Source organism: Anaerospora sp., from assembly GCF_032013335.1.
Taxonomy (GTDB): domain Bacteria; phylum Bacillota; class Negativicutes; order Sporomusales; family DSM-15969; genus Anaerospora.
In genome coordinates, this window is sequence record NZ_DALZUO010000032.1 from 1 (window position 1) to 40,907 (window position 40,907).

The 40,907-nt window shown below is 43.9% G+C and carries 39 protein-coding genes, 10 tRNA genes and 1 other annotated feature; of the genes, 41 read left to right on the forward strand and 8 right to left on the reverse strand.

Translation table 11 applies throughout. The annotated features are described in order from the left end of the window. Nucleotides 1–633: 633 nt before the first annotated feature. The 4 genes from RTR76_RS18430 to speD form a co-directional block, all read right to left on the reverse strand. Nucleotides 634–1,935, reverse strand: a complete 1,302-nt coding sequence (locus RTR76_RS18430; protein WP_312523635.1) for a dicarboxylate/amino acid:cation symporter — start codon at nucleotides 1,933–1,935, stop codon at nucleotides 634–636. 294 nt (nucleotides 1,936–2,229) lie between these two features. Next, on the reverse strand, nucleotides 2,230–2,724 hold the full coding sequence (locus RTR76_RS18435; protein ID WP_312523637.1) for a rubrerythrin family protein: 495 nt from the start codon (nucleotides 2,722–2,724) through the stop codon (nucleotides 2,230–2,232). 93 nt (nucleotides 2,725–2,817) lie between these two features. Beyond that, on the reverse strand, nucleotides 2,818–3,246 hold the full coding sequence (locus RTR76_RS18440; RefSeq protein WP_312523644.1) for a phosphate-starvation-inducible PsiE family protein: 429 nt from the start codon (nucleotides 3,244–3,246) through the stop codon (nucleotides 2,818–2,820). A 130-nt stretch (nucleotides 3,247–3,376) separates the two neighbouring features. Next, on the reverse strand, nucleotides 3,377–3,829 hold the full coding sequence (gene speD / locus RTR76_RS18445; protein WP_312523714.1) for an adenosylmethionine decarboxylase: 453 nt from the start codon (nucleotides 3,827–3,829) through the stop codon (nucleotides 3,377–3,379). A 379-nt stretch (nucleotides 3,830–4,208) separates the two neighbouring features. Here speD and RTR76_RS18450 point away from each other — a divergent pair, with 379 nt between their 5' ends. The 8 genes from RTR76_RS18450 (at nucleotide 4,209) to disA (ending at nucleotide 13,946) form a co-directional block, all read left to right on the forward strand. Beyond that, the gene (locus RTR76_RS18450; protein ID WP_312523646.1) at nucleotides 4,209–5,393 is read left to right on the forward strand and encodes an FprA family A-type flavoprotein; all 1,185 of its coding nucleotides are present in this window, start codon (nucleotides 4,209–4,211) and stop codon (nucleotides 5,391–5,393) included. Nucleotides 5,394–5,507: 114 nt separating this feature from the next. After that, nucleotides 5,508–6,689 carry a class I SAM-dependent rRNA methyltransferase gene (locus RTR76_RS18455; protein WP_312523647.1) on the forward strand — a complete coding sequence of 394 codons (1,182 nt, stop codon included), beginning with the start codon at nucleotides 5,508–5,510 and terminating at the stop codon, nucleotides 6,687–6,689. Nucleotides 6,690–6,901: 212 nt separating this feature from the next. After that, nucleotides 6,902–7,351, forward strand: a complete 450-nt coding sequence (locus RTR76_RS18460) for a CtsR family transcriptional regulator (protein ID WP_312523648.1) — start codon at nucleotides 6,902–6,904, stop codon at nucleotides 7,349–7,351. Between the two features lie 18 nt (nucleotides 7,352–7,369). Then, nucleotides 7,370–7,900, forward strand: a complete 531-nt coding sequence (locus RTR76_RS18465; protein ID WP_312523650.1) for a UvrB/UvrC motif-containing protein — start codon at nucleotides 7,370–7,372, stop codon at nucleotides 7,898–7,900. After that, entirely contained in the window at nucleotides 7,897–8,982 is a 1,086-nt protein-coding gene (locus tag RTR76_RS18470; protein ID WP_312523651.1) for a protein arginine kinase, read from the forward strand. The genes RTR76_RS18465 and RTR76_RS18470 overlap by 4 nt, the downstream gene beginning before the upstream one ends. Continuing rightward, on the forward strand, nucleotides 8,975–11,416 hold the full coding sequence (locus tag RTR76_RS18475) for an ATP-dependent Clp protease ATP-binding subunit (RefSeq protein ID WP_312523715.1): 2,442 nt from the start codon (nucleotides 8,975–8,977) through the stop codon (nucleotides 11,414–11,416). The genes RTR76_RS18470 and RTR76_RS18475 overlap by 8 nt, the downstream gene beginning before the upstream one ends. Nucleotides 11,417–11,505: 89 nt before the next feature. After that, nucleotides 11,506–12,867 carry a DNA repair protein RadA gene (gene radA / locus RTR76_RS18480; protein WP_312523664.1) on the forward strand — a complete coding sequence of 454 codons (1,362 nt, stop codon included), beginning with the start codon at nucleotides 11,506–11,508 and terminating at the stop codon, nucleotides 12,865–12,867. Continuing rightward, nucleotides 12,864–13,946 (forward strand): DNA integrity scanning diadenylate cyclase DisA, encoded by a 1,083-nt coding sequence (gene disA / locus RTR76_RS18485; RefSeq protein WP_312523675.1) that lies wholly within the window; start codon nucleotides 12,864–12,866, stop codon nucleotides 13,944–13,946. The genes radA and disA overlap by 4 nt, the downstream gene beginning before the upstream one ends. Before the next feature lie 11 nt (nucleotides 13,947–13,957). Here the strand turns inward: disA and RTR76_RS18490 are convergent, their stop codons facing one another. The 3 genes from RTR76_RS18490 to RTR76_RS18500 form a co-directional block, all read right to left on the reverse strand. Beyond that, on the reverse strand, nucleotides 13,958–14,293 hold the full coding sequence (locus RTR76_RS18490; protein WP_312523680.1) for a stage II sporulation protein P: 336 nt from the start codon (nucleotides 14,291–14,293) through the stop codon (nucleotides 13,958–13,960). A 14-nt stretch (nucleotides 14,294–14,307) separates the two neighbouring features. Further along, nucleotides 14,308–15,432 carry a stage II sporulation protein P gene (spoIIP, locus tag RTR76_RS18495; protein ID WP_312523682.1) on the reverse strand — a complete coding sequence of 375 codons (1,125 nt, stop codon included), beginning with the start codon at nucleotides 15,430–15,432 and terminating at the stop codon, nucleotides 14,308–14,310. A 145-nt stretch (nucleotides 15,433–15,577) separates the two neighbouring features. After that, a complete protein-coding gene (locus RTR76_RS18500) occupies nucleotides 15,578–15,973 on the reverse strand; it encodes a DUF1573 domain-containing protein (protein ID WP_132083442.1) in 396 nt (131 codons plus the stop codon). A gap of 285 nt (nucleotides 15,974–16,258) precedes the next feature. Between RTR76_RS18500 and RTR76_RS18505 the strand changes: the two genes are divergently transcribed. The 25 genes from RTR76_RS18505 (at nucleotide 16,259) to RTR76_RS18625 (ending at nucleotide 38,504) form a co-directional block, all read left to right on the forward strand. After that, a complete protein-coding gene (locus RTR76_RS18505) occupies nucleotides 16,259–17,368 on the forward strand; it encodes a PIN/TRAM domain-containing protein (RefSeq protein WP_312523684.1) in 1,110 nt (369 codons plus the stop codon). Between the two features lie 85 nt (nucleotides 17,369–17,453). Continuing rightward, on the forward strand, nucleotides 17,454–18,611 hold the full coding sequence (gene ispD, locus RTR76_RS18510) for a 2-C-methyl-D-erythritol 4-phosphate cytidylyltransferase (RefSeq protein WP_312523686.1): 1,158 nt from the start codon (nucleotides 17,454–17,456) through the stop codon (nucleotides 18,609–18,611). A 99-nt stretch (nucleotides 18,612–18,710) separates the two neighbouring features. Continuing rightward, nucleotides 18,711–18,989 (forward strand): hypothetical protein, encoded by a 279-nt coding sequence (locus tag RTR76_RS18515; protein WP_312523687.1) that lies wholly within the window; start codon nucleotides 18,711–18,713, stop codon nucleotides 18,987–18,989. Between the two features lie 207 nt (nucleotides 18,990–19,196). Then, nucleotides 19,197–20,660 carry a glutamate--tRNA ligase gene (gltX, locus tag RTR76_RS18520; protein WP_312523689.1) on the forward strand — a complete coding sequence of 488 codons (1,464 nt, stop codon included), beginning with the start codon at nucleotides 19,197–19,199 and terminating at the stop codon, nucleotides 20,658–20,660. 51 nt (nucleotides 20,661–20,711) lie between these two features. Next, nucleotides 20,712–20,938: a binding site (T-box leader), on the forward strand. Between the two features lie 51 nt (nucleotides 20,939–20,989). Next, nucleotides 20,990–21,673, forward strand: coding sequence for a serine O-acetyltransferase (cysE, locus tag RTR76_RS18525; protein ID WP_312523691.1), 684 nt, complete (start codon nucleotides 20,990–20,992; stop codon nucleotides 21,671–21,673). Then, complete coding sequence (gene cysS, locus RTR76_RS18530) at nucleotides 21,654–23,087, forward strand: cysteine--tRNA ligase (protein ID WP_312523693.1); 1,434 nt, start codon at nucleotides 21,654–21,656, stop codon at nucleotides 23,085–23,087. Before cysE ends, cysS begins: the two co-directional genes overlap by 20 nt. Further along, nucleotides 23,084–23,551, forward strand: coding sequence for a Mini-ribonuclease 3 (locus RTR76_RS18535; RefSeq protein WP_396145475.1), 468 nt, complete (start codon nucleotides 23,084–23,086; stop codon nucleotides 23,549–23,551). The genes cysS and RTR76_RS18535 overlap by 4 nt, the downstream gene beginning before the upstream one ends. A 235-nt stretch (nucleotides 23,552–23,786) precedes the next feature. After that, entirely contained in the window at nucleotides 23,787–24,464 is a 678-nt protein-coding gene (thyX, locus tag RTR76_RS18540) for an FAD-dependent thymidylate synthase (protein WP_312523695.1), read from the forward strand. A gap of 82 nt (nucleotides 24,465–24,546) precedes the next feature. Continuing rightward, nucleotides 24,547–25,299 carry a 23S rRNA (guanosine(2251)-2'-O)-methyltransferase RlmB gene (gene rlmB, locus RTR76_RS18545; RefSeq protein WP_312523730.1) on the forward strand — a complete coding sequence of 251 codons (753 nt, stop codon included), beginning with the start codon at nucleotides 24,547–24,549 and terminating at the stop codon, nucleotides 25,297–25,299. Beyond that, nucleotides 25,296–26,648: a VanW family protein gene (locus tag RTR76_RS18550; protein WP_312523697.1), complete on the forward strand. Its 1,353-nt coding sequence runs from the start codon at nucleotides 25,296–25,298 to the stop codon at nucleotides 26,646–26,648. Before rlmB ends, RTR76_RS18550 begins: the two co-directional genes overlap by 4 nt. Before the next feature lie 57 nt (nucleotides 26,649–26,705). After that, entirely contained in the window at nucleotides 26,706–27,224 is a 519-nt protein-coding gene (locus RTR76_RS18555; RefSeq protein ID WP_312523699.1) for an NYN domain-containing protein, read from the forward strand. Between the two features lie 162 nt (nucleotides 27,225–27,386). After that, nucleotides 27,387–28,124 carry an RNA polymerase sporulation sigma factor SigH gene (sigH, locus tag RTR76_RS18560; RefSeq protein WP_312523702.1) on the forward strand — a complete coding sequence of 246 codons (738 nt, stop codon included), beginning with the start codon at nucleotides 27,387–27,389 and terminating at the stop codon, nucleotides 28,122–28,124. Between the two features lie 151 nt (nucleotides 28,125–28,275). Beyond that, on the forward strand, nucleotides 28,276–28,740 hold the full coding sequence (gene brxF, locus RTR76_RS18565; protein WP_312523704.1) for a BREX-3 system P-loop-containing protein BrxF: 465 nt from the start codon (nucleotides 28,276–28,278) through the stop codon (nucleotides 28,738–28,740). Between the two features lie 118 nt (nucleotides 28,741–28,858). Beyond that, nucleotides 28,859–29,395, forward strand: coding sequence for a peroxiredoxin (locus tag RTR76_RS18570; RefSeq protein WP_312523705.1), 537 nt, complete (start codon nucleotides 28,859–28,861; stop codon nucleotides 29,393–29,395). Nucleotides 29,396–29,529: 134 nt separating this feature from the next. Further along, on the forward strand, nucleotides 29,530–31,383 hold the full coding sequence (atoS, locus tag RTR76_RS18575) for a two-component system sensor histidine kinase AtoS (RefSeq protein ID WP_312523706.1): 1,854 nt from the start codon (nucleotides 29,530–29,532) through the stop codon (nucleotides 31,381–31,383). Next, entirely contained in the window at nucleotides 31,370–32,761 is a 1,392-nt protein-coding gene (locus RTR76_RS18580) for a sigma 54-interacting transcriptional regulator (RefSeq protein WP_312523707.1), read from the forward strand. The genes atoS and RTR76_RS18580 overlap by 14 nt, the downstream gene beginning before the upstream one ends. 215 nt (nucleotides 32,762–32,976) lie before the next feature. Beyond that, nucleotides 32,977–33,639: a 3-oxoacid CoA-transferase subunit A gene (locus tag RTR76_RS18585; protein WP_312523708.1), complete on the forward strand. Its 663-nt coding sequence runs from the start codon at nucleotides 32,977–32,979 to the stop codon at nucleotides 33,637–33,639. 5 nt (nucleotides 33,640–33,644) lie between these two features. Beyond that, nucleotides 33,645–34,295: a 3-oxoacid CoA-transferase subunit B gene (locus RTR76_RS18590; protein ID WP_312523732.1), complete on the forward strand. Its 651-nt coding sequence runs from the start codon at nucleotides 33,645–33,647 to the stop codon at nucleotides 34,293–34,295. 20 nt (nucleotides 34,296–34,315) lie between these two features. Further along, nucleotides 34,316–35,737 carry a TIGR00366 family protein gene (locus tag RTR76_RS18595; protein ID WP_312523709.1) on the forward strand — a complete coding sequence of 474 codons (1,422 nt, stop codon included), beginning with the start codon at nucleotides 34,316–34,318 and terminating at the stop codon, nucleotides 35,735–35,737. A 168-nt stretch (nucleotides 35,738–35,905) separates the two neighbouring features. Next, a complete protein-coding gene (locus tag RTR76_RS18600) occupies nucleotides 35,906–36,610 on the forward strand; it encodes a DUF421 domain-containing protein (RefSeq protein WP_312523710.1) in 705 nt (234 codons plus the stop codon). A 141-nt stretch (nucleotides 36,611–36,751) separates the two neighbouring features. Then, entirely contained in the window at nucleotides 36,752–37,267 is a 516-nt protein-coding gene (locus tag RTR76_RS18605) for an NUDIX hydrolase (RefSeq protein WP_312523734.1), read from the forward strand. A gap of 59 nt (nucleotides 37,268–37,326) precedes the next feature. Further along, complete coding sequence (locus RTR76_RS18610; RefSeq protein ID WP_312523711.1) at nucleotides 37,327–38,121, forward strand: undecaprenyl-diphosphate phosphatase; 795 nt, start codon at nucleotides 37,327–37,329, stop codon at nucleotides 38,119–38,121. Between the two features lie 99 nt (nucleotides 38,122–38,220). Continuing rightward, nucleotides 38,221–38,296 (forward strand) — tRNA-Thr (locus tag RTR76_RS18615). Between the two features lie 6 nt (nucleotides 38,297–38,302). Next, a tRNA-Tyr gene (locus RTR76_RS18620) sits at nucleotides 38,303–38,388 on the forward strand. Between the two features lie 40 nt (nucleotides 38,389–38,428). Then, nucleotides 38,429–38,504, forward strand: a tRNA-Thr gene (locus RTR76_RS18625). Here RTR76_RS18625 and RTR76_RS18630 read toward each other — a convergent pair. Next, nucleotides 38,483–38,632 carry a hypothetical protein gene (locus tag RTR76_RS18630; RefSeq protein ID WP_312523712.1) on the reverse strand — a complete coding sequence of 50 codons (150 nt, stop codon included), beginning with the start codon at nucleotides 38,630–38,632 and terminating at the stop codon, nucleotides 38,483–38,485. The two genes, RTR76_RS18625 and RTR76_RS18630, sit on opposite strands and share 22 nt — an antisense overlap. 150 nt (nucleotides 38,633–38,782) lie before the next feature. Between RTR76_RS18630 and RTR76_RS18635 the strand changes: the two genes are divergently transcribed. The 8 genes from RTR76_RS18635 (at nucleotide 38,783) to tuf (ending at nucleotide 40,902) form a co-directional block, all read left to right on the forward strand. Further along, nucleotides 38,783–38,859, forward strand: a tRNA-Met gene (locus tag RTR76_RS18635). Nucleotides 38,860–38,956: 97 nt separating this feature from the next. Further along, nucleotides 38,957–39,032, forward strand: a tRNA-Thr gene (locus tag RTR76_RS18640). 6 nt (nucleotides 39,033–39,038) lie between these two features. Beyond that, a tRNA-Tyr gene (locus RTR76_RS18645) sits at nucleotides 39,039–39,124 on the forward strand. Nucleotides 39,125–39,183: 59 nt separating this feature from the next. Next, nucleotides 39,184–39,259: transfer RNA gene (locus RTR76_RS18650), tRNA-Met, on the forward strand. A gap of 16 nt (nucleotides 39,260–39,275) precedes the next feature. Further along, nucleotides 39,276–39,351 (forward strand) — tRNA-Met (locus RTR76_RS18655). 40 nt (nucleotides 39,352–39,391) lie between these two features. After that, nucleotides 39,392–39,467 (forward strand) — tRNA-Thr (locus RTR76_RS18660). Nucleotides 39,468–39,492: 25 nt separating this feature from the next. Next, nucleotides 39,493–39,569: transfer RNA gene (locus tag RTR76_RS18665), tRNA-Met, on the forward strand. Nucleotides 39,570–39,699: 130 nt separating this feature from the next. Next, nucleotides 39,700–40,902 carry an elongation factor Tu gene (gene tuf, locus RTR76_RS18670; protein ID WP_312523713.1) on the forward strand — a complete coding sequence of 401 codons (1,203 nt, stop codon included), beginning with the start codon at nucleotides 39,700–39,702 and terminating at the stop codon, nucleotides 40,900–40,902. Nucleotides 40,903–40,907: the final 5 nt, after the last annotated feature.

The window sequence follows — 40,907 nt, forward strand, 5'->3', positions numbered from 1 at the left end:
AGGATAGGAAGTCGCTGATTAGACAAAAGCACTTACAACTGTGAGTGCTTTTTTGCTTTGTATTGATAAGTCTGACAGGGAGAGCGCCGTTACAACGCTCCGAGGCTGGCGCTTAGCCTACGCTTATGCAACGACGCTCCCCCTGCCTGATTCGTCCAAGAGAATATAACGTTTGGCAGTAGGATTAATCATGCAAAGCGGGGAAAGCGACGAGAGTGCTCTAGCTGCTAGGTGCGACGAGGAGAGAAGGGAGGCTGTACTGGAAGTACGCCGAACGAGCCCCGCAGGAGCAAACAACGCAGATAGGGTGCTATCGGCGCTTTCCCTGGCGGAAGGGCTTGGCTGGAACAGCTGCCTGGGAGGATAGGAAGTCGCTGATTAAACAAAAGCACTTACGAATGTAAGTGCTTTTTTGCTTTGCAGGTCTTTTTTCTTGTCCACAACATATTAATTACTACTATGTTTAGGGACGGTGACTAATATGGTGGAATGGTACTGGGTTCTAATTGCATCCTGGGTTGGTGCTGGGGTTGGTGTGATGGCAGCATCCTTATGTGCAGTCAGTAGTGAACGAGAGTAAATAATAGAGGGCTGCTTCTGTAGTGAAGCAGCCCTCTATTGATTATTATATTATTATGCGCTTATGTTAGAAGAATGATTAGTGTCACCGGAAATCTCTGCCGGTACGGTTGCACTGACTAGTTTAGCTATTACCAAGTCACCCGATACATTTAAGGTTGTTCTGCACATATCGAGGAAGCGGTCTACGCCGAGTATCAAGCCCATGCCTTCTGGTGGAACTCCTACTTGAACGCAGAGGATGGCGATGAGCGGGAGGGAGCCTCCCGGGACGCCCGCAGTGCCTACTCCAGCTAGAACAGCCATCAGTACCACAACAAGCTGACTTTCAATTGAGAGGTTGATGCCATAAACTTGTGCCAAGAATAAAACAACAACGCCTTCGAAGAGGGCTGTGCCATTTTGATTGGCTGAAGCTCCGCAGGTTAGTACAAAGCGGGAAATCTTAGCAGGCATTTTTAATACGTTTTCTGCTGTATCCAAAGCTATTGGCAGCGTAGCATTAGAAGATGCTGTCGAGAAGGCGTATACGTAAACCTCCTGACACTTCTTAAAAAACTGCCAAGGATTAGTCTTAGCGAAGATCTTAAGACATAAAGCATAAACAACAAATTGTTGGATCAAAAGGCCAAGGACAACAACACCTGCAAAATAAGCAACGTTTTGGAGGAACCCTGCACCTAACCTGTAAGTTGTATTAAAGACAATGGCGAAAATACCGTAAGGAGCTAACATCATAGCCCATTCAATAATTTTTAGAGACGCCTTAAAAATGGTATCAAGCATTTTTATAAATGGATTATCTTCATCCTCAACGATCATGCTAAGTGCATAACCAAACATTAATGAAAAGACCATGAGCGCGATAATTTCGCCCCCGAAGGCTCGCGCGGCTGAGTCAACCGGGTTTTGCGGAATTAAATCAATGAAGTATTGATACCAGGGCTTATCTTTCGCTGCTTGCACATTTTTCTGAATAGATAGTACGCCTTGATTGGAAGCGAGGGCTTCTTTATCAAAAGTTAAGCCAACGCCCGGCTGCATGACATTCGTTAATGTAACGGCAATAATTACAGCTAAGAAACTCAAAACGAGGGTAAATGCCATGGATTTTTTAGCTACCGCTCCTAAGCCACGGCCTTTTCCAAGCTCAAATACACCGAGAATCAAAGCCGACACTAAGAGGGGAACAACAACCATAAAAATTGTTCTGAGGAATACAGCACCGGTTAAGGTACAAATATCTGTAAACGACTTCATAAAGGGAAACGATTTTTGGGGAACGAAATAATAACCAATCAGACCAATAACAACACCTAAAACAAATCCCAGTAAGAGTTTTTGATATTGCTTCACGAATTTCCCTCCCAAATTTTCAATTAAAGATGCAACTGTTGGAGACGGTGCGCATACTGCAGTGCTCAAAGAATGCTTTAATAACCAGCTCCCATCTTTTAAATATATAACTTATGTAGTCGTTTAATCCCTCCTTAGGAAAGATAAAGTTAAAAAACAATTTATTTAATTATACCATTATAGAAAGAATATTAATACTTATCTGACGATTTTATTAACAAATAATGTATAATTTTTAAATACTATAATAAGAAACCGCAAACATTTGTATGTTCGCGGTTTCTTATTATAGTATTAATCAATTTTTTTGTAGGCGCTGGCTTTAGCACCGCAGATTGGACAGGAGTCTGGAGTGTGTTTTTCAGCAATGTGGCCACAAATTGGGCACAAGTAAACATCATATTCGTCATTAGAAGCCAAATGCTCCAGCGCTTTGGTATAAAGGGCTGCATGTACTTTCTCTGCCTCGTTGGCTAGATGAAATACTCGGGCAGCAGCAGCGTTACCTTCTGCCTTGGCCTCTGCAATGAAAGGCGGATACATTTCATTGAACTCGTATGTTTCACCTGAAACAGCCTCTTTTAAATTTTCAGCGGTAGATTTAATGCCGCCTTTGGCCTTTAATTCAGCAAATGCATGGATGGTTTCTGCTTCAGCAGTAGCACGGAAGAGTTTAGCAACTTGTGCGTAGCCTTCAAGCTCGGCCTGTTTAGCGAAAGCCAGGTATTTGCGATTTGCTTGTGATTCACCGGCAAAAGCACTAGCCAGGTTCTTGTCAGTATTACTCATTAATAGATCCCTCCTACATTTAATCAATATTATTCTCTATGGAATATTATTATCGATGAGGACGGCTTTGTCAAGACTAATTTCCAATAATTGTTATCTAGGCAGTGTTCTAGGTTGCAAAAGCCAATATACAAGCCCTAATACTAGTAAACTTGCCAAATACATGCTGCCTTCCTGCAAAGAGATACCCTCAGAGCTAAGAATTAGCAGTTTCCGGACCATCGCGGCAATTGCTACTTCAATAAACAGGGTAACTCTAATCGGTTCACCTTTTAAATGGCGTATTTCAGAATTTAGCAATTCGGAAAGTGTCCATAAGATGAGTAATGCGCCTAAAGCATGAATTGTTCCTTTGCTTACATTGCCAGTAGTAAAAATCGAATAAAAGTCGGTAAAGAAAATTACTAGCGTCATTAAGACTGTTATAATGAGAGCTAAACAGAAAAACAAGTGTAAAAAGTGCGTAAACCGTTTCATTTGATTAGCAATTTTGCGTTCAAAACTGCTATTATCATTATTCATTGCAAAATATCCTCCAATTTATATGCTGTTTCTCGTACGTTAATTATAACAGATAGATCCGGCGATGTTCACGAAATGAAAGCCGTAAAATAAAAAAGACAGTTGCTTTGCAAGCAACTGTCTTATCCTTTTAGCGGTTGCGTGATAATAATTTTAGCACTTTTGCTCCCGTATTTTTTACACGGCGCAAGGGAGCGATGGTTACTTTAATTTTTGGCTTCATATCCTTTTCAGAACCAAAATCACCGCGCTTTATTGTGGTTGCTTTGACCTTTTCCGGCTTCAAAAAGGTCTTGAGTACTGATATTGCTTTATCTGGCCGGCTGCGGTCGGAACAAGTGTATACATCAATAGCTGCATACCCGAGGGTAGGATACGTATGGATGCTCAAGTGGCTCTCTGCAAGGAGGGCGCATGCCGCCAGGCCCTGTGGTTCAATTTTTTGATAAGAAAAGTTAAGAAGAGTCATGTTAGCATCTGCTATTGCAGTTAGCATAGCTTCTTTAATGAGTGCAAGATCGTCTAAGGTTTTAAAGCTGCAGCCGTACATGTCGACAAGTAGATGTTTACCAGTTAATTTCATCACAAAGCGCCCCTTCTCAATAGTAGAATTTTTAACAGTGAGGCGGCGTATGTTTCTCCATAAAAATCGAAAGGTTTTATTTGGAAAAACGTGATTTTTCACAGCTATAATAGCAGTATTACGCCATATATTATATGCATATTTCAACTTTTCATTATATAGTGGTCAAGGCAGAAAGTAAAGATTTATTTGGTGGAATTGGTTTATACTTTAAAGTTTATTTAATGAACAAAAGCAGTAAAAATAAAGATATAGGAAGGAATATGACGATAAAGTGTACAATTGCTATAATAGCTGTAAGCATAACCATTAAATGAGTTTTGCCCATTGGTAATTTAGTATAGCAATGATATTTTACAGATAGAAGGAGAGTAAATGCATGAACAAAGTTGAGTTGGCGAAAGGTGTATATTCTGTAGGAGCAGTAGACTGGAATATTCGTGATTTTCACGGATATACTACGCCTAGAGGTGTTACCTACAATGCGTTTCTCATTGTGGATGAAAAAATATGTTTAATTGACACAGTAAAAGCGCCCTTTGCCGCTGAGCTACTCGAAAGAATTTCAGAAATTGTAGATCCATCCAGCATTGATTATATTGTCACAAATCATATCGAGCCGGATCATTCCAGTGCTTTACCTGCTATTTTGGATCGAGCGCCTCAAGCCACAGTTGTTCTCACCGACAAAGGTACCGAAGGGGTATTAAAGTATTATGAGCGGGAGGCCAATTATCAGGTAGTCAAAGAAGGAGATATGCTTGATTTAGGACGCAATAAATTGCATTTCATACCGCTTCCGATGCTGCACTGGCCTGACTCGATGGCGTGCTACTTAGATGGTGAACAGATTCTTTTTTCAAATGATGCATTTGGTCAACATTATAGCAGTACCCAGCGGTTTGATGATGAGAATGATCTTAATGAAGTTCTTTATGAGGCTGCGAAGTATTATGCCAATATCCTGATGCCTTTTAACAGACTAGTACCAAAAGCATTAGAAAAGGCCGGCCGTTATCCCATCAAAATGATTGCTCCCAGCCATGGTGTAGTGTGGCGCAGCCATATTGATGCCATTCTTGCAAAATATGAGCAATGGAGCAGAGGCGCAGCTTCGAATAAAGTGATTGTTGCCTATGACAGCATGTGGGGTGCAACAGAAAAAATGGCACGCCGTATTCTGGACGGTCTTGCTGCTGCCGGAGTGCAAGGAAAACTATACCGCCTTTCAGGTGCAGACCGCAGCGAAGTAATGTGGGATCTATTAGAGGCTAAAGGGATTCTAGTGGGCTCATCAACGTTAAACAATGGCATGATGCCGACAGTTGGTGCTATGCTGCTGTATATGAAAGGCCTGAGACCGGCAAATAAAATTGGTGCGGCGTTTGGTGCCTATGGTTGGGCGGGAGGCTCCCAAGCAGCTATGGAAGAATTATTGACAGCAGCAGGCGTTGACGTGGATAAAGCTGGGCTAACTGTTAAATGGACTGCAAATGCACAAGAGCTGGATAAATGTTTTGCCTTTGGCAAGGAATTTGGACAGAAGGTGCTGGATAAAGTATAATAGCAGAGCAGTTATTTGAAGGAACGTGGTAGTAACCCGTATCACCTGCTTCATATAGCGCTGCTTATGCAAAAATAAACATAAGTAAAAATGCACGTGAAATGAGGCGCTATAATGGAAGCGACAGCTACTGTCTATATTCGTAAAGGGGCTCAGCATCGTATTGAGAGCGGACATCCCTGGATGTACCAAAGTGAAGTGGATCGTATCGAAGGTGATTTTCAGCCAGGTAGTATAGTTGATGTATGCAATCACAGGGGGCGCTTTATCGGCAGAGGGTACATTAACCCCCGTTCACAAATTATTGTTCGCATAATGACACGTGAGCAAGAGCCAATTGACCGGAGCTTTTTTCAAAAACGCATCGCTGCGGCATGGAAATATCGCCAGCGTTTTGTAAGTGAACCGGAGTATTGCCGTCTTGTTTTTGGTGAGGCTGATTTTCTGCCGGCGCTGATTGTTGATAAATTTGGTGAGTATATTGTGATTCAAACGTTGGCATTAGGAATTGATGTTCATAAAGAAACAATTGTCTCTGTACTAGATGAAATGTTTCAGCCTGCTGGTATTTACGAGCGCAATGATGTGCCTGTACGTAAACTGGAAGGTCTAGATATGCGCAAAGGGTTCCTAAAAGGAAACTTCCCTACGCTAATTGAAGTAAGAGAGAATGGTTTTCCCTTCTATGCTGATATCGAGAATGGGCAAAAAACCGGTTTTTTCTATGATCAGAGGGAGAATCGACAAGTGCTCAAGCATTTTGTAGCCGGAGCCGAAGTACTGGATTGCTTCTGTCATACAGGGTCTTTTGCAGTTCATGCAGCTAAGTATGGCGCAAAAAGTGTAACTGCTTTGGATATCTCTGATCTTGCCATTGAAGTGGCGCAAAAGAATGCCGAATTAAATGACGTAAGTGATATTTGCAGCTTCTCAGTCGGTAATGCTTTTGATGTCTTAAGGGCCCAAACGGAAGAAAAACGGCAATACGATGTTGTAATCCTTGACCCTCCTGCTTTTACCAAAAGTCGGTCTTCTCTGGAGGGGGCAGCCAGAGGCTATAAAGAAATCAACTTAAGAGGCATGAAACTGGTTCGACCAGGGGGCTTTCTTATCACCTGCTCCTGCTCTTTTCATATGGACAGGGAGTTATTCAGAGCCATCGTAGTAGATGCAGCCAAGGATGCTCGAAGAGTTATCAGAGAAGTCGATTATCGTACACAGGCAAAGGATCACCCGATTTTGCCTGCAGCTGCAGAAACTCATTATCTTAAATATCTAGTAGTAGAAGTACAATAAGTAGATAATTATGCAAGCGGAGAGTGATTGCGGAGCAATTTCTCTCCGCTTTTAATTTCTTTTGCTCGTAATTTTACTCACAGTATGGCAATAATAGAAATATCATAAAAAATGCGAGGGACTATTGCAATTAGTCAAAAGGTCAAATATAATAAAAGCAAAAGGTCAAATAAAGTCAAATAAACAAAAGGACAGAAGTGTGGTGGCCGTATATGAGCAATTTGGCAGATGAAATAGAACGCTTTATTTTACGAAAGCTGGCAGGACAGCAAGGCGATATTATCATATTAAGGCGTAATGAACTGGCTGATGAGTTAGCTTGTGCACCTTCTCAGATTAGTTATGTTTTAAATACTCGTTTTTCCGTCGCCAGAGGATTTATTGTTGAATCCCGGCGAGGCCTGGGAGGTTTTGTGCGGATCGCACGTGTTCCCCTTCATACCATTATTTTTGAAAATGCAGCAGAACAAATTGATATTGACATTTCACTGAATGATCTACATGGTATGTTGATTCATTTACGCGAGAATGGCTTGCTAACAGGCAGAGAATCAGTTTTACTCATGGAAGCTTTCTCTGTTTTATATCAATATTTACCTCCCTATGAACGAGTGGAAGCGATTCGCAGATTATTGCTGCAAGTGAATGCTGCAAATGAATAGGTAAAGGAGCGAGTGCTAATGTTGTGTGATGATTGCCAGAAAAGACCGGCTTCCGTGCATATAACACAAATTACAAACAATCAAAAAATTGATAAGCATTTGTGTAATCAATGTGCACAAGCTTATGGTGATATTGCTTTTTCTCTTGATTCTAAGTTTTCCGTACATGACTTTTTAAAAAATATGTTTTATGCAGGTGCAGCTGATAATGTACTTGCTAAAACAGGTAAAGCCTGCCCCAATTGCGGAATGACGTATCATGATTTTAGTCGTATCGGCAAGTTCGGCTGCAGTGCTTGTTATAGTACCTTTGGTGACCATGTTGAACCACTTTTGCGCCGCATCCATGGTGTGAGTACTCATACAGGCAAGCTTCCCCGGCGGACTGGAGCTACCCTGGAATTAAAACAGCGAATAAAAAAGTTGCGTTATGATTTAGAGAGGCAAATTGTTCAGGAAAAGTATGAAGAGGCCGCTAAAATTCGTGATGAAATTCGTGGGCTGGAGAAAGAACTGCTTAGTTCGGCAAGCGAGGAGGGGAATGTATGACAATTGAACAACTTCTAGATGAGCCGCTTAATGGCTGGATGAAGGGGGAAGGACCGGAAAGTGACATTGTCCTATCAAGTCGAATTCGGTTAGCCCGCAATTTGGATCAGACTCCTTTTCCTAATCGGGCTAGCGATGAAATATTAGCAGGAGTAATGGCAGAGCTCCGTAAATCAGTTACAGATTTAAGTAATCAGGATAATCACTGCTATCTGTTTATTGATATGGAAAGTCTGGAACCATTAGAAAGAAATGTTCTTGTAGAGAAACATATTATTAGTCCAAGTCATGTTCAGGAGCCGGCTAATCGGGCCCTCATTGTGCGTGATGATGCTGCTGTGGCCATTCTCGTAAATGAAGAAGACCATCTTCGAGTCCAATGTTTGCTGCCAGGCTTAAATCTGCCTGACACAATGGCGTTAGCAAATGAGGTTGATGATATTCTTGAAGCCCGCCATTCTTTTGCATTTCATGAGCAGGTGGGATATTTGACAGCTTGCCCAACAAATGTAGGTACGGGCCTAAGGGCATCTGTTATGATTCATTTGCCAGCCCTTGTACTTACAAAACAGATTAATCGTATTATCGGAGCTGCCACTCAAATTGGATTGACAGTTCGTGGACTGTATGGCGAAGGAACAGAGGCTGTAGGTAACATTTTTCAAATTTCTAATCAGCTTACTTTGGGGCAGAATGAACAGGAAATCGTTTCTAACCTCCAAGCTGTTGTTATGCAGGTTGTTGGACAGGAGCGGGCAGCACGGGAGGCGCTGATACGGGATTCAAAAGATATGTTAGCTGACCGGGTGTGGCGTGCCTATGGGGTACTGCGCTATGCACGCAGCATTTCGGGGCAGGAAGCGCTGGCTTTACTAAGTGAAGTGAGATTGGGCATTGATTTGAAGCTGATTGATGAAGCTCCTCCGACCATCTTTAATGAGTTATTGGTAGTAAGCAGACCTAACTTTTTACAAAAGTTTGCGAGAATAACGGATATCCGTCGGGGAGAAAGAGAAGCTTTGCGTGCTCAGGTTATTAGAGAAAAATTAACTGACGTTAAGGGAGGAAATAATGATGCTTGATAAATTTACGGAACGAGCTAAGAAAGTACTGGTCCTTGCTCAACAAGAGGCGCTGCGGTTAGGCCATGATTATCTTGGCACAGAGCATTTATTGTTAGGCTTGATTCACGAAGGAGAGGGCGTAGCTGCAAAAGCGCTTGCATCTCTCAATATAAATCTGGAAATGGTTCGCAATCAGGTAGAAGTGATGATAGGCCGAGGTGACGATCAGGTAGAGCAAATCAACTATACCCCTCGTTCCAAAAAGGTCATTCAGCTTGCTTTTGAAGAAGCGCAGCGGCTAGGTCACAGTTATATTGGTACTGAGCATTTATTGCTTGGGCTGATTCGTGAAGGTGAGGGAGTGGCTGCTCAGGTACTGGAGAGGCTAGGCGCAGATATTGCTGTCGTCCGTCAAAGAGTCATTGAGTTGCTGGGCGGTATGGCTATGTCGGGCGCAGGTTCGCAGGCAGGCAATCAACAAGCTAAGAGCAGCGTTGAGACACCTTCTTTGAATGAATATGGGCGTGATCTCAATAAACTGGCCAAAGAAGGAAAAATTGATCCGGTCATTGGCAGAGATACTGAGATTGAAAGGGTTATCCAAATTTTAAGCCGCCGAACGAAAAATAATCCGGTTCTTATTGGTGAACCCGGTGTTGGTAAGACGGCTATTGCTGAAGGGCTGGCCCAACGTATCATCGATGGTATGGTACCGGAGACATTGCGAGACAAAAGGGTAGTATCTCTTAATATGGCGTCTATTATCGCAGGATCAAAATACCGAGGTGAATTTGAAGAACGCTTGAAAAAAGTGATGGATGAAATTCGTCAAGCCGGCAATATCATCTTATTTATTGATGAGCTGCATACGTTGATTGGAGCCGGAGCAGCTGAGGGCGCTATGGATGCAGCCAATATTCTAAAGCCCGTTTTAGCAAGAGGCGAGCTGCAGTGCATTGGTGCAACCACATTAAATGAATATAAGAAACATATTGAAAAAGATACTGCATTGGAGAGACGCTTCCAGACCATTCAGGTAGGTGAACCATCGGAAGAGGATGCGATTAAGATCTTACAGGGGCTGCGGGATCGGTATGAGGCTTTTCATAAAGCTCAAATTACAGATGACGCGATTGAAAATGCTGTTAAGTTGTCACATCGCTATATATCTGACCGCTTTTTACCTGATAAAGCGATTGATTTAATGGATGAGGCGGCATCACGAGTGCGATTACAGGCTTTTTCACTGCCGCCGGATCTCAAAGAGACAGAAAAGAAGCTGGAACAAGTACGCGCAGAGAAAGAGGCCGCTATCAATGGACAAGAGTTTGAGCAAGCTGCAAAATTGCGGGATGAAGAACAAAGACTGCGTCAGCAGTTAGAAGCAAAGCAAAATGAATGGAAACAGCCAGACAGCAAAAGGGTTGTCGTAACAAGTGATGACATTGCTCACGTTGTTGCCAGCTGGACGGGAATTCCAGTAAAGAAACTGGCTGAGGAAGAGTCTGAGAGACTACTTAAGCTGGAAGAAGTGCTGCATAAAAGAGTTGTAGGTCAGCATGATGCGGTAGCCGCAGTATCCAGAGCAGTACGTCGCGCCAGGGCGGGACTGAAAGATCCCAAACGCCCGATTGGATCGTTTATCTTTCTGGGACCTACCGGCGTAGGTAAAACAGAGCTTGCCCGGGCACTTGCGGAAGCTATGTTTGGTGATGAAGAAGCCATGATCAGACTGGATATGTCCGAATATATGGAGAAGCACACCGTTTCCCGCCTCGTCGGTGCACCTCCCGGATATGTTGGATATGATGAGGGTGGTCAGTTAACAGATGCTGTACGCAGGAAGCCTTATTCGGTTATACTGCTGGATGAAATTGAAAAGGCCCATTATGATGTATTTAATATCTTATTGCAAGTATTGGAAGACGGGCGTTTAACAGATGCCCAAGGCCATACGGTAGATTTTAAAAACACTGTTATTATTATGACTTCCAATGTTGGTGCCCAGCATTTGAAGAAAGACAGTGCTTCCTTGGGATTCCTGGCTGGAGCAAATGCAAAAAATGATCAGGAAACTGCCAAATCCCGTGTCCTTGAAGAAGTTAAGCGCCAATTCCGGCCTGAATTTCTCAATCGGGTCGACGAAATGATTGTTTTTAGCAGTTTGACAGCAGATGATTTAAATGAAATTGTAACAATTATGATGACCGATCTGGAAAAGCGTTTAAAAGATGCTGGTCTTGCATTAGAAGTGACAGAAAAAGCCAAATCCGAGCTGGTAAAAGAGGGATATGATTTCCAATATGGAGCCAGGCCTCTACGGCGATCTATTCAAAAGTTAGTGGAAGATCCTATCGCAGAGCTTATGCTGCGCCGGGAAGCAACAACTGGGGATACGGTACGTGTAGATGCTGATGAAGCTGGTAAACTTACTTTTGGGAAAAAAGAATAACTAGCAGGAAAAAGCAATAACTATCACGAAAAAGAGCACTCTACTGTTATGTAGAGTGCTCTTTCAAATGAGGCAGGAGAGGATCAACTTTGTCAAAAGTAAAAATAAAATTTTGCTGCACCGAGTGCGGCGCAGATTCTCTGAAATGGCTGGGGCGCTGCCCCGGTTGCGGTGCTTGGAATACGATGGTTGAAGAAATAGCGGCTGCTAAGGCTGATAAACGCATTCGTTTTGTCCAGGGCAGTAAACCAAAGCCAATAACACAAGTTGATACTACTGCTGTCGGACGCCGGATTACAGGCGTAGCAGAATTTGACCGTGTACTGGGGGGAGGGATCGTGCCGGGAGCATTAATGCTAATCGGTGGAGATCCCGGTATCGGAAAATCAACATTATTGCTGCAAGTGGCAGCAGGCGTTAGTGCCCAATACGGCCCGGTGCTTTACGTATCAGGTGAAGAATCAGCCGTTCAAACTCGTATGCGGGCAGAACGATTAGGCAGCTTAAGCAATCATTTATTTATTATGACAGAAACTAATTTAGAAGAAATTACGGTTGCAGCTAATGCAATGAAGCCAGCCTTAGTGATTATTGATTCGATTCAAACCATGTTCAGTGCCGAAATTCCATCAGCACCGGGCAGCGTAGGTCAGGTTAGGGAAGCAACAGGCAAACTACTGCGCTTTGCCAAAGAAACAGATGTTCCGGTAGCGATCATTGGCCATGTGACGAAAGAGGGTAATATTGCAGGGCCCCGATTACTTGAGCATATGGTAGATGTGGTGTTGTACTTTGAAGGAGAAAGAAACTATGCCTTCCGGGTTCTGCGGGCTATGAAAAATCGTTTTGGCTCAACAAATGACAGTGGAATTTTTTCTATGGAGGAAAATGGGCTGACGGAAGTCGTAAATCCGTCAGTGCTGTTGTTGGCTGAGCGCTCTCATAATATGCCTGGTTCGGTTGTACTAGCCTGTCTTGAAGGGGTACGGCCATTATTGATTGAATTGCAGGCATTAGTCAGCACAACAGTTTTTGGGATGCCTCGTCGGATGGCAGCAGGCTTTGATTATAACCGGCTAATTTTATTAATGGCAGTATTGGAGAAGCGGGTTGGGTTATCATTGGCTAATCAGGATGCTTATGTTAATGCTGTTGGCGGCATTAAAATAGATGAACCGGCAGCTGATCTTGCCGTGGCTTTATCCATCGCCTCCAGTTTTCGTAATATAGCTGTTGACAGCCAAACCGTAGTGATGGGCGAAGTCGGTTTAACTGGTGAAGTACGAATGGTTTCACGGGTGGATATTCGCATTAGCGAAGCGGCCACTCTTGGCTTTAAGCGTTTTGTGATCCCTGCGGGTAACCTGCCAGGACTTAAACTGAAGCAGCAAGGTCTGAAGATTGTAGGAGTACGTGATGTTACTGAGGCCATGGAGGCGGTATTCGTATGACAAAAATTAGAGATGAACGTTTTTGGGATGGCCGTTTTATCAAAACGATTAAGACACTGGCTCCGGGCACTATGCTGCGCGAGGGTTTGGAAAATGTTCTGCGGGCAAAAATGGGTGCATTAATCGTTATAGGTGACAGCGATTCTATTATGGAAGTGGTAGACGGCGGCTTTGTTTTAAATTGCGAGCTAACGCCGGCGGGATTCTATGAATTGGCGAAGATGGACGGAGCGCTTGTTCTGTCTAATGATGCAAAGCGGATTTTATATGCTAACGCTCAATTGGTACCTGATGCAGTTATCGAAACCACGGAAACAGGAACTAGACACCGCACTGCTGAGCGGACCGCTAAAGCTACAGGCGCGCTCGTGATAGCAATTTCTCAGCGGCGTAATGTTATTACTGTATATCTCGGAAATTTGAAATATACTTTAAAAGACTTAGCTGTTATTTTGAACCGGGCCAATCAGGCATTGCAAACTCTGGAAAAATATCGTCAAGTGCTTACACGGGGGTTGCGAACTCTAAGCGCTCTCGAGTTTGAAGATCTTGCCACACTGACTGATATTGCTGCTGTTCTCATCCGGGCTGAACAGGTAAATCGTATTGCCCGTGAAATTGAGAGAAATATAATTGAATTAGGTAATGAAGGCCGTTTGGTTAATATGCAAATGGAAGAACTGATGGCTGAAGAAGATGAAGAAATGCTATTAATCAAAGATTATTGTGTTAGTGCAGATGCGAAAGCACAGGAGGCAGTGAGAGAGCAATTGGCGGCTTTGCCTGAAGAAGCTCTTGAGACGGTAACGGTTTGCCGGCTGTTAGGTTATGGTGTTACTGCCAGTGCCGTTGATGTGCCTGTAGTGCCAAGAGGATACCGGATATTGAGAAAAATCCCGCGGCTGCCAATGATGATTACCGAAAATCTGGTTAGTCATTTTAAAACGCTGCACCGGATTTATAATGCAACAATTTCTGATTTGGATGAAGTGGAAGGTATTGGGGAAGTTCGGGCGAAAGCAATTAAAGACGGCCTAAAGAGAGTGCGGGAACAGGCACTCTTAGACCGTCATGTGTAGAACATATCCGTTTACTGTTTCAACTTCTGCTTATATTCATCTAAATTAATATCTTCTACAAACCGGGCATAGGCCCGGTTTTCTTCTACTTTAATGATGGTATACCGCTTGTTTTCTTCTGTAATTACTTCATCACCAACGCTAACAATAAGTGGTACATACATTAAGTCTACGCCGCTTACTTCATCAAAAATAATATAGTAGTCGTACACTTTTTGCGGCTGCTGTTCCGGCTTAGGCTGGACAGACATAAAGTTTAGCGGCAGCAGATGAGAGAGGGCAAGTAAGAGCAGCAATCCGGCTGCAATAGAGCCCACAATAAGCCACATACGGCGTTTGACAGCCACCTGGCTCAGCTCCTTTAATTCTTACGCTTTTTTCGAAACCGGAAAACATCACCGAATTCACGCTTAGTAAAATTACTGAATTTCTGCTTTGCTTCACTTAGACTGCCTGTGCTCAGCACAAGAAAGGCAGCGCCACCTACTATCACTGCACCTACCATATATATCATGTCCCTGCTTGTCCCACCATTAGGCATGTTGCTGGCAGCGATGCCATTGCCACTGGCAATGGGGCCGGCTTGAGCTACATTACCGGCTGTATTTGCTAAAAAAGTGGGAACGATATCGGCAAATAGAGTGATACTATGGTCGGCCGCAGCCCGGCTATTATATTGTGTTCCCACTTCAAGCAGCATGGCACGGGGGTTCAAATCCTGATTATAGTTGCCATGAGCGATAAAAATTCCGCGTATCAAGCCCTTATATTTGTTGTCAGCAGCAGATTTGATAGATTTGGCATAGTTCATCGTAGTTGCACGGTTTTGATTCTGGCGGCCTACAACTAAAAGAATTTTAGCAGCATCCTTGCCATTAAAGGAAGTCTTATACGCTTTGAGGGGAGCGCTGTCGCGATGTACATCAAAAAGTGCTACAGGACGTTCGCCGAGCAGCTTTGCAAAGGTTCTCCGGGAGCGATGATACGCATTTGCATCATGTGGATCATGCAGCGTCTTGCGATGATCAACTTCATAACCAAGTTCCGTGAGCCTTGTAGCAAAGGTTTCACCGACTTTGATGATGCTGCCGTTGCCTTTACTGGTTGCTGTACCATCTGTTGGTATATAACATTCATCAGTATGCGTATGATAGATGCCGATGAGTGGCGGCGGATTGGACTCCTCACCCTGGACCGGAAGGACTTCCAGTGGCAGAGCGCTTACTGTTTCGTCTCTTACATAGCGGGATATGGCTAATGTTCCATCGACAGATGTCACCTCATAAAGTCGATTGTCTTCATTGACAAATTCGTCACCAGGTCGTACTGTTAGTCCTGTTTGAAAAACAATGCTGCCTTGTTCATCGACAATAGTCATATAGCCGGATAAAAGTTCAGAATCATTCTCTAAATCGCTATTTGCACTAAAGACGGATGTCAGAGGAAGCAGCAAAAACAATAGAAAAAAAAGAATAAGGCGACTCATACTTGCACCCCATTTTTGTGAAAAAGTATCCTTTGTATCATGTCCGTCAGAATGGGGGTTTATGTATTGGATATGAAAAAATGCGATTCTTGCGAACCGCATTTTAGCTTTTGTGTTAAGCCTGCTATTACTATGAGTTATGTAACTAAGACAAATGAAAGGCACCTAAAGTTTTAATCTTTTGTAATTCATCCTTCATAATTTGATTTAATTCCAAACCGCTTAGGTTGCATAATGCAGCCAGGTAAAATAAGCTATGTCCTAATTCATTTGCCAATACTTCTTTGCAGGATTGGCAAGGTTCACCCGAAATATGAGATGACATAAAACGACGGGTTTCACTGTACTGGACATCGGCGGGAACACGCTGCCGCTGAGCATTTACCGCTATGCAGCCGCATTCCGTTACCGCTTTGGCAAATGCGCGGTTGACCCGGGCAGAGGACTCCTGATACTTTGTCATAACATCCAGTGCACTGCGATGGCGAATGAGATACTGGTCAACAGCTGTTTGAAAATCGAGGCAACATTTATCGTGCATTTTCCTACACCTCACTTTGAACCTATTATAAATTTGCCGGTATTCATTGTCAATGGGCGCCCATGGGAGGGGGGGAATTGACAATAAAGTTGCAATGTGATAAGATAAATAATTTTACAGTAAGTTGATGCTGTGATATAATACTCGTGGTATTAAAGGTATTATTTAGTCGTTTGCAGGGTACAATAGTAGAAATAGTTTTCCATAATTTGGATTTATGTGGTCAAATCTCTTGTGGCAAAACAAAAATTCATTTATAATAAAGTATACAAAGGAGGTGAGAGATTGCTTGATAAAGTATTGCGATTTGTAATAACCGCACTTGCAGCAATCGGCGGCCTGGTAATGACAGACCGGGTTATTCCTTATCTAGCTACCCTGTTGAGTGAGGACTTTTTTAACATTGGAATATTTGGCATAACAATGACCACTATTATGTCTTTTATTTTTGGGGGTCTGGTCGGCGGTGCGATAGGCTTTATACTGGCGCCTTATTTGATCAGACAGTTGTGGCAATTTACTTACTGGGTGGAAGCCAAATTAAATAAAATGCCGGTTTATGATGTGCTGGCCGGCGCATTAGGGCTTGCTGTTGGACTCATAATCTCGAATTTATTGGGATCGGCTTTTCTACCTATACCTCTTGTGGGTAAGTATGTTCCCGGTGTTCTAAGCATTATTCTAGGGTATTTGGGTATTAATGTAGCTATCCGTAAACGGGACGAACTATTTTCACTATTCGCTTCTTTGCCCAAGCTGGGGAAAGACAAGCAAAAAGACGGTAAGGCAGGCAATATTCATCAATATAAAATATTAGACACCAGTGTTATTATTGATGGACGAATAGCAGATATTTGTAAAAGCGGCTTTATTGAAGGTACACTCGTCATTCCAGTTTTTGTGCTGGAGGAACTGCAGCATATTGCTGATTCATCAGATTTGCTTAAACGTAACCGTGGTCGCAGGGGCTTGGATATTCTCAATCGGATTCAAAAAGAACTGAATATGGTCGTTCAAATTGATAATCGCGATTTTGATGATATTTCTGAAGTGGATTCTAAACTAGTCAAATTGGGCCAGATCCTGAAAGCCAAAGTAGTGACTAATGATTATAACTTAAATAAAGTTGCAGAACTGCAGGGTGTTCCGGTGTTGAATATTAATGAATTGTCCAATGCCGTAAAGCCAGTAGTGCTGCCTGGTGAAGAAATGGTCGTTCATGTTGTTAAAGATGGTAAAGAGTTGGGCCAAGGGGTGGCTTATTTGGATGATGGCACTATGATTGTTGTTGACGGGGGCCGCAGACATATTGGAGAAACAATAGGTGTACTCGTTACTTCAGTACTTCAGACTGCAGCCGGACGGATGATTTTTGCAAAACCTAAAGCAATATAATTTAAAGCCTGCCTGTAGGGCAGGCCTTTTTTATTTTTGAGAGAATATAAGCCTACAATATTGAAATGGAAAGGAAATATTTGTGATGATAACTGCGATTATTGCAGCTGCCGGCTCAGGAAAACGAATGGGCAGTGAAATAAATAAAATTTTTCTTACCATACATAATGTTCCAATAATTGCGCGAAGCGCAGCTGCGATAGCAGCTTGTCCCGAAGTGGATGAACTAATTATTGTGGGGGCAGCAAGCGAAATAGATAAGCTTGCTGAAGTATTGAGACAATATCAACCCGGTAAACCCTGGCGAATTGTTGCCGGTGCCAGTGAACGGCAATATTCTATTACCAATGCTTTGCAGGCAGTCAGTCAAGAGACAAAATTGATTCTGGTCCATGATGCAGCACGGCCATTGATTGATCCGGCGGTCGTAAAGCAAGTCATTGATGGTGCAAGAAAGCATAAGGCAGCTGTTGTTGCCGTTCCAGTCAAAGATACGATTAAAATAATTGACAACGAGAAATATGTTGTTGAGACACCGCCTCGGCAGACACTCTGGTCCATTCAAACTCCCCAAGGATTTGATGCCACTTTGCTGCGCGAAGCATATGCGCGGGCGTTGAAAGATGGTTTTTTAGGTACAGATGATGCCGGTCTTGTTGAAAGGTTGGGTAAAAAAGTAAAAATAGTGCCTGGCGGTTATAATAATATAAAAATTACTAGTCCTGAAGATTTACGGATAGCCGAAGCACTTTTAGGGGAGCGAAAAGATATGCGGGTAGGAATAGGATATGACGTACACCGGCTCACAGAGGGAAGGAAGCTAATTCTTGGTGGTATAGAGATCCCTTATTCTCATGGACTTGACGGGCATTCTGATGCGGATGTTCTGCTGCATGCGATCAAGGACGCGTTACTTGGAGCGGCGGCACTCGGTGATATTGGACGTCACTTTCCTGATACTGATCTACAGTATAAAGGAGCATCAAGTGTAATGCTTTTAGCGCGAGTGAGAGAGCTATTAGCAGAAAAAGGGTATGTAGTGCATAATGTAGACGCTACTATTATTGCAGAAAAACCCAAGCTGGCACCTTACATCTCTCAGATGAACAATACGATTGCCGAAACATTGCAGATTACGCTTGACCAAGTAAATGTAAAAGCAACTACAACGGAGACCTTAGGCTTTACCGGCCGCCGGGAAGGAATTGCAGCTCAGGCTGCAGTTACTATCATCGACGCATAGTCTGAAGTGCAAATATACGGACATACTGTGCATAAATGCTGTTCAACAGCGCATATTATTAATGCATTCATTAGTAATTAATGGCGGAGGTGTTCATGTATGCGTTATATCATAATTTTAGTTCTGGCAGCCACTATATTTGCTTCACCTGCTACGGCCTTTGCTGGCAACTTCAACATGAATATCAGTGTTTCCCGTATGGAAGACGGAACAACCTGCGGGGAGCTTTGGTTCAATAATAAAGTTTTCTGGCGGCTGCAAGTTCTTGCCGATGGTGCCAGGACGGTATCCAGCAACAAGAGTGTCAATACAACACTGATTACCCCTGATATCCTTAATGGGCTGTTTTTGATTAAGTTTAGTAACGAAACGGAATAAATGTAAACGCCTGCGGATGGTATAGCCACGCAGGCGTTTTTATTAGGACAGCAAAACAAGGGGACAGTCCCCTTGTTTACTAGGCTGCAGAAATCTTGTGTCAGTAAAACCGTCCCATGCCATATTGATTCTTTCGACAACTAAAATTTGCCAAAATCCATAGAATACTATACAATATCCATGAATAGGAAATGGGGGGTAAGAGTCATGTCTGAAAACGAACTGAGGGTACGGTTTGCACCAAGTCCAACCGGACCTTTTCATATTGGCGGTGCCCGGTCGGCCTTGTTTAACTGGCTGCTGGCAAAAAAACAAGGCGGGAAATTAATTCTGAGGGTTGAAGATACGGATCGGGAGCGCTCAACCAAGGAATCAGAGGAAAACATTAAAGCAGCTTTACAATGGTTAGGAATTACCTGGGATGAAGGTGTTGATATAGGCGGCCCTTATGGTCCGTACCGGCAGACGGAACGCCTGGAAATTTATCGCTCATATACGGATAAATTGCTTGCAAAGGGACAAGCCTATCATTGTTACTGTTCAGAGTCTGAATTGGAGATTGAACGGCAGAGACAGATGGATAAGGGGGAAACTCCACGCTATACAGGCCGGTGCTGCCATTTGACAGAAGCAGAAAAAGCTGCATTTATTGCCGAAGGGCGAAAACCGGTGGTGCGGTTTAAAGTAGTTGAGAATCAACAGATTATTTTCAAAGATTTGGTTCGCGGACTAATGAGTTTTGAATCAAATGGTGTCGGCGATTATGTCATTGTCAAGTCTGACGGAATACCTGTGTATAATTATGCAGTAGTGTTAGATGATGCCCTGATGAAAATTACACATGTAATCCGGGCGGAGGAGCACCTTTCTAACACACCTCGTCAGATTTTACTTTACCAGGCATTGGAATTACCTATTCCTGAGTTTGGTCATATTTCTCTCATCTTGGGAAAAGACCGTACGAAAATGAGCAAACGCCATGGAGCGACTTCTGTTGATCAATACCGCAGCTTAGGCTATTTGCCTGAGGCAATTGTGAATTTTTTGGCACTTTTAGGCTGGGCTCCGGCAAATGAGCAGGAAATTTTTTCTAGTGAAGAATTGATTGAACAGTTTGGTATGGATAGAGTTGCTAAAAATCCCGCTGTGTTTGACATTGACAAATTAAATTGGATTAATGCTCAATACATGAAACAGATAAGCGCGGAAGAAATTCTAGAAATGGCGCTGCCTCATCTGCGCTCGGCCGGATATGTTGGAGAAAGCATTGAAGCGGAGCAAAAAGCATGGCTGGTTAAAGTAATGGCTGCAACAAGAGAGTATATCAGTTATGCTGCACAAGTAGTGGAGCATGTGGATGTCTTCTTTAATGACAATGTTGAATTAGAGAATGATGAAGCGTATGAAGTATTGCGGGATGCAGATGCACCAGCAGTTTTCGATGCTTTTAAAGCGAAAATTGATGCGTTGGAAGTAATCGATCCAGCCAGCATTAAAGCATTACTGAAGGCTATCACCAAAGAGCTGAAGCTCGGCGGTAAAAAAGTGTTTATGCCGATTCGCGTAGCGCTTACCGGCAAAATGCATGGACCAGAATTGATTGATCTTATACCGCTTTTAGGTAGAGAGCGTGCTCTTGAGCGTCTTAAAGCCACGCTGGAAAAAGTATAGCTTGTTTGTTGACACCAATATGGCTCGATGATTATAATGGATAAGAATAGAAAAAATGCGATGAGCAGGAGAAGTATGCATATAACCAGCTCCCCAGAGAGGTATTGCCGTTGGCTGAAAGTGATACCGGGCAAGGAATGCAAAAATGCACCTGTGAGCAGGATGGCGGAAAATAGTATGCTATCCCGGTTGTACCGGCCGTTATCCGGAAATAAGCGAAGTATGCACTGTTAAGGCATGCTTAAACAGAGTGGGACCACGGAACCACCGTCTCTGTAAGAGTCGGTGGTTTTTTTATTTTCACCGTAATACTTTTGGAGGGGATTGCAATGTTTAGGCGGATTAAAAAAGATGTGCAGGTTATTTTTGAGCGTGATCCAGCCGCAAGAAGTGTGGCCGAAGTATTGCTTTGTTATCCTGGACTACATGCTATTTGGTTCCACCGCCTTTCTCATCCATTGTATAGAAAAGGTTGGGTACTTATACCGCGCATGATTTCAAATTTGGGACGTTTTCTTACTGGGGTGGAAATCCATCCAGGGGCTGAAATCGGTGAGGGGTTATTTATTGATCATGGTTCAGGAGTAGTGATTGGTGAAACAGCGCAGCTTGGTGCTAATGTTACGCTATACCAGGGAGTCACACTAGGCGGCACAGGTAAAGAAAAAGGGAAGAGGCATCCGACAATTGGGAATAATGTAGTTGTTGCGAGTGGTGCCAAGGTACTTGGATCTTTTAGTGTTGGTGACAATTCAAAAATTGGAGCCGGATCGGTAGTGCTTCATGCAGTGCCGCCAAACTCTACTGTGGTTGGTATTCCAGGCCAGGTAGTAGTAAAAGACGGCAAAAAGCTAAATGGTCGAGACAGTGAAGAAATTGACTTGGAACACGATCAATTACCCGATCCTATAGCAGAAATGCTAACCTGTATGCATCGCAATATGACGAGGCTAGAAGAACGGATCGTTCATTTAGAAGAGGAGCTGAAGAAAGATGACCCTAAAAGTATTTAATACACTCACAAAACAGAAAGAAGAGTTTATCCCTGTTGAGCCAGGAAAAGTAAAGGTTTACGTCTGTGGCGTAACGCCCTATAATCATCCTCATATTGGCAACGCCCGTCCCTTTGTTACATGGGATGTCATCAGACGCTACCTGGAATATCGTGGTTTTGATGTACTTCACGTTCAGAATTTTACCGACGTGGATGACAAAATAATTAATACAGCTAATGCCGAAGGCGTAACCTGGGATGTCATAGCCAATCGCTATATTGCAGCCTACTTCGAAGTAATGGACAAATTAGGAATTAGGCAGGCCCATTTATATCCCCGGGTTTCTGAGCATATTCCGGAAATTATTAATATGGTAAAAACACTTGTCGATAAAGGGGCGGCATATGAGGTAGACGGAGACGTTTATTACAGTGTTGCCGACTTTGAAGATTATGGAAAACTAAGTGGCCGTACCCTGGATGATATGCAGGCAGGAGCTCGTGTGGACGTGGATGAGCGGAAAAAGCATCCAATGGATTTTGCCTTGTGGAAAAGCGCCAAACCAGGCGAGCCTGCATGGGAAAGTCCTTGGGGGCCGGGACGGCCGGGCTGGCATATTGAATGTTCGGCAATGTCTCTGAAGTATTTGGGTAAGACTTTCGATTTTCATGGCGGCGGCAGCGATTTGATTTTCCCTCATCATGAGAATGAAATTGCTCAATCGGAAGCTTTTAGCGAGATTGATCCTTTTGTTCATTATTGGCTTCATAACGGCTTCATTACTGTTAATGAAGAAAAAATGAGCAAATCACTTAATAATTTCTTTTTAGTAAAAGATATTTTGGAACATTTTTCACCAGAAGTTGTTCGTTTCTTTATTCTTTCTACCCATTACCGCAGTCCTTTGGACTTTAGTGATGAGCGATTAAGTGAGAGCGGACGCAGTCTGGAGCGTTTGCGTACCGCAGTGGAAACTATTCAGCACCTGGAAAAAATGCCTGCCGGAGCAGAAAATGACGATTCTAAGAATCTGATTCAGGCAGCTGCTCAGGCACAATTGGATTTCGAAGCAGCAATGGACGATGACTTTAATACTGCTTTAGCTGGCAGTGTTATGTTTGGTTTAGCTAAAGAAATTAATATTTTTCAGAGTAAGGTAACCAATGACTGTGATCAGCAGGCTGTGTCTGCTGCTAAAAAAGCCTATTATCTCATTGCTGATATTCTTGGAATTTTAGTATTGGAGAGGGACGGCAAGCTAGAGGAGCAGGAAGGGCTGGTTGATCAGCTAATGGAAATTATTATTGAGCTTCGCCAGCAGGCAAGACAAAAAAAAGACTGGGCGATGGCAGATGCTGTGCGTGACCGTTTAGGCAGTATTGGTATTATATTGGAAGATTCGCCTCAAGGCGTTAGGTGGAAAAAAAGGTGAAATTCGATCACTTTGAATTACTGCGAAAGCGGGTATTAGAGCAAGTTGAGGCCGATTCGTCTGCGAAAGAGTTTGACGGACCGCCTCAGCGGCTCCATCCGTTGGTACTTGCCTATGTTGGAGATGCATTTTTTGCGTTGTATGTTCGTACCAGACTGCTTACTTATGAACAGGGCAGGGTTAGAATACTGCATGACTTTAGTGCAAAAATGGTTTCCGCTACCAGTCAGGCGAATGCCTTAAGGCAGATAGAGCCGGAATTAGTTGATGCAGAGATTGACATTGTTCGCAGGGGTCGCAATGCAAAATCAACAGTGCCCAAGAGCGCATCTGTAGCTGATTATCGCTATAGTACTGGTTTTGAAGCATTGTTGGGGTATCTATATTTGAGCAAAAATAATGAAAGATTGTCGGAAATAGCAGAAAAGGCATTTGCCATTATTTCCCGGGAAATGACAAAATAAGAGCAGTCTGCCGATAAAACGTTCTTGTTTGTGTTTTATTGATAGCCAGTGTCTTAGCAATGTTAAATCTTAGCTTAGCCAGCGTATCTTTTTTCGCACTGCTGCGTTGTCGTCGCCTTACATATTCCCGATATGCGCGGACTCCCCCGCCTTGCATTGCAAAAAAAATCTACACTGTCTAATTCTAATTCACAACTTTGCCAAGACACTAAAGACAAAAGGACAGGAGAAAAAGATGAAAGCAAAATTAATCTGCTATACCCCTGAGCCGGAAAGAACAGTCGCAATGGCTGCCCGGCTTTGTTACTCACCTATTGGCGCGGAACAGTTGGCTGAAAAGATGACTGAAGAGCAGATTGCCAAACTAGTTGGCAAAATTGTGGAAATGGGCCATCTTTCAACATTAGAGCATGTTAGCTTTACTTTTGCAATTGAGGGCGTGTCGCGAGTATTGACGCATCAGTTAGTTCGCCACCGGATTGCTTCATACTCCCAACAATCGCAACGGTACGTGAAAGAACATGACTTTGAATATATTGTACCGCCAAGTGTTGCGGCAAAACCGGAAGCTAAGGCAAAATTCGAAGAGTTGATGCAGACAATTCAACAGTCTTATGATGAACTGATTCAATTAGGCGTTCATCAGGAAGACGCAAGATATGTTCTTGCCAACGCTACGGAGACTAAGATTGTAGTCACCATGAATGCCAGGACGCTGCTGCATTTCTTTGAATTGCGCTGCTGTACCCGTGCTCAATGGGAAATACGCCAGATGTCCAATCTGATGCTTGCTGAGGTAGTCCAGGTTGCGCCTCTTCTCTTTAAAAAAGCCGGGCCAACCTGTGTGACTTACGGAGTTTGTAATGAGGGAGAATTAACCTGTGGCCGCTTGGCGGCAATGAATAGAAAATAGTATTAGCAGCTAAAACCGGGTTAATCCCGGTTATATTTTTAAATGAGCAGGGAAGACTATAAATCCTATTAGAAAAGGAGCGATCTTAATGTCAGAAGAATTTGTAGCTGGCCGTAACAGTGTTGCTGAAGTGCTGAAGAGTGGCCGTTCAATAAATAAAATACTCGTTGCTAAAGGTGAACGTCATGGTGCTATTAAGGAAATTATAGGACAAGCCCGTTCTCAAGGGCTTGTTGTACAAGAGGTTGATCCAGCTAAATTGGATCAGATCACAGAAGGTATGCGTCACCAAGGCGTAGTGGCGATGGTGGCTCCGGTGGCCTACGCAGAACTGGAGGATATTCTGGGTAAGGCGCAAGAAAGTGGTGAACAGCCGTTTATTGTGCTGCTAGATGAGCTTGAAGACCCTCATAATGTGGGCGCTATTTTACGTACGTCTGACGCGACTGGTGTTCATGGAGTGCTTTTACCCAAAAGGCGCAGCAGTCCTCTAACTGCTACCGTGGCCAAGACATCGGCCGGGGCTGTCGAATATGTTCCGGTAGCACGTATTGGTAATATATCGCAAACGCTAAAGAAATTAAAAAAGCAAGGTCTCTGGGTAGTTGGGGCCGATATGGATGGCGATAAGAATTACTACGAGGCCGATTTAACCGGACCAATTGTTGTTGTTGTTGGCAGCGAGGGTCAAGGAATGGGACGATTGACAAAAGAAGAGTGTGATTTTGTTGTACGAATTCCAATGAAAGGCAAGATAACTTCTCTTAATGCATCGGTTGCTTGTTCGCTGCTATTGTATGAAGTGCTCAGACAACGGGAGTTGAAGAATAAGTGAAAAAATGGGTGCTAGGTTTGACGGTAGTTCTGTTGGTGATGGGAATAGCAGGCTATACAGCCTTACGACCGCTTTTAGGGAATAAGGTGTATGATGGTGTGTCCGTAGACGGTGTTCAGGTTGGTGGGGTAAGCCGTGAGGAAATGACACAATTATTGACGGTTTGGCAAAACAGACAGCTAAATAAAAATATAACCCTTTATTATGGAGATACACGTTTTTATGTGGAACCCAAGAGCATTGATTTCGCTATTGATATTGATGCTACAATAGAGGAAGCCTGGAGTTTTGGCCGGCGAGGTAATTTATGGGAACGTCTGCAAAATATTCGTACAGCCAGTGAGCAGGGCTATCGCATACCAGTACGCATACGGTATAATGATAGTAAATTAAGTTATCTCCTTGATCAATGGCGGGAAGCCATTGATCAGCCTTCACGTAATGCCGCTTTAAGTGTGCTTACAGGTGGCATTGTGCCCCAGGAACCGGGGCGCCAATTGGAGCTGGAGGCAGTGCGGCCGCTTATTGTTCAGGCGCTAAGAAGTCCTGAAGCGATTAATCTGCCATTACCGGTTAAGCCGTTGGAACCGGAGATTACGGTGGCAGATATCAGCCAGACAGGTATTCGGGAATTGCTAGCAACGTATACTACAAAGTTTGATGCTAAAGAGGCAAACCGGACGGCTAACATAAAGCTGTCAGCACGTAAGATAAATGGTCAAATTGTTTACCCTGGCCGGACTTTTTCGTTTAATGAAACAGTGGGACCACGGGAGAAGCCGCAGGGCTTTAAGGAAGCCTTGGAAATTGTTGATGGTGAATTTGTTCCCGGAATTGGCGGCGGAGTGTGTCAGGTGTCTTCAACCCTGTATAATGCTGTTCTTATGGCTAATATGGGGATTACAGAGCGCTTTAACCACTCGAAGCCACTGGGATATGTTTCTATTGGACGTGATGCCACAGTAGCCTATGGGGTGTTAGATTTTAAATTTACTAATACTTCTAATGGGCCGGTTATGATTATGGCGGAAGTGGAAAATGACACATTAGTGGTTGGTTTGTTTGGGCAGGCTCATCCTCAGGAAGCGGTAGAGGTTATGTCTATTGACAGGCAAGTTATTCCTCCGGCTATTATCAAGAAGCAAGATAGTGAATTATATTTGGGTGAAACCAAAGTTGATAAACAGGGAAAGCCAGGCTATGAGATTACTACTGTACGGGTAGTGCGCCTTGGTGGAAAAGAAGTAAAGCGCGAAGTGCTGGCAAAAGACCGTTACTTGCCAGATAATACAATAGTTAAGGTAGGAACAAAGCTTCCTCCCTTTGCACAGCAGAATAATAGTCAGTGATTAAAAAGAGCGGTCTATCAAGAAACCGCTCTAACGAATTTAATGTGGGAGAAACATATGAATGCCGCTCTTATTGTGGATGGGTATAATGTTATCAATGCATGGGCGGAACTGATTAAGCTCAAGGATCAGAGTCTGGAGCATGCTCGTGACAAATTAGTGGAAATGATGGCTGGTTATGGTGCGTATAAAGGATACCGGGTTACAGTTGTTTATGATGCTCATTCGGCTGCCAGTTTGACAGCAGTGGAAAACAAAGTATCCGGTGTGGATGTAATTTATACTGCTGATGGACAGACTGCCGACAGTTATATTGAGAAAATGGTATATCTGCTTGTCCGTCAACGAGAAACAGTATATGTAGTTACTTCTGACGGAGCGGAACAGATGGCTATTCTTGGGTCCGGTGCTTATCGTATTTCTACGCGTGAACTAAGGCGGGACGTTTTGGAATGTACTAAGATGCAGGAACGAACCTATGCCGAAAGCGTGTTGACTTATCGAAGGAATGAAGTCGGCAGCCGAGTTGATGCTGATATTATGCGGAAATTAGATGAGATGCGCCGCCGCCGTTGAGGGCCCGACTTTTTCGCAAGGACAAGAATGGCTTGACTAAAGATCAAATTGTAGAGTATAATTTGTTTTGACTGAGCATGTACAAAGACTAGCAAGCACTAGACTCTTGGTACATTTTCTTTTTCAGTGAAAGTAAAGCATAGATGGAATGGGGGCGATGTGATGCGGCTTAATACTCAACGCGAACTGTATGGCTGTTTTGATAACATGACCGACGAAGAAATTGTGATTGATGCAAAAGATAACGACAACACAGTCGCTCTGGAGTATTTAATTAACAAATACCGCAACTTCGTTCGTGCTAAAGCAAGATCCTACTTTCTAATCGGTGCAGATAGGGAAGATATCATTCAAGAAGGTATGATCGGACTCTATAAAGCTATTCGCGATTTTCGTAATGATAAACTTTCTTCTTTTCGAGCTTTTGCCGAATTATGTGTTACTCGTCAAATTATTACGGCAATTAAGACGGCTACGCGCCAGAAACATATTCCCTTGAACTCATATGTTTCCTTGAATAAGCCGATTTATGATGAAGACTCGGATCGGACATTGCTAGATGTATTGTCTGGTTCTAAAATTTCGGACCCGGAAGAATTGGTTATCAGCAGAGAAGAGTTTATTGATATTGAAGAAAAAATGGGTCAAATTTTAAGTGATCTTGAATGGAAAGTGCTTATGTCTTATTTGGACGGCAAATCCTATCAAGAAATTGCTGTCGAACTAGAGCGTCACGTTAAATCAATTGACAATGCTCTGCAGCGAGTTAAGCGTAAGCTGGAGCGATATCTTGACAACCGTGGCGACGATACTGATATTCGCGGCATGTATAAGGGCTTGGCCGGTCTTAATAAAGATGGGGCCATTGCGGGCTATAGTGACCATTTGGACGATGAATAAAAAAGGCATCCGCACAAGGGATGTCTTTTTCTCTTTGTAATTAAATTATTATTAGGCAGAGGATTTTGTTGTTTTTTGAGGAATGTTAGCCATAAGCAGCGTGGCTGACAACTATTAAAATATCAAAACCAATGCAAGGGGGAAATGGCAGATGGCTGTACCTATTCAGCATATAATTGAGAGTGTCCATGATGCATCCCGGAAGCCGGAACGGCTAATCTTGCTTGTAGGACGACCTGGTAGCGGAAAAAGTAAAATCTTGCGGGACTTGGCATCTATGCGTGGTTGGAAATATGTTGATACTCGGATACTAATTACAGATGACATTCTGGAGATGGTACCTAAGGCTCGGCCTGAGCAGGCGCCGGGTATTATGAGTGAGGCACTTACCGCATTAAAAGGAGAAGTCATTCTTTTGGACGGTATTGAAGTGTTATTTACTCCTGTACTTAATTTAGACCCTATGCCACTAATTAAACAATTGAGCAGAAAGCATACAATTGTTGTTGCCTGGCCGGGAGATTATACGGATGGAAAACTAGTACTAGATTATAATGGGCGCACACATTACTGTTCAATGGCTACTGAGGCGTTGCCTGTTATTGCGATTAACTAAATGCGCTTGTGGTAGTCTATCCTTCCTACTGTCTAATTTTGGTATACAATAGCAGGGAAATGGAAATTGTAAAATTAAATTAGCAGATATCTGTTATGCAAATAAAGGGAGGAGTAAAATGACTGCTAAAGTTGGTCAAAAGGCGCCTGAATTTCAAATGCCGAGTACGAAAAATCTTGATACGTTGGATCAGGTCGTGCGATTATCGGATTATCAAGGGAAATGGCTGGTTCTATTTTTTTATCCTCTGGATTTCACATTTGTTTGCCCTACCGAAATCAAAGGATTTGACAAACGGTTAGATGAGTTTCAAAAATCCGGTGCTGAGATACTCGGAGTGAGTACTGACAGTGTATACAGCCATAAGGCGTGGATTAAATTGCCTGTTGCTGATGGGGGGCTAGGGAGCCTCCGGTATCCGTTAGCATCAGATATGACAAAATCAGTAGCCCGTGACTACGGTGTATTGATTGAAGAACAGGGGGTCGCCTTGCGAGGCTTGTTCGTGATTGATCCGGAAGGAATTTTACGTTATTCGGTTATCAGTGACCTAAATGTAGGCCGCAGTGTTGATGAAACGCTTCGTGTAGTGCAAGCTTTCCAGACTGGCGGTTTATGCCCTATTGACTGGCATCCGGGTGAGCAAACTTTATAGCATTAGTTAATTTTAAAACCTCCGCTGTAACGCAGTGGAGGTTTTTTTGTTGTATAAAGATGGGTTGCATATTCTGAGTGGTACGGATTTTGCATAGAGATAAATAGCAAGTACTACAATAGAGAGGTTTTCTTATGTGGGAGTTTTGGGCTAAAAGCTTAAGAGGTCGTATGCTAATTCTATCCTTAATTATTGTCAATATTCCAATTCTGGTAGCCAGCTATGCGATGAAGCATAGTGCAGAACAATCTCTTCTGGATGAAAAAAAGAGTAAGCTGGCCGCTATTGCAGTTTTATTTGATTCCCGACTGGGGGCGCAGGGCTTTGACGGAATTCTCCGGAGGCATGGTGTTCAAGAAGGGAGCAAAGAGGAAAAGCTTAAAGTTCTCAATCGGGAGCTAATGGTAATTACAGACGAAATAGCGGCAGCTTCTCCCGGTTTGGGTGCAGGTTATTATGCCAGGGAATTAGATGCTATCGTAACATACGGGCCTTCACAGCAGTTCGGGTATACAGTAGGGTGGGCTATACGCAATGACCATCCAGGGCGATCAGTAATGGATAATAATGAGTTTCGCGTAGAGTTCGGGACATTGGTGCGTGGAAATATTATGAATGCTATGAGGCCTTTGCAGCGTGATGGGCTGGTTATTGGCTATGTGTTTGTAAATGAGCTGACCGATGATGTACGTGCGCAAGTGGCTGCAATGGATAGCAGTATTTCTCTGTCTGTTATGGTAGGCGTAATTGTGAGTTTGCTATTAATTGTGGGATTAACTGAGGGAATGATGCGCGATGTACAGTCGGTTATTTATGGTGTCAAAGAATTGAAATTCGATTTGCGTCGCCGTATAACCGGTTTAAGAGGGGAAATGGGAGAAGTTGCTGCAACTATCAATGAAATGGCTAATGCATTGGTTAATGCCCGTTCTCTTAGCGAGAATATTATGGATAGCATTGCAGATGGACTAATTGCTGTTGATACACAGGGCAGAATCAGCGCTTTTAACAGAGCAGCTGAGCAAATGACAGGATTTGCCCAGCAGGATGTGATGGGCAAGTTTTATGAAGAGATTTTTCATATGGAGCAGTATTGTCCAAGTCTATTGATTGATACACTGCGTACAGGAGAACCTCATATCGCAGGAGAGCTAAAATATCCTGTTAAGCAGGGAATCTTATGGATTAGTACAACTACCTCGCTTCTGCAGAATCTGAATGGAGAAGTCCTTGGAGCAGTTGTGGTATTCAAGGACCTTACCGAACGTAAGCAATTGGAAGATCAGGTAACCCGGGCCGAGCGGCTTGCGACTCTGGGAGAATTGGCAGCTGGTGTAGCCCATGAAATCCGCAATCCACTGACAGGTATTAAAGGATTTCTGCAATATTTTCAAACGGCAGGCACAGAAGAGGAGCGTCAGAAATATCTTCCCTTGCTGCTCCGTGAAGTAGATAGGATGAACAAGATCATTGAAGGTTTATTGTATTTTGCCCGCCCTTGCCAGGCTGCACTTGCGCCAACTGATTTGGGCAGGGTTATTCACGACACGCTAGTGTTAATTCGAAGCCGTGCAGAGCATCAAGGGATTATATTTACAGTTAATCTGCCTGATGATTTACCGCAGGTAGAATTAGATGAGGAACAGGTTAAACAAGTTTTTCTCAATTTGGTAATTAATTCGGTTCAGGCAATGGAGCAGGCAGGAACTGTATGCGTGAGCGGTAAGTATATACATAAGACTGATGTAGTAGAATTAAGCTTTGCAGATAACGGACCAGGTATTGCAGAGCACATAAAGAAAAAAGTATTTGATCCTTTTTTTACAACGAAAAAGACAGGAACGGGATTAGGACTGTCGGTGGTTCAACGGCTCGTTACGGCTCAAGGGGGCAATGTTATTTTAGAGGATAATCCAGGCGGGGGAACAATTGTCCGGTTACAGATTCCTCGCACGCGGAAGGGGGAAAGTACGAATGGTGAACACTAAAATTCTGATAGTTGATGACGAGGAAAGTGTACGCGCTATGCTTGGACTTATTTTGTGTAAAGAAGGATATGAGGTCAGTGAGGCTGATGATGGAGTTAAAGGCCTTGAAATAGCGGAGCGGGACCGCCCCGATGTAATTATCATGGACATTCGCATGCCTAAGATGGATGGGATGACAGCCTTTCGTGCCATAAAACAACGTCAATTATCGGCAGTTGTTATTTTAATGACAGCTTTTGGAACAGTTGATGCAGCGGTAGAAGCTATGAAGGCTGGAGCCTATGACTATATTATTAAACCCTTCAATATTGAGGAAGTTAAAATTCTTATACGTCGTGCTGTAGAGGCTAAACGGCTGACGGCAGAGGCAAACCTGCTTCGCAAAGAGATTTCCTCTTACTACCGGACCGACGGCACGCTCACTAATTCATCCAGGATGCGTCAGGTATATGAAACGGTAGCTAGAGTAGCTCCTGCTCAGACTACTGTATTGATTACGGGTGAAAGTGGTACCGGCAAAGAAGTGCTTGTTAACACCATTCACTACAATAGTCAAAGGGCCAATGGACCTTTGATAAAAGTCAACTGCAGTGCTTTGCCTGAGGCGCTTTTGGAGAGCGAGCTGTTCGGTCATGAGAAAGGTGCGTTTACAAGTGCAGCAGTGCGGCGGCTGGGCCGATTTGAACTAGCCGACAAGGGAACATTGTTTCTTGATGAAATTGGCGAAATGCCGCTAGCTGTACAGGTTAAATTATTGCGGGTGCTGCAGGAGCGGGAGTTCGAAAGAGTAGGCAGCTGCCAAACAGTGAAAACAGATATCCGGATTATAGCGGCGACTAATCGGTCCCTGCCGGAAATGGTAGCAAAGGGAGAGTTTCGGGAAGATTTATATTACCGGCTGGCAGTAGTTACGCTAGAAATACCTCCTTTGCGAAAGCGCCAGGAGGATATCGCCTTCCTTGGGCGGTTGTTTTTACAAAAATTTGCCCGTGAGGCAAACCGGGACATCGATGATTTTGATCGTGAGGCAATCGCTTTATTAGAGCAGCATCACTGGCCTGGCAATATCCGGGAGCTGTCTAATGTAGTGGAGCGGGCAGTCATAATGGGAACAGGCCGTTTAATCTTTGCTGAAGATCTTCCGCCGTATTTGCTGCCGCTGCAATGCGCTGCAGCTCTGCCGGAGAACCCGCCGTACTGGCAGGGAAGAAGTCTGAAGGATATTATCAAAGAAGCGGAAAAAAATATCATTCGCAAAGTGCTTGCCTGTAATCACGGCAATCGGATGAAGACAGCACGTGACCTGGCAATCAGCAGAAGAGCTTTGCAATATAAGATTGAAGAGTACAGCCTGGCAGGAGCGAATGAAGAAAGTTAAGCAGTGTGCAAAAAAATTCGCACCGCGCAAAAAGTAATCGTCTGGGTGTGCAATAAGTTGCCGGTTATTACGAAAAGTAATATTCATGCTGCGATATCTTTTGTAAATATGGCTCAAAATGACGTTTTTTCCAGATTAAATAATCTGGAAATTTTTATTTTATTGGCATGAAATTTGCAAATAAATAATATTGGTTCAAAGAAGGGGGAGTGAAAATGAATAAGGTAAGAAAACTGGAAGAAGCGCTCAATGGTGTCCATGATGGAATGTCTGTTATGATTGGCGGCTTTCTGGCGGTAGGAACACCACTGGCGTTGGTTGATGAATTAGTGAAAAGGCAAGTAAAAGAGTTGACCGTGATTGCCAATGATACGGCGATGCCTGAGCGGGGCATTGGCAAGCTTATCGTGAACCGGCAAGTAAAAAAGGCCATTGTTTCCCATATTGGAACCAATCCGGAAACAGGAAAGCAGCTACTAGCAGGGGAGCTTGAAGTTGAGTTGACACCGCAAGGGACGCTCGCAGAAAAAATCAGGGCAGGCGGCAGCGGTTTAGGCGGGGTCCTTACACCTACAGGAGTAGGGACAATTGTCGAAGAGGGTAAGCAAAAAATCAAGGTTAACAACCGGGACTATCTGCTGGAATTACCTTTGCGAAGCGATGTGGCGCTTATATATGCCCATAAAGCAGATAAGGCGGGAAATTTGGTCTTCAGACGCTCTGCCCGTAATTTTAATCCCGTTATGGCGATGGCCGCTGATCTGGTTGTAGCACTAGTTGGGGAAGTGGTAGAAGTGGGGGCGATTGATCCTGATGAAGTTATGGTGCCTGGCATAGTTGTTGACTATATTGTGGCAGAGCAGGGAGGTATGGACTAATGGCAATGGGCAGCAAGGAACTAATTGCCAGAAGAGTGGCATTAGAGATGAAAAATGGTGATGTTGTTAATTTAGGCATTGGCCTGCCTACACTGGTAGCCAATTATCTGCCTGCTGATATTTCCGTAACGCTTCATTCGGAGAATGGTTTTGTTGGATTAGGTCCGCTCAGCGGTTCCGCTGATGCTGATTTAGTTAATGCTGGTGGCCAACCGGCGGGGATCGTACCGGGAGGAGCTGTATTTGATAGTTTACTATCCTTTGCCTTGGTAAGGGGTGGACATTTGGATGTTACTGTTTTAGGTGGTTTAGAGGTAGATGTTAAAGGGAATCTGGCAAATTGGATGGTACCGGGTAAGATGGTGCCGGGGATGGGTGGTGCTATGGATCTTGTTGCCGGTGCACGTAAAGTTATTGTGGCTATGGAACATACGGCTAAAGACGGTTCGGCTAAAATTCTCAAACAGTGCAGCTTACCACTTACCGGACAAGGTGTTGTTTCGTTGATTGTCACTGAATTGGCGGTGATACGGGTAACTTCTGCAGGTCTGATCCTGGAGGAAGTCGCTCCGGGAATTACGGCAGAAGAAGTGGTCCAAAAGACGGAGGCTCCGCTGATTATCAGCAGCTCCCTTTCGACGATGAGAAGTGCATAAAAACAAAGGAGTGGATACGTATGAGTCAAACTGTCATTTCTCCGCAAAGAGAAGAAGAAAAACCCGGTTTATTGGCGCGCTGGGGGGCAGCCTTAGCTGATTGGAGCGAAAAGTGGTTTCCTGATGCGTATATTTTTGCCGTTCTTGCCGTTGTTTTGGTAGCTGCAGTAGCGCTTATGATGGGACGGACTCCGTCAGAGGTAGCTGTTGATTTCGGAAAATCATTTTGGAGTTTAGTGCCTTTTACTATGCAGATGGCTTTTGTTATTATTACTGGTTATGTTGTTGCCGTATCAAAGCCTGTTAAAGCCGTGATTGTTAAACTGGCAGGTGTCCCGTCAACTCCCAAAATGGCAGTTGCCTATGTAGCACTTGTGGCAATGTTGGCATCACTGCTGAGCTGGGGCTTTAGCTTAGTCCTGTCTGGTTTTTTAATTCGAGAAATTTCCAAACGCGTCAAGGGTGTTGATTACCGGGCGGTTGGCGCTGCAGGGTATCTTGGTTTGTGCAGCATTTGGGCACTGGGCCTTTCTTCGTCGGCGGCGCTAATGATGGCTACGAAAAACTCTATTCCACCGGCCTTATATAAAATAAGCGGAGTCATTGGTTTAGAAATGACATTGTTTACCTGGCAAAATTTAGTGATGCTTAGCGTGCTGATTATCTTATCCTGCTGGATTTGTTATGTATCTGCGCCGTCAGCGGAACGTGCAAAAACGGCAGAAATGGCTGGTATCCATTACAAGGAAGATGAAGAAGAAGTTGTTGAAAAAGCAAAAACTCCTGGTGAATATTTGGAATTTAGCCCAATTCTGACGATAATTGTTGTCATATTAGGCTTTCTTTTTCTTGTAAACACATTTACTACCAAGGGTGGATTAGCCGCACTGGATCTAAATATTTATACGTTTATGCTGCTTATCGTGGGTATGCTGTTTCATTGGACGCCGCGAGCTTTTCTTAAGGCTGTTGCCAAATCTATACCTATGACGGGAGGCGTATTTATTCAGTTCCCTTTATATGCCGGTATTTTTGGTATGATGATGGGATGCGGCTTAAACGATGTTCTAGCGCAATTTTTTGTATCTATTTCCAATAAGGAGACACTTCCCGTCACGGTTGGCATTTACTCGGCTATAGCAGGGCTTTTCCTGCCCTCAGGCGGCGGTAAATGGGTTGTAGAGGCCCCTTATGTACTGGAAGCGGCTAATCAGCTGAAAGTCAATCTGGCTTGGATTGTGCAGGTATATAATGCGGCGGAAGCGCTGCCTAATTTTATCAATCCTTTCTGGATGCTGCCGCTGCTTGGCGTTACCGGCGTAAAAGCAAGAGACCTTGCCGGTTATGCTATTTTACAGCTTGCCTTTCATATTCCGGCAGTACTAATTCTCTTATGGCTGCTAGGTAAAACTTTGCCCTATGTGGCGCCGGTTATGCAGTAATTTATTAGATAATGGAGATCAGCCGCTTTTTTACGAGAGCGGCTGATTTTATTATTTAAACGGTTTTTGGGTGAAATAAGAATGACAAAAGCTGCTGCCTGCAGCCTTTGCTTAATAAAACCAGACCGAACTGTTCACACTATAATAGTTTATTAGAGGAGGGCAATAATGGAGACACTTGGTGGAACTGCTTTTCACGCCACAGTGAGTATTGCGGCGATGCTGCTAATCTGGCTAATACTGGGGAAGCGCCAGATAGGTGAACTTAGTCCGTTTGATTTTGCAGTATCAATTACTGCAGGAACAGTTGTGGGGGCGGGAATTGTTGATCCCCATATTGAATTAAGCAGGACGATTGTGGCGCTGGTTGTATTAGGCGTTTTGCAAATCTGTGTAAGCTGGCTGAGTATTAAATTTCGTAAAATACAAAGATCGCTGTCGTCTGATCCGACTGTGCTCGTAGAGAACGGTCAGATTATTAAAGCTAATTTGGCTAAGGTTCGCGTGCCGGTAGAAATATTACTGCAAATGCTGAGGGAAAAAGATGTATTTGATATAACTGAGGTCGAAGTTGCGATTTTTGAGCCTCATGGCAGGTTGAGTGTATTGAGAAAACCAGAGTATTCACCGGTGACGCCTCAGCAGTTGAAGCTTAACGTTGACGCGAACCGCATCTTAGTGCCGATTATTCTGGAAGGAGTGCTGCAAGTGGATTTGCTGAAAAAGATGGGGTTTTCACCGCAGGAGATTGAAGAATTTCATCAGAAATACCAGGATCGCATTGACAATGTCTTTATTGCATTTATGGATAAACAGCATAATCTTCATATAACGGAAGAGGGTATTCTGGAAAGCAATGTTTTTTTTCACTAAGAGTTTATGTAGTAACTAGTGCACGTCGGTCTAGCCGGCGCTGCACTAGTATTTAGTTGCGGAAGACGTTAACTTTCGTTTACTAATGCTGTACAATAGGGAGAGATAGTGGAGAAAGAGAGGGATACTAGATAAGTGAGCATGAGAAACCAAAGGTTTTTTCATTGTCCTAAGTGCGGAGGTAAACTAAACTATCAGCAAGTAGCTGAGAAGCAGCGGTTAGTATGCTCGAATTGCAGTTATATTTTTTATGAGAATCCAATCGTAGGAGTAGCGGCAATTGTTATGAATAACGGAAAAATTCTGTTGGGCAAGCGCTCGTCTACTACGGCCTATCCCGGATTATGGTGTATTCCCTGCGGATATGTTGAGTATGAAGAAGATGTCTACGATGCAGTACGCCGGGAATTTAGAGAAGAAACCGGTCTTACAATTGAAGTGGAGAGAGTTTTTACTGCGTTATCTAATTTCCATAATCCCAATGTTCATACGGTAGGAATCTGGTTTGTTGCTCATGTCACAGGCGGAACTTTGCTTGCAGGTGATGATATTTCGGAGGTAGGATATTTTGAGCTGGAACAATTGCCTCCGCTGGCATTTCCGACAGACCGGCAAGTGATTGAGCTATTAAAAAATGAGAGTAAAGGTTTTAATTAGGCAATTTTTACTATATAATAAAAAAGCACAATTTTGGTAGCAAAGGACGTGGCAATTGAGTGAGTGAGAATCTGATTGCAGTGATTATTGGTATTGTGGAGGGATTGACGGAATTTTTACCGGTTTCTTCAACTGGTCATATGATATTAACCGGTTCACTCCTTGGTTTTGAAGGGGAAAAGGCAAGTGTATTTGAAGTGTTTATTCAGCTTGGGGCAATACTAGCTGTTTTTATTTTATATCGCGATAAATTCATGAGAATGCTGGATATTCGCCGATTAGGATCAACCTCAGGACTTTCTGCTTTGCATGTAGCTGCAGGGATTGTACCGGTATTGTTGATTGCATACGCACTGCACAAACCAATTAAAGCATATTTATTTTCGCCCTTTACGGTGATTATCGGTTTGGTAGCTGGTGCGATTTTCATGCTTGTAGCCGAGAAGATGTCTCCTCGCCCGCTCACTCGCGATGTAGAGGAAATGTCAATAAAGCAAGCTTTTCTTGTAGGCCTATTTCAGGTGCTTTCGCTTTGGCCTGGTTTTTCCCGCTCCGGTTCAACCATTGCCGGTGGCTTGCTTTTCGGTATGAGCCGCAAAGCAGCAGCCGAGTTTTCTTTTATAATCGCTGTGCCGATCATGCTGGTTGCCTGTCTTTATGACTTGCTCAAATTCTGGAATAACTTGAGTATTGCCGATCTGCAAATGTTTGCAATTGGCTTTGTAGTTGCTTTTGTAGTTGCTTATGCATCAATTATTTGGTTCTTGGGTTTTTTGAACCGTTCATCATTGGCGTCTTTCGCTTATTATCGCTTCTTGGTGGCCGGAATATCCTACTGGTACTTCTTTAGCTAGTTTTCCAAAAAAAATGGTTATTTAGCTCTTTACAATTATGAAATCCTATGGTAATATAATATCTCGTCACCGGTTATTTATAGCCGGGTTGATGAAGATGCTGGTGTAGCTCAATTGGTAGAGCAGCTGACTTGTAATCAGCAGGTTGTGGGTTCAATTCCTATCACCAGCTCCACAATATGGAGGGGTTCCCGAGTGGCTAAAGGGAGCAGACTGTAAATCTGCCGGTTTTCACCTTCGAAGGTTCGAATCCTTCTCCCTCCACCAAATTTATAACGGCTGGTTAATCGCCAGTCGTTATGTATGTGCTGGTGTAGCTCAGTCGGTAGAGCGTATCCTTGGTAAGGATAAGGCCACCGGTTCAATCCCGGTCACTAGCTCCATTTTCATAACAAAGCACCTGAACTTGTCTCCCTGGTAAACCAGGCAAAGTAAGCTCAGCCAGCTTTGAAATATTGTTTGGTCTCAACCACTCCAGCGAAGCGAAGAGTGCTCCCAAGCAATAAGTCATTGAATTAGTCTCCCAGCTTAGGTTGGCGAGAATGGTACAGCTGCTAGGCGCGACGAGCACGTGAGCGAAGACAGTACTGGTAAGTACGGCGAGCGAGCGCGCAGGAGCAACAACGCAGATGGGCCATTATCGACGACCGTCTTAGAATCTGGCGGCGTAGCTCAGCTGGCTAGAGCATTCGGTTCATACCCGAAGTGTCCGGGGTTCAAATCCCTGCGCCGCCACCAATTAGTTAATAGATTTGGTAAATAATACTGTAAAAAGTCTATTGACATAATGAAGTAACTGTTATATAATATATTTTGTCACTGAGAAAGTGAATGTGCTGGTGTAGCTCAATTGGTAGAGCAGCTGACTTGTAATCAGCAGGTTGTGGGTTCAATTCCTATCACCAGCTCCACAATATGGAGGGGTTCCCGAGTGGCTAAAGGGAGCAGACTGTAAATCTGCCGGTTTTCACCTTCGAAGGTTCGAATCCTTCTCCCTCCACCATTTCCTTTAGCTTCAAAGCTAAGGTTGGTTAGAAACTTATTAACCGCCCTAATTATCGTCGCGGGATGGAGCAGCTGGCAGCTCGTCGGGCTCATAACCCGAAGGTCGCAGGTTCAAGTCCTGCTCCCGCAACCAATTTTTCCCCACTCGTCGCGGGGTGGAGCAGCTGGCAGCTCGTCGGGCTCATAACCCGAAGGTCACAGGTTCAAGTCCTGTCCCCGCAACCAAATTTATTATCGACTGGTTATTAACCAGACGATTTATAGTGCTGGTGTAGCTCAGTCGGTAGAGCGTATCCTTGGTAAGGATAAGGCCACCGGTTCAATCCCGGTCACTAGCTCCAGCTTCATATCGAGAATACTAAATATGGCGGCGTAGCTCAGCTGGCTAGAGCATTCGGTTCATACCCGAAGTGTCCGGGGTTCAAATCCCTGCGCCGCCACCATAATAAAAACTTCGCTTAGGGCGGAGTTTTTTGCATTTTCAGCAGGAATTTTTATTGTGATCACGAATATTCCCTGTTGGCAAAGAGACAATCTATGCTGCCAATGTAAGTTAAGGGGGAAGTTTTTTAGATGGCAAAGAAAAAGTTTGAAAGAAACAAGCCACACGTAAACATTGGAACAATCGGTCACGTCGACCATGGTAAAACATCGCTGACAGCCGCTATCACCATGACTCTGGCAAAATCAGGCGGCGCTGAATTCATGGCGTACGACATGATTGACAAAGCCCCGGAAGAAAGAGAACGCGGTATTACCATTAACACCGCTCACGTAGAGTATGAAACGGAAAAACGTCACTATGCTCACGTAGACTGCCCAGGACATGCTGACTATGTAAAAAACATGATCACCGGCGCCGCACAAATGGACGGAGCTATCCTGGTAGTAAGTGCAGCTGACGGCCCGATGCCTCAAACGCGGGAACACATTCTGCTGTCCCGCCAAGTAGGCGTACCTGCAATGGTAGTGTTCCTGAACAAAGCTGACATGGTTGATGATGCTGAGCTGATGGAACTGGTAGAAATGGAAGTTCGCGAACTTCTGTCCAGCTACGATTTCCCTGGCGATGACATTCCTGTAGTTTCAGGCTCTGCCTTGAAAGTACTAGAGTGCGGCTGCGGTAAACGCGAATGCAACTGGTGCGGCAAAATCCATGAATTGATGGATGCTGTTGACGAATACATCCCAACTCCTGAGCGCGCAACTGACAAGCCTTTCTTGATGCCTGTCGAGGACGTGTTCACAATCACCGGCCGTGGAACAGTAGCAACTGGCCGTGTAGAGCGTGGAGTAGTAAAAGTAGGGGAAACCATCGAAATCGTTGGTATGACCGAAAAACCAAAAGCTACCGTAGTAACAGGCGTAGAAATGTTCCGCAAATTATTGGATTCAGCAGTAGCTGGCGACAATATCGGCGCATTGCTGCGTGGCGTAGACCGTAAGGACATCGAGCGCGGCCAGGTATTGGCTAAACCAGGTTCGATTAAACCTCATACAGACTACAAAGCCGAAGTATACGTACTGTCAAAAGAAGAAGGCGGCCGTCATACACCGTTCTTCAATGGCTATCGTCCTCAGTTCTACTTCCGTACAACGGACGTAACTGGCGTCGTAACTTTGCCAGAAGGCGTAGAAATGTGCATGCCTGGAGATAACATCCAGATGACAATTGCACTGATTACCCCGATCGCTATCGAAGAAGGCTTGCGTTTCGCTATTCGCGAAGGTGGCCGTACTGTTGGCGCCGGCGTTGTAACCGCTGTAATTAAGTAAGAAAA

Coding starts and splice junctions, on each gene's coding strand:
- sigH (WP_312523702.1), top strand. CDS start 27,387: ATGCGGCTTAATACTCAACGCGAACTGTATGGCTGTTTTGATAACATG.
- cysE (WP_312523691.1), top strand. CDS start 20,990: ATGTTTAGGCGGATTAAAAAAGATGTGCAGGTTATTTTTGAGCGTGAT.
- RTR76_RS18630 (WP_312523712.1), bottom strand. CDS start 38,632: ATGACTTATTGCTTGGGAGCACTCTTCGCTTCGCTGGAGTGGTTGAGA.
- RTR76_RS18440 (WP_312523644.1), bottom strand. CDS start 3,246: ATGAATAATGATAATAGCAGTTTTGAACGCAAAATTGCTAATCAAATG.
- RTR76_RS18475 (WP_312523715.1), top strand. CDS start 8,975: ATGCTTGATAAATTTACGGAACGAGCTAAGAAAGTACTGGTCCTTGCT.
- RTR76_RS18605 (WP_312523734.1), top strand. CDS start 36,752: ATGAGAAACCAAAGGTTTTTTCATTGTCCTAAGTGCGGAGGTAAACTA.
- cysS (WP_312523693.1), top strand. CDS start 21,654: ATGACCCTAAAAGTATTTAATACACTCACAAAACAGAAAGAAGAGTTT.
- RTR76_RS18460 (WP_312523648.1), top strand. CDS start 6,902: ATGAGCAATTTGGCAGATGAAATAGAACGCTTTATTTTACGAAAGCTG.
- speD (WP_312523714.1), bottom strand. CDS start 3,829: ATGAAATTAACTGGTAAACATCTACTTGTCGACATGTACGGCTGCAGC.
- RTR76_RS18555 (WP_312523699.1), top strand. CDS start 26,706: ATGAATGCCGCTCTTATTGTGGATGGGTATAATGTTATCAATGCATGG.
- gltX (WP_312523689.1), top strand. CDS start 19,197: ATGTCTGAAAACGAACTGAGGGTACGGTTTGCACCAAGTCCAACCGGA.
- RTR76_RS18455 (WP_312523647.1), top strand. CDS start 5,508: ATGGAAGCGACAGCTACTGTCTATATTCGTAAAGGGGCTCAGCATCGT.
- RTR76_RS18470 (WP_312523651.1), top strand. CDS start 7,897: ATGACAATTGAACAACTTCTAGATGAGCCGCTTAATGGCTGGATGAAG.
- RTR76_RS18590 (WP_312523732.1), top strand. CDS start 33,645: ATGGGCAGCAAGGAACTAATTGCCAGAAGAGTGGCATTAGAGATGAAA.
- RTR76_RS18600 (WP_312523710.1), top strand. CDS start 35,906: ATGGAGACACTTGGTGGAACTGCTTTTCACGCCACAGTGAGTATTGCG.
- RTR76_RS18570 (WP_312523705.1), top strand. CDS start 28,859: ATGACTGCTAAAGTTGGTCAAAAGGCGCCTGAATTTCAAATGCCGAGT.
- RTR76_RS18450 (WP_312523646.1), top strand. CDS start 4,209: ATGAACAAAGTTGAGTTGGCGAAAGGTGTATATTCTGTAGGAGCAGTA.
- tuf (WP_312523713.1), top strand. CDS start 39,700: ATGGCAAAGAAAAAGTTTGAAAGAAACAAGCCACACGTAAACATTGGA.
- atoS (WP_312523706.1), top strand. CDS start 29,530: ATGTGGGAGTTTTGGGCTAAAAGCTTAAGAGGTCGTATGCTAATTCTA.
- RTR76_RS18435 (WP_312523637.1), bottom strand. CDS start 2,724: ATGAGTAATACTGACAAGAACCTGGCTAGTGCTTTTGCCGGTGAATCA.
- thyX (WP_312523695.1), top strand. CDS start 23,787: ATGAAAGCAAAATTAATCTGCTATACCCCTGAGCCGGAAAGAACAGTC.
- ispD (WP_312523686.1), top strand. CDS start 17,454: ATGATAACTGCGATTATTGCAGCTGCCGGCTCAGGAAAACGAATGGGC.
- brxF (WP_312523704.1), top strand. CDS start 28,276: ATGGCTGTACCTATTCAGCATATAATTGAGAGTGTCCATGATGCATCC.
- disA (WP_312523675.1), top strand. CDS start 12,864: ATGACAAAAATTAGAGATGAACGTTTTTGGGATGGCCGTTTTATCAAA.
- RTR76_RS18595 (WP_312523709.1), top strand. CDS start 34,316: ATGAGTCAAACTGTCATTTCTCCGCAAAGAGAAGAAGAAAAACCCGGT.
- RTR76_RS18465 (WP_312523650.1), top strand. CDS start 7,370: ATGTTGTGTGATGATTGCCAGAAAAGACCGGCTTCCGTGCATATAACA.
- RTR76_RS18580 (WP_312523707.1), top strand. CDS start 31,370: ATGGTGAACACTAAAATTCTGATAGTTGATGACGAGGAAAGTGTACGC.
- spoIIP (WP_312523682.1), bottom strand. CDS start 15,432: ATGAGTCGCCTTATTCTTTTTTTTCTATTGTTTTTGCTGCTTCCTCTG.
- RTR76_RS18585 (WP_312523708.1), top strand. CDS start 32,977: ATGAATAAGGTAAGAAAACTGGAAGAAGCGCTCAATGGTGTCCATGAT.
- RTR76_RS18500 (WP_132083442.1), bottom strand. CDS start 15,973: ATGCACGATAAATGTTGCCTCGATTTTCAAACAGCTGTTGACCAGTAT.
- RTR76_RS18515 (WP_312523687.1), top strand. CDS start 18,711: ATGCGTTATATCATAATTTTAGTTCTGGCAGCCACTATATTTGCTTCA.